We start from the raw sequence: 53786 nt of genomic DNA on the forward strand, positions 1-53786 counted from the left end.
ACCAATGACATCAAGAAGCGCATTGCCGCGCTCAATGCCGTATCCTATCTGCAGGCGGCTAAGCGCGACGTTCACTGGGTCTAGGCCCTTTTGCCCGCGCCTGCCGGATCGTCTCCATCCATTCCCTGACAAGCGCGCGGCTCAGGCCGTCTGCTTTCATGACCAGGTGAACCAGCGGATCGGTCAGAAGGTCATCGAGGGTCGGTTCGGTAAATGTGCGGGTCATGCTGACCTCCGTTTAAGGCTTGTTGCATACTCAACATAATGCTAATGAGAATTATTCGCAATATAATTCTTGAGTCGAGCCAGCCATGTCTGAAGCGGAAGCCCCATCGCCAGAAACCTTGCCAAACGATATTCGCAGCCTCAGCTATACCGGGCACTTCATCGTCTGGATAATGCGGACGGCGGTCGCCTGTGCGCCGGAATGCCGTATGATCCACAGGGAGTTTAGTCACGCTTTCGGACCGCATGTCGAGGCGGGGGCCAAGGCATTCGAGCGGGTCTTGCTGGCCCTGGCCAGAGGAACGCGGTCGATTAGCCTGGCGCGGCCGGGGCATGTCCATATGACGAACGACGAGTTGGGCCTGCTGGCGCTGTTCGCGGCGGGCCAGATCGGAGACGAGCCGCGCTGCCTGGCGCACGCGCGCTGGCTGATGGGCAAAAGCCGGCCTGAGCCCTTGTGCGAGGCGGTGGCGGAGCTGGGCACTCTGCTGGCGCGCAATGGCCGGATAGTGTGCCGGTCGCCCGATGCTGTGCCGCCGCAAGGCTGTGCAGGTAAGTTGGTCCATCTCCACACGGTAGTATAGCCTATACCCCTTTGTTTTGGATAGGCGCTGCCGGTTCATCCGTCTGATGCTGGCCAAGCCACATATCATGAAATACCGGGAATTGTTGGTTAGCTTGCCCTGATTGCTGTTTCGCGCCATACCTACCCTGAATTGTGAGGGTAGATATGACGGATCAAGCTAACTACTGGCCTGTAGCTGTATCGGGGATATCGGCTCTGATCGCATCGGGTGCACTTTGGGTGACCTTTAATAAGTATCGCATGGACATGTATGATCGGCGTTTTTCCATTTATACAGCCACACTTGATTTGTATTTTGCTATTACCTCAGATGCCAAAGCCGATTTGGGTGACAAGGCAAAGCCGTTCATTAAGGCTTGTCGGGAGTCTCAATATCTCTTTGACGATCGAAGTGGTATTTACGAAACTTTGGAGCAATTTCGCACTGAGTATAACAAGCTGAAGATTTCAAGAGACGAGGCGGCAAAACCCATAGGTCGGCGTAGCCCTCAGAAAGTGGATGCTGCTCTGGGTAGCCCTATAATTCTTGAAGATAAATTGAAGAAGCTGGAGGGGCTGATGATGCCCTACCTTACTTATCGCATGATCGATTGGCCGTCTTGCATTCGCTATTTTGGGAAGAAGCGAGCGAAGTTTGACCGCTAAGTGGGGCAAAGAATTGCACCTGCATTACGCCGAAAGGTTGGCTGGTACTTGCCTTTGCTGTGGGGCAGCGTAGTCGCCTGACATGCGGATCTGTCCTGCACCAGAGACCGAGGATGCAACCAGTCTCTTGAAACAACCCTACGCTACGTATCTTGTGGGGTGTTCGATGCCGTGCCGGTGGTTCGGTCCGTTTGCAGGCGCTGTGATCCAAGAGCAAAAAAGCAGCCCGAAGGCTGCTTCTTGATGCCAATCCGAAGAAGGATTGGAGCGGGCGAAGAGGATCGAACTCTCGACATCGACCTTGGCAAGGTCGCGCTCTACCGCTGAGCTACGCCCGCTTATCCGTTGGCAAGTCCGTGTCCGAAGACCGTGTCTCGCCGCGAGAGCGGCCTTATAGACGGAAGGCCGTTTTCATTGCAAGCGCCTTTTTTCGGAATCCTGTGAAAAACTTTCGCAAAGTTTACAGCGTCGCCGGCCAAACCTACAGCATGGCGGGAATGACGCGGTCGGGCGGGCGGTGGCCGTCCTGATGAGTCTTGATGTTGAGGATCACCCGGTCGCCCATGTCCTGACGCGCCTCGATGGTGGAAGACGCCATATGCGGCAGCAGGACCGCATTGGGCAGACCGATCAGTTCCGGATTGATCGCCGGTTCGCGTTCATAGACATCGAGCCCCACGCCGGCGATCAGCTTGGCGCGCAGCATGGCGGCCAGAGCCTGTTCATCGACAATCTGGCCGCGCGCCGTATTGACCAGGATAGCGTGCGGCTGGAGCTTCGCCAGACGTTCGGCGCTGAGCAGGTGCTTGGTGCCTTCGCCGCCGGGCGCATTGATGGAGATAACGTCCATGCGCGCCAGCATCTGGTCGAGATCGTCCCAGTAGGTGGCGCCCAGTTCATCAGAGATGCGCGTCGAGACCGGCTTGCGGTTATGATAATGCACGCTCATGCCGAAGGCGCGCGCGCGGCGAGCCAGGGCCTGGCCGATGCGGCCCATGCCGACAATGCCGAGGCGCTTGCCGAAGATGCGGCGGCCGAGCATGAAGGTGGGCGACCAGGCCGAGAACTCGCCCTTCTGCACCAGTTCGGCGCCTTCAACGAAGCGGCGCGACACGGCCATGATCAGGCCCATGGTCATTTCGGCCGTATCCTCGGTCAGCACGCCCGGCGTGTTGGTGACCATGATGCCGCGTTCGGTGGCGGCATGGATGTCGATATGTTCGTGGCCGACGCCGAAATTGGCGATCATCTTGAGGCGATCGCCGCAATGGGCGAAGAAGTCGGCATCGATCCGGTCATTGATTGAGGTGACCAGCACGTCGGTATCTTTGGCGGCCTCCAGAATCTGTTCCGGCGGCATGGGGGTCATGTGCAGCCACAATGTGGTATTGAACAGCTCGCGCATCCGCGTTTCGACCGCGTCAGGCAGCTTGATGGTAAGGACGACCTTGAGTTTTGCAGCGCTCATAAATGCCTTTATTCGTTTTAGGTTATCGTCGGCGCCGCAGAATTCTTTCCCGAAACCCTGAGCCGCCGCCGGGCTTGGATGCCCGCGTATGTTATGTGCCAGAGCGGGATCTGTTTTGATGGAATCAAAACTCCCGCGCTGGGTTTTTGCTTTGTCGCGCAATTTATCCGAAAAGTGGTTTCCACTTTATCGGATTGCGCTTACCCCGGCGAATTCATATTCGGTTAACCAAATCTGAACCCTTAGTGGCAATCATGCGGGTCTGATATCTCCGGCCAGGCCGTGGAACCATCCCATCCCCATAAACATCAGCCAGATATGCGTCCGACCGTGTTCACAGCTTTTCCCGACATAAACGTTTTCTCCCGGCCTTTTCAAGCGTTTTGGCGGCAGCGCGTGCTTATGTTGGCGACGCTCGCGGCTTTGGGCGCGGGCATGGTGAGCGGACCGGTTCATGCCGGGGATCAGGCTTTCGATACGCCCTCCGGCCTGCAGGTGCCGCGCTGGGCCATGCTGCGCCGTAACGAGGTCTATGCGCGCAATGGCCCCAGCAAGGATAATCGCGTCGTCTGGACCTATCGTCAGGCGCAATTGCCGGTGCAGATCATTTCCGAAACGCGCGACTGGCGCCTGGTTTGCGATCCGGATGGCGGCGTCGCCTGGGTCAGCCGCACCATGCTTCAGGCCCAGAAAACCGTGCTCAGCCCGGCCGGACAGAAGCTCCAGATGCGGCAAAGTCCTGACGAAAAAGGCCGACATCAAGGCTATATTGAAGCCGAGGGCGCTGGCCTCTCTCGACAAGTGCAAAAAAGGCTGGTGCCGCATTTCTGCCGCCGGCCAGACGGGCTGGGTGCCGGAGCAGTCCCTGTGGGGCACGCAGACCGCCGCTGTCTGCAAACGGCCGGATCCCTTTGCGGCACGCTAGATACCTGATTAAATTGCCCGGTAACCGTTCGTAATTCCCTCAAAAGGGTTGAGCCGGCGCGCCGCATCATGTAACGCATCATTTTTTAATGTTACACGCATTGGCGATGACGGATTGGTCAGGCCGATGCTGCGGAGCCCTTTAACTGATGACCGAACGCCCTTCCTCCTTTTCGTATGAAGACCTGCTGTCCTGCGGGCGCGGCGACATGTTCGGTCCGGGCAATGCCCAGCTTCCCGCCCCGCCGATGCTGATGTTCGACCGCATTGTCCAGATCAGCGAAACCGGCGGCGCTTTCGGCAAGGGCTATATCGAGGCCGAACTCGACATCAATCCGGACCTGTGGTTCTTCGCCTGCCACTTCATTGGTGATCCGGTCATGCCGGGTTGCCTGGGTCTGGACGCCATGTGGCAGCTCGTCGGCTTCTTCCTCGGCTGGAAGGGCAATCCCGGTCGCGGCCGCGCGCTTGGCGTCGGCGAAGTGAAGTTTACCGGCCAGGTGACCCCGGATGTAAAGAAAGTGACCTACAAGATCGATATGAAGCGCGTCATGTCGGGCAAACTGATCATGGGTATCGGCGACGGGGTTGTCGAAGCCGATGGCAAGCTTATTTATCAGGCATCGGGTCTGCGCGTTGGCCTGTTCGATGCCAAGGAACTGGGTTAAGCCTCGCGCAGAAGAGGCCGTACGTATTGCTGCAGGACTAACAGGTAGGATATTACATGCGTAGAGTCGTGATTACAGGGCTGGGGATTGTGTCTTCCATTGGCCTGGGCGCCGATGAGGTCACGCAGTCGCTGAAAGAGGCACGCTCCGGCATTGTTGCCGCTGAAGATTATGTGCGCCTGGGCTTCAAGTGCCAGGTTCATGCGCCGCCGAAGGTTGATGACTGGCAGGCCCTGATCGACCGCCGCGCCGCGCGCTTCCTGTCGCCTGGCCCGGCCTATGGCCATATCGCCATGGAGCAGGCGATTGCCTCGTCGGGCCTGGAAAAGAACGACATTTCCAACGAACGCACCGGCATCATTTTCGGTGCCGGTGGTCCCTCCACCAGCGCCATCGTGGCGGCGGCGGATGTAACGCGCGAAAAGACCTCGCCCAAGCGCATCGGGCCATTCGCCGTTCCCAAGGCCATGTCGTCCGGTCCGTCGGCCGTGCTGGCCACCTGGTTCGAGATTCGCGGCATCAACTATTCGATCTCCTCGGCCTGTGCCACCTCGGTCCACTGTATCGGGGCTGCGGCAGAGCAGATCATCATGGGCAAGCAGGACGTGATGTTCGCCGGCGGCACCGAGGAACTCGACTGGACGCTCAGCGACATGTTCGATGCCATGGGGGCCATGTCGTCCAACTTTAATGACCGCCCGGCCATCGCCTCGCGTGCCTATGACCGCGACCGCGACGGCTTTGTCATCGCCGGCGGCGCCGGCATGGTGGTTCTGGAAGAATATGAGCGCGCGAAAGCCCGTGGCGCCAATATCATCGCCGAAGTGGTCGGTTACGCCGCTAACTCGGATGGGTACGACATGGTCGCGCCGTCGGGCGAAGGTGCTGCCCGCTGCATGAAGATCGCGCTGGCCGAAGCGAAAGGCCGCAAGGTTGACTATCTCAATCCGCACGGCACCTCGACGCCGGTGGGCGATGAAAAGGAAATGGGCGCGGTGCGTGATGTCTTCGGTGCCAACAGCCCGATGATTTCCTCCACCAAGTCGCTGACCGGCCATAGCTTGGGCGCTGCCGGTGCGCAGGAAGCCATCTACTGCCTGCTGATGATGCAGAACGGTTTCGCCGCCGAGAGCGCACATATCGACAATCTCGATCCGGCCTTTGACGGCATGAACATCCTGCGCAAGCGCCATGACGGCCCGATCGGCACGATCATGTCGAACTCGTTCGGCTTTGGCGGCACCAACGGCTCCATCATCTTATCTCAAACTGATCTCTAAGGACGACCGCATGGCTGACGACTGGAACTTCCCCAAGGGCGAACTCATGAAGGGCAAGAAGGGCCTCGTCATGGGCGTGGCCAATGACAAGTCCATCGCCTGGGGCATCGCCTCGCAACTGGCCGCCCAGGGCGCTGAAATGGCCTTTTCCTATCTCGGTGAAAGTCTGCTGCGCCGCGTCGAACCGCTGGCGACCTCTATCGGCGTCAAGCACCTGATCGAATGCGACGTCACCTCGGACGACTCGATGGATGCCGCCTTTGCCAAACTGAAAGAAGTTTACGGCGAGATCGATTTCGTCATCCACTCGGTCGCCTTCGCCAACAAGAACGAACTGCAGGGCTCGTTCGTCGAGAACACCACGCGCGAAGGCTTCCTGCTGGCGCTGAACGTCTCGGCCTTCTCGTTCGTCGATGTGTCGCGCCGTGCCGCCGAACTTATGCCGAATGGCGGCTCACTAGTGACGCTCACCTATCTCGGCGCCGAGCGCGTCATTCCGAACTACAACACCATGGGCGTGGCCAAGGCGGCGCTGGAAGCCTCGACACGCTATATCGCCCGCGACCTGGGACCGAAGGGCATCCGTGTCAATGCCATCTCGGCCGGCGCCATGCGCACGCTTTCGCTGGCCGGCATCTCCGGTGGTCGCGGCCTACATGCCAAGTCGGGTCAGTTCTCGCTGATGAAGCAGGAAACCTCGATGGAAGGCGTGGCCGGCGCGGCCTTGTGGCTGGCCTCCGATCTCGGCTTCTCGACCACCGGCGAAGTGGTTCATGTCGATGCCGGCTTCCATGTGGTTGGTTTACCCGAAGACATCGAGGCATAAAATCGCGGTCTTTGGCCCATTGGTGCGTCGGCGTCGCTGGCCCGTATCAATATACGGGCGGCGCTAGCCTCCTGCCACTGGACTCAAATCTCACGATTTTGGGTATGGGGATTTAGTCTATGAGCCAGTTCAGTCTCGCGCCTTCACTTGACGATATCGAAACGATCGCCCGGGCAGCACTGAAACGGCTGCCCGAACCGTTTGCGGGCTATCTGAAAGGTGTGGTGCTGATCGTCGAGGACTTTCCGTCCGAGGACTTGCTCGATCAACTGCAAATCGAGAATGCCTACGAACTGACCGGGCTCTATACCGGTCGCCCGGCAGAACTTGAGGCCATGACCGGCGATCTGCCGCCGATGATCCACCTGTTCCGGCGGGCGATCATCGATGAATGGGCTGACGGTGGCGTCACACTGGAAGACCTTGTCAGCCATATTCTGATCCACGAGACCGGTCACCATTTTGGTCTGAGTGACGACGACATGGAATGGCTGGAAGGCGAACTGAAGACAGCCTAACGGCTGTGTGCCACTACCCAGTCGGTGATGATTTTCAAGGCCACGGGCGACACGGTTTCCTCGATATGCTCATATTCCGAAGGCGCCCCGGTTGTGGCGGTCTGGAGGATATGGTTGAGGCCGGGCAGTTCCGCGACGGTTGCGTCCGGATTGTTTTTTAAAGCTTCCCGGATCGCTGCCAGATCTTCCTTCGGTGACACACTGGGTGTCGAGCGCGCCATTGATTGCCAGTACCGGCACCTTGACCTTTTCGAGCATGGGCCGAGGATCAGAGCGGATGAATTCGTAAAACCAGGGTGTTGTGACCCCTGGCAAAGGCCGCATCGGCCTCGGCCTGCGTCATCTGCCCGGTGGCGACCAGATCGGTGGCCATGGTGGCGGCTTTTGCCTTCGCGTCATCGAGGCTTCCGGCCGATTTGATCATGTCAAACGCCGCCTTGTTGATCTTTTCTGCGGCGACGATGGTGGCTTCCGGCTGACCCGCCGCGCGGGCGATGGCGGCCTGCTGCAACAACAGGATCTGATCGCCGGGCAGGCCGGGGCCGGCCATCAGTACGATAAAGCTGACCGACGGATCGTTCACAGCCACGGCGGGCGCGATCAGTCCGCCTTCGGAATGGCCAATGAGGCCGACATGCGCTTTGTCGACTTCTGGGCGTGCCTTCAGCCAGTTCACGGCGGCGATGGCGTCGGTGGTGAAATCCGTCGTTGTCGCCGTTGCATAGTCGCCGGTGGATTGGCCAATGCCGCGCTTGTCATAGCGCAGCACGGCGATGCCGGCGCGATTGAGCGCATCGGCCAGCACCAGAAACACCTTGTGGCCGAAGACGTTTTCAACACGCGTCTGCGGCCCGGATCCGGCGATCAGTACGACGGCGGGGAAGGGGCCTTTGCCCTCAGGCACGCTGAATGTGCCGGCCAGTTTGACACCGGCTACGCTGTCAAAGGCGACTTCCGAAACCGTGTAGGGGCGCGGCCCGGCCGTGATGGCGTCTTCCTGCGGACGTTTCGGCGCATCGGTGACCACCTTGCCGTCGACCAGCCGCTTTAGCACCAGCGGCATGGCCTGGCCTTGAGTCCAGGTGCCGACCCAGGCCTGTTTCGTCTCGTCCCATTGGGCGTCATAGCTGCCGTTGATCCTGGTGATGGCGAAAGCGAGGTGATCCGGCGCAGCCGTTACCGTATCGGCCGGCAGAACGAACGTGCCCTGATCCGGACTCTCCAACGTGGCGCTGTACTGGCTCTGATCGTCCATTTTGATATGGACGATGATGTGCAACTGCCCCATCAGCAGCCCGCCCCAGTCGCCGGCAGGGTCTTCTGCGAACGCGGGCACGGCAACAACCAGGGCCAGACAGGCACTGAGCAGCGATGGTATCTTTTTCATGGTATTCCCCTCCCAATATATTTCGCTATATAGCGAATTAATCAAAGGTTGTCCATGGGGTCGGTGTCGCTATTCCCGGTCAGGACGTCCCTTGAGACCCTTGAGCGCCAGAACCAGGCTGAAGCGCGCCAGCCAGGCGTCGATCACCGCTATGGCAAACAGGACCGGATAGAGCCCGTTTCTCAGACGCTCGGAACCGGGCCAGAGATCGATCAGTTCCGGCCGGGCGAATTTGAGCAGCAGGCAGGCGATGGCGCCGATCGTGGTGGCGCCGAATACGAGGAAGGCAATCAGGCCCAGGGTAGCGATCAGGCTTTGCCCGGCCACGCCAAAAAGGGTTTTGGCCATTGTCAGGGCGCGGCGGCTGTCCAGCGCCTGGGTCAGGGCGTGATCGTCGAGAAAGGCGCGGGCATAGTGTTCGGCCTTGCCGAAGCCGGCCAGGGCCGAGGTGGCGCTGAGGCCCGCGGCCACACGTTCTTCCAGATGGGCGCGTGCCTCGAAAACGATGTCCTCGCGTTCTGATGCGGGCAGAGGGGCCAACACCTGTTCGAGATAGCCCAGCCAGGTATTGATGTCGGTTTCGTCCTGCGCACCCATTTCAGTTTCCCCTCTTCAGAAAGGCATTCAGGCGTTCGGTCATTTCCAGCCAGATGTCGCCCTGGGCCTTGAGTTCCGTCGCCCCAGCCGGCGTCAGGCCGTAATATTTGCGCGGATGGCTGGCGTCGGCCTCATGCCGCCATTCGGATTTGATCAGACCTGCCTTTTCCAGCCGGTGCAGCAGCGGGTAGAGCGTGCCTTCCGACAGGTCGAGTCCGGCTTCCTCATGCAGGCCGTCGAGGATTTTCAGGCCGTATTGCGTGCCATCCTGCAACAGACGCATCAGGGCCAGTTCCAGGACGCCCTTGTACATCTGGGTGCGGCGGCTTTCCGGTGTCTTGTCGGCGGCGGGCGGCACTTGAGTCTTTCATGACCAGTTGCTTTGTCATGCAAGGCATATGCCCGAATGGTGTTTCAGGCAAGTCATTTATGGCATTACTGGTTTTTATACAGTCGGCCTTTTTCTGCGGCGGCGATCAGGATAAAGGCCAGAACGCCGCAGATCAGGGCGGACAGAGGCAGCCAGTAGATATGTCCGGTCCAGCCGGCGCCGATGAAACCGGAGACGAAAGCCCCGCCCACCGTGGTGATCACGCCCTGCAGCGAGGCGGCGGTGCCCGCTACGTGCCCGACCTTTTCCATGGCTACGGCCGAGAAATTGGAGGTCGACAGCGACATCAGGCCCATGGTCAGGGCCTGCAACAGGGTGAAGCTGAGGATGGTTTCGCGGCCGCTCCATGCCCAGGCCATGTGAATGGCGGTGACCACCAGGTAACCGGTCAGGGCGGTATGCGAAATGCGTTTTGTGCCGAGCCGTTCCACCAGCGAGGCATTCAGTGCCGAGGCCGCGCCCATGGTGCCGGCGCAGGCGGCGAAAATGCCGGCCATCAGGTGCGGCTTGTGAAAAACCTCGGCGAAGATCTGGGGCATCAGAGAGACATAGGCCAAAAGCCCGCCGATCAGGCACATGATGGCGACCGAATAAAAAATTGAGCCGGGTTCGGTGATGACGAAAAAGCCGACCCGTTTCAGGTGCGCCAGATCGGGGCGATGGCGATTGTCCGGGTTCAGGGTTTCCGGCAGGCGTATCCACGCCCAGAGGGCGGTAGCGGCGCCCAGGCCGGCCATGATCAGGAAGATGGCGCGCCATGGCCAGACCAGCAGGACAAGCTGGCCCAGGCTCGGCGCCAGGATCGGCACCAGCAGGAAGACGACGAAACTGATCGACAGGACCTTGGCCATCTGCGGGCCGCTGTAAAGATCGCGGATGATCGAACGCGTCACCACGCCCGTGGTGGCGACGGCAAAGCCCTGGAAGAGTCGTAAAACCAGCAGGAAGGCGAAGTTCTGGCTGGTGGCGGCGATCAGGCCGAAGATGACATAGACTATCACCCCGGCGATCAGGACGCGTTTGCGGCCCAGCCAGTCGGAAAGAACCCCGAAGCACAGTTGACCCAGGCCCATGCCGAGGAAATAGATCGAGACGATCCATTGCAGATGGTTCTCGACGTGGACATGCAGGTCGGCGCCGATGACCGGCAGGGCGGGCAGCATGGAATCGATGCCGAGGGCGCCCAGCGCCATCAGCGAGGCGATCAGGGCGACAAATTCGGCGAAATGGGGTTTTCTGGTTTCGGCGGAAACGGGCATGGCGCTGCCTATAGGCGCTTTATATTGCGCTTGCGAGGGGAATTGACGCCGGAAACAACAAAACTCACTCAATCACCGGAAAGAGGCAGGGTCAGCACAGGTTTTGGTGGCAGCCATCGTCAAATCGAACAAGAACAGCGCCCGGTAATTACGCTCTTCGGCAGCTTAAAATGTACAATACATTTTGCAGGCTCTACCATCGGGGGCAGGCCGCGGTCAGTAACCAGCCATTAAGGTGAGCTTGAGATAACGGCAGTCTGTTTTAAAAACGGTCGAGTCGCATAAAAATGAGCCGGTTCCATGTTGAGGAAAATCACTCTGCCGGTGGATACGGTGCGCCGTTTGTTTACGGCCTCGTTTTGACCCTTGTCATCCTGGCCGCCTATTTCATGCCGCGCGCCGATTCCGATGTGGCTGTCCTTGTGTCGCCCTTCGCCGGTCGCTCGGCGGCAGGTAACGCTGTGGCGCGGGCTGACGGCCTGGTGGTCGATAGCGGTCGCTGGCCGTTCATTCTGCTGGCCCGTCCGGCGGCAACTCACGACGTCAATTTTTCCGCCCGGCTCTACAAGACCGGCGCGCTCATCGTCTTTAATCCGGGCGTCATGGCCGGTTGTTTCAAAAAGGGTTGAACATGCAGGGGCTGTATGATCTGCGCCGCCGTTTCGGAACGTTTCTGATCGGCTTTATCTGGTTCAATGTCGCACTCATTACGGCGGCGACCTTGGGCCTGCATCACGCCAACGGCATGGTCGCCACAGGCGGGGCGGTCATCCTGGCGGCCGGCGCGACCTTCTACTGGCTGCGTCATCGGGCCGGCGTCAATACGCGGGTCATCACCTCCATGGCGCTGGCCGGACTGATCTGCCTTCTGGTGTTCGCCTTCCAGGGGCATCCGTTCCAGATCGACATGCACATGTATTTCTTTGCCGCCCTGGCGCTGATTGCCGGCTGGTGCGAATGGCGGGCGCTGGTGGCTTTTGCCGGCGTAGTGGCGGTGCATCACCTGGCGCTGAATTTCATTCTTCCGGCGGCCGTTTTCCCCAGCGCCAGCAGCGAAATTTCACGAGTCTTGCTGCACGCCGTTGTGCTTGTCCTCCAGACCGGCGTGCTGATCTGGGTGGTGCGCAATCTCGAAATCCGTTTCCAGTCCACCGATGACGCCCTGGCCGCCGCCCAGGCCGCCGAGGAGGCTGCGCAAAATCTGACGCAACAACAGATTACCGCCCGCGAACAGGAAGCGCGGGAACACGCCCGCCAGAATACACTGTCGGAAGCGTTTATTGCCCGTATGCAGACACGCATCCAGGGCCTGCGCAGCGATTCCGAACATCTGGCGAATACGGCAGACATCCTGTCCCAAGCTGTCCACGATACCACGCATGTTGCGCAATCGGTAGTGGAAGAGGCCCGTGCCACCTCGCACAGCGTCGAGACGGTCGCCTCCGGTGCCGAGGAGCTGGCGGCTTCGGTGCGTGAAATTCAGTCCCAGGTCCATCATTCCGCCGAAGTGGCGCAGGTTGCGGCGCGCGAAGCGGTCAGCACCCAGCAGAATGTGGCGCAACTGTCCCCTGGCGGCGCAGAAGATCGGCGACGTCATCGAGCTGATCCGTGCCATCGCCAGCCAGACCAACCTGCTGGCGCTGAACGCCACGATTGAAGCTGCAAGGGCGGGCGAAGCGGGCAAGGGCTTTGCCGTTGTGGCCACCGAGGTCAAGACGCTGGCGGCACAGACAGCGAAAGCGACCGATGAGATTGAGGCATCCGTCAGCGATATCCGCCATTCCACCGAGGTGACCGTTGAATCGATCTCCGCCATTCTGGGGACGATCAACAGCATTTGCGATGCCACGGCATCTATCGCCAGTGCGGTGGAGCAGCAGGGCATGTCGACGCGCGATATCGCCGACAATACCCACCGGGCAGCCCGCGGCACCTCGCGTGTCACGGAAAGCATAGAGACCGTCCACGCCACGGCCGACAAATCGGAAGCGGTATCGGCACAGCTCAAGACCATGTCCGACACCTTGCTGGCCGCTTCAGCGGACATGCGCAGCGAAATCGAGACCTTTTTCTCGGACGTAAAGGCGGCTTGATCAGCCGTCCTGTCGGACGTTCCAATCAAGTTTTTTTGAAGAGATACGCCGCATAAGCGACGGCACGCGCTTGCGCTTGTCAAAATTCGAAACCGAATTTTGGAGGGTTATTTCGCGCGATAATCGGCGATCACCTCGCCCACCGCGGCGATTTCGGCCTCGTGCGGGGCGTCGCGTTCGGTTTCGGCTATGCCAGCCTCGTACCAGTCTTTCATGGCGGGATGTTGCAGCATGAAATCGACATACGCGCGCGCCTCCCTGCTGAGATCGAAGCCCACGCCATAGGTCTGGATACGGAAGACGACCGGCGCATAGAAGGCGTCCACCGCCGTAAAGGTGCTGCCGGCGATATACGGGCCGCCGAAATTCGTGAAGCCATAGCGCCAGATATCATCGATGCGCGCCAGGTCGCGGATCAGGGCTGGCGGTGTGTCGAACATCTTGACTCGGACGCCGACATTCATCGAGCACAGGCTGCGCAGGGCGCTGAAACCGGAATGCATTTCCGCGGCGGCGGAGCGGGCGAAGCTGCGCGCTTCTCGGCTGGCGGGCCAGACGCTGGGATGGTCTTCATAGACGTGTTCGGCAATCGCCAGGGAGTCCCAGATCGTCTGCTTGCCGTCGATCAGGGCCGGCACCAGGGCGGTGGGAGAGAATGACTTGAAGGCGCTGTTGTCGGGCGTGAAATAATGCTGGTGCTCGATGAAGGGAATATCCAGCGCCTTCAGCAGCACCCAGGGGCGCAGCGACCACGACGAATAGTTCTTGTTGCCGATATGCAGTTCATATTGGGGCATGGGTTGTTCTTTCCAAAAGCGCTAAACAATGCGCGGAAAGTGACGAAAGCGGCATAAATTTGCCAGAGGGTTTTCCTGCCAAATGACATCGATTTTTGGCCAAAAGTTTTTCGCTCAAAGGCCGCTAGGCTCGCCGCATCAGCGGCGGCGTGCAGTCGCACGCTTCCGGCTCTGGTGAGGCAGGCTCATCAGAGCCCGGTTATACAAAAGATTAACGGATGCAGGCGATGATGCCGGCATGGTCAGTTCCCTAGCCCGTGCCGATTCCCCTGCCGAAACCGATGATTTCGCGGCGGGCGAAGGCATTGAGGGGGCGCAAGCCTCCGAACTGGACCAGATTTTCGACGATATCATCGCCGAGGCGCCGCCGCCGAAAAACCAGGCACGGCATGTCCTCTTGAAGCGCCTGGCCGATGTCGTCTGCCTGCCCGAAAGCCGGATCAATGCCTTTGAACGCGCCGTCACCGCCGATCTGCTGGTCGAGATGCTGCGGGAATCGGCCCTGCATGATCGGATACGGGTCGCCAAACGCGTCAGCATATTGGGCGAAATCCCCAATTCGCTCACCCGGATGCTGATCACTGACGACGCCGAGGTGGCGCGCGCGCTGATCGAGGATTGCAGAATCCCTGAGTGACGCCGATCTGTACTACTGCGCCAAATTCGGAAATCACCATCATCATATGCTTCTGGCCACGCGCAAGGAACTGTCGAGTATCCTATGCGAATACCTGGTCGATACCGAAAACATGCCGGTGATCGAGACCCTGCTGAAAAACCAGCGGGCGCGTCTGTCGCAGCCGGCGCTGGAAGCGACGGTGGCCATGAGCCAGACCCATCCGCAGCTTATTCCGCTGATCATGAAGCGCAGCGAACTGCGGCCGTCATCGGCCTATGTGCTGTTCTGGTGGGCGGAGGCGGACTGCCGGCGTCTGATCCTGACCCGGTTCGGCGTCAACCGCGAAATCATGCAGGACATGGCCTCGGATGTCTTCGCCATGATGGCCGCCGAGAAATGGCAGGATCCGCTGGCGCGCAAGGCGCTGCAATTCATCGAGCGCCGCCAGCGTAACCGTGAGGCGCTGGAGAAAAGCCCGTACACCTCGCTGGAAGCCGCCATTGCCGAGGCCGCGCGCCAGGGCATGACGCGCCATATGGCCGAGGAAATCTCGTATATGTCGGGCATCAAGCCGGCCACTGGCGCCAAGCTGATGCGCGACCGCGGCGGAGAAGGGCTGGCCGTGCTGTGTAAGGCGACCGGCCTGTCGAAAAAGGCGCTCAAGGCCTTGTGGAAGGCGTTGCGCCGGCCCCTGCGCACGCCGGAGGGGCTTATGCACCCGCACCTGGCAGAGGTGCTGATCACTTATGATATCCTGGCGGTTGATCGCGCCCAGACCGTGCTGCGTTACTGGAACTGGTCTCTGTCCTCGGCCCTGACCCATGTCATGCTGCGGGCGATTTCCAACGGCGAGGATGTCGATCTTGACTCGCTGAGCGTGCCGCAACGCGCGGCTATGCTGGCCTTTGCCCAAGATTTAAAAAGCTAAGCGGCGGCGCATTCCGGATATAGACGCAGTCAGTGATTCGCCTAAACAGGTCTGAACTGTCTTTAATTGGCGTATATCAAGTAATTCATCACTCACATCTGTGGTCTGTGCGTTTTTTTTGACGATAAGGCTTGAATATTGCAGTGTGCTGTCATAGGTAAAGTCCACAAAGTGCAAAGGACAATATAATGGAAAGCAAGACGGACACCCTGGACATGACGGCGGATATCGTTTCTGCCTTTGTCGGTAATAATTCCGTGCCGGCCAGCGAACTGCCTTCGCTGATCCAAAGCGTTTATGCTGCGCTCAACTCAATTTCTTCCGGCGAAGAAACCAAGGTCGAAGCCCCCAAGGAGCCGGCTGTTTCGGTCAAGAAGTCAATTTCTTCCGATTTTATTGTCTGTCTCGAAGATGGCCGCAAGTTCAAGTCGCTGAAGCGCCACCTGCGTACCAAGTACGGTATGAGCCCGGAAGACTACCGCGCCAAGTGGAACCTGCCCAAGGATTATCCAATGGTCGCCCCGAACTATGCCAAGGCGCGTTCGGACCTGGCCAAGCAGATGGGCCTGGGCCAGGGTGGCCGCCAGGTCACCCGCAAGGGCCGCGCCAGCAAGGCATAGGCTTGCGCCTCACTCAGACTTCCAAAGGCCCCGGTTGCATAAGCCGGGGTCTTTTTTATTTCAGGATCACCATACGGATCGCATTTTTATACATAGTGGCGGGACTATATTCCTGTGGCCAATATGACTCAATTGGCCAGAGTTTGAAGCAGGGGCAGCCTCGCAAAAGGTACGTATGCCTTGGCTGAGGCATGTTAATCCCCATGAAACAGCGGATTAGCGCGTTCTGGATAAAGTCTGCGTTAACCCTTTTTTGCTTGCCAAGGATTCACCAGTTAAGAGAAGGTGAATTTGGGTGATTCGCGGGTATGGACTGTTCTATACAGACTTGATTCAAGTGTTCGCGTCTTGTTCCATTTTGTAGGTGTGTATGCGAAGACCTTATCCTTGGTTTTTCCAGTGGAACGGGGTTTAGCGAAGGGGCAGACAAACTTTTACTTATGGCTGGTTTAGCTTCGGATATGTTGGCGGCCCTGCGCTCGCACGAAGATGTCTTTCGTTACTGGAAGAGTCTGCGCCGGTGCGGCAGGCTGCCCTCGCGGCAAGACCTCGATCCGGTGGCGATCAAGCGCCGCCTGCCGACCATCAGCCTGATCGACGTGCTGTCCCCCAATCCTGAAAACAATCCCGAAGTCTTCCGCCAGCGCCTGGCCGGCACCGAGCTTTTTGCGGCCTATGGCGAGGAAATTACCGGCAAGCGGCTTGACAGCATCTATACCGAGCCGGAGGCGCAATACTGGGCCGAACACCTCACCTTCGTTGTCGAGACCGGCAAACCGAACGTCGGCCTCCATTCCATGGCCTGGCGCGGCGCCAAGGGCCTCAGCCTGTTCTGGTTGCGTCTGCCCCTGGCGTCCGATGGCGTCAATGTCGACATGATCCTGGGCCATGATGCCCTGATCGGCAAGGTCGATCTGGTGCAGTCGGGCATAAGGTCCGCTTCGTAAGCCTGCTCGGCGGGCACAGATCCTGCCGGAAACGGCCGACGGGCCGTGCTTCGTCCCTTTATTCCTGGACGTTTAAATCGTCTATGCCCGTTTTTGTGAAGATAGGTGGCGCATGCAACCTAAGATAATTTTAAATAAAAATAACTCGATTAACACGCATTAAAAAGGAAATTATACCTATTCACATTTTTGGATAGGAAAGTTATCCTCTCCCCTTGGGGCGCGCCTATGATTTTACCGTGGGTTACACACGGTACACAGGCGATGGGAGTTCAGATGATAAAGGCACAAAATACAGCAGATAATTTTATGCGCGACAGCCGGTCGCAGGGGCGCGGCGATGGCTTGCGGCGCGACGTGGCGCGCGCCCTGTTTGTCATGGATCTGGTGGCGCTGGCGACGGGCGTTCCCGCGGAGCAAATTCGCAGCGCGACCCGTGGCCAGGCCCGTGCGGCGCGGGCGCGGCAGGTGGCCATGTACCTCGCCTATGTCAGTTTTGAATGGCCGCTGGCGCGTATCGGCGCGGCTTTCGGCCGGGATCGCACCACGGCCGGTTATGCCTGCCGCCTGGTGGAGGATCTGCGTGACGACCGGGCTTTCGATATTCGGCTGGAGCATCTGGAAAAATGCCTGAAAAGCGCGCCGGACCCGTTCGATGTCAAGCTGCTCAGCACCAACCTGATGGAAATGGTGGCGTAAAGGAAAGGTGCCGAGAAAGGTTACGGCTCAGGCCGTCGCCCTTTTCAGGCGCTCGACCATCGACATCAGGCCGTTGGTGCGCTGGGAGGACAGCGCTTCGTTCAGGCCCAGTTTCGCCAGCGTATCGCGGATGGAGAAATCCTGGATTTCGCTGTAGGGCAGGCCGTCGAGCAGGCGGATCAGCACGGCGATCAGGCCCTTGACGATAAAAGCGTCGGACTCGCCGCGAAAGCGTAAAATACCTTCCGGGCCTTTATCCATCACCAGCCAGACCTGCGAGGCGCAGCCCAGCACCTTGGAGGCGTCGGTCTTTTCTTCCGGTTTCAGCGGCGCCAGGTCCTTGCCGAGATCGATGATGTAGCGGTAACGCTCCTCCCAGTCATCGAACAGCTCGAACTCGTCGAGCAGATCATTCAGGCGGGTTTGGAATTCGGACATAAGGGCGCTCTTGATGGACTTTCGTCTATATGTCGGTTTACAGCGCGGGGTTCAAGCGCGGATCACACGCGTTTATAGCGCAAGGCGGCAATAAGCACGGAAAGCGCCGGCGCTGTTTGCCGTCGGCTTGGGTAGTACAGGTGATATCCGGCAAAGGGCGCGCACCAGTCTTCCAGCACGCGGATCAGCCGGCCACCTTTTACATGAGAAAGTATCTGATCTTCAGGGACATAGGCCAGTCCCAGGCCATTGAGTGCGGAATTGATCCTGAGCGACAGATTATTATAAACGAGTTGGCCGTCGACGCGCACATTCAGTTCGCGCCCTTCCTTTTCGAATTCCCAGGAAAAGAGACCGCCATAGGTCGGAAAGCGCATATTGATGCAGTTATGCGTGGTCAGGTCGTGAGGGGTGACGGGTATCTGACGATCCGAGAAATAAGCCGGTGATCCGACCACGGCCATGCGCATGTCGGGGCCGATCCGCACCGCGATCATATCCTTGGCGACCTGTTCGCCCAGCCGGACACCGGCATCGAACCGGTCGGCCACGATATCGGTCAGGCCGTAGTCAACGATGATCTCGACATGAATATCCGGGTGCGATGGCAGAAAGCCTTTCAGCGCCGGTTCAAGAACGGATATGGCGGCGTGCTCACCGGCCGTTATGCGTATCGTGCCAGCGGGTTGCGCCCGCAAGGCCGTAAGCGCGGTCAGTTCGGTCTCGATTTCCTCGAAACGGGGCGCCAGGGTCCGCAGCAGGCGCTCACCGGTCTCGGTTGGTGATACGCTGCGCGTGGTCCGGGTGAGCAGCCTCAGGCCCAGCCGCTCCTCAAGGGCGCGGATAGTCTGACTCAAGGCGGATTGCGAAACGCCGAGTTTGGCGGCCGCGCGTGTAAAACTGCGCGCCTTCGCAACATGGGCGAATGCCGCCAGATCGTCAAAGCTGGGCGCAGAATTCATTAGCACACCTTATAACAGCATCCCGATTATAGCGGCTAATCGAACTGATCCCAAGGGTTTAAACTCCGTGCCGATGATATGCTTTGAGGCGCGGAAGGAACACAGACGTGCAAGATGTAACCCTGAACAATGGTCTCTCCATGCCGATCCTGGGCTTCGGCGTTTTTCAGATACCCAATCCAAAAGAGTGTGAGCGCTGTGTTATTGACGCCATTGAGACCGGTTATCGTCTGATCGATACGGCGGCCTCGTACCTCAATGAAGCTGCCGTTGGCCATGGCATCCGGAACAGCGGCATGGCGCGGGGTGACCTGTTTGTAACCAGCAAACTATGGGTTCAGGATACCGGCTTCGAGAAGACCAGGGCGGCGATCGACGGGTCGTTGCAGCGCCTGCAACTCGATTATCTGGACCTGTATCTGATCCATCAGCCATTTGGCGATGTGCATGGCTCGTGGCGCGCCATGGAAGAGGCGTACAAGGCGGGCAAGCTGCGCGCCATCGGCGTCAGCAATTTCCAGCCGGATCGTCTGATGGATATTAAAGCCTTCAATGAGATCGCGCCGGCCGTCAATCAGGTGGAGGTCAATCCCTTTCAGCAGCAGATCGAAAGCGCGGCCTTTATGAAATCGATCGGCGTGCAGGCCGAAGCCTGGGCGCCCTTTGCCGAGGGCCGGAATGGTCTGTTTGAGAATGAAATCCTTGTTGGCGTAGGCAGGAAACATGGGAAATCGGTCGGGCAGGTCGTCCTGCGCTGGCTCGTTCAGCGGGGCATCGTGGCCCTGGCGAAGTCCGTGCGTAAAGAACGCATGGCCGAAAACCTGGCCGTTTTCGATTTCGAGCTGGATGCCGCCGACATGGCGCAAATCGCTGCACTGGACACCCAAACGAGCAGCTTCTTTTCTCACCGCGATCCCGAAATCGTCAAATGGATGAGCGAGCGCAAGCTCGACATCTGAGCGCACAGCAATAAACGGAGGCTACGCATGACTGACTCAAATCTTGTTCACCGCCGCCATGTCCTCTTCGCGGGTGCCGCGACCGGTGCGCCCGCCTTACTGGCTTCGGGAAACGTGAGGGCCGCTTCTCAATCGCCCGCCCGGCCACAAGCCGCGGAAACCGGTCGTCGCAAACTGGGAACTCTGGATGTTTCGGCCATCGGCATCGGTGTTCAGAATATGAGCCGCACCTATCAGACGACGATCCCGAGCCGGCCGGAAATGATCAGCATCATTCGCGCGGCCTACGACAAGGGCGTGACCTTTTACGACGCCGCCGAAGCCTATGGGCCGCTCGAAGTGGAGCGCATTCTCGGCGAGGGCGTCGCGCCGTTTCGTGACAGCGTCCAGATAGCGACCAAGTTTGGCTGGAATATTGATCTGGAGACCGGACAACGCCTTCCGGGACTGAACAGCCGGCCGGAACATATCAAGGTGGCGGTTGACGCCATGCTGAAACGCCTGCGCACCGACCGCATCGATCTCCTCTATCAGCATCGCGTTGATCCGGCGGTGCCCATTGAGGACGTGGCCGGCGCCGTCAGTGACCTCAAGGCGCAGGGTAAGGTTCTGCACTGGGGGCTGTGCGAAATGGGTCTGAACACCCTCAGGCGCGCCCATGCCGAATTGCCGGTCACCGCTGTCGAAAACGAATATTCGATGTTATGGCGTGGCCCTGAAAAGGCGGTTATTCCGCTCTGCGAGGAACTGGGGATAGGGTTTGTTCCCTGGAGTCCGCTGGGCGTCGGCTTCCTGACCGGCGCGATCGACGCCAATACGCGTTTCGCGGATGGCGATATCCGGAAGGTCGAGGGGCGGTTCTCGCCGGAAAACCTGCCGAATAATCTGAAGCTGGTCAGCCTGCTGACAACCTGGGCCGAACGAAAGCAGGCGACACCGGCGCAGATATCCCTGGCCTGGCTGATGGCGCAAAAGCCGTGGATTGTACCCATTCCGGGCACAACACAGATGGCGCATATGCGGGAAAATACGGGCGCGGCATCCGTTCGCCTTACCCCGGCCGAACAGGCAGAATTGAATGCGGCGGTTGCCGCCATCGATATTCAGGGTACGCGGCTGCCAGACGCTGTACAGCGTTTCTCAGATGTCGAAGCGCCGCCCGTCACGCGTCCATAAAAACGGAGCAACGATATGACCCTGCTCAGAATAAGCCTCCTGGTCTGCGCCTTTTTGGTGGCGGCCCCTGCCAGCGCCAGCGCGCAAACGGTGACGCCCGGCCGGTATGGGCCGCCAATTCCCGTGAGCGAAGCGCAGGGGATTATCAATCGGGGCATGGCAGCCAGCGCCGCTAAAGGACTCACCATGGCGTTCGCCGTGGTCGAACCATCCGGCGAACTTGTCGCCTTCGCCCGCATGACAGATGCACCCTATGCGTCGACGCAACTCGCCCAGCAAAAGGCGCGAGCTTCCGCTCGGCTTCGGCTTCCGACCGCAGAACTCGAAACGCGGGTTCAGACGGGCCGCATGGTCCTTCTGTCGTCCGACGAGGTCCTCGCGGTTGGGGGCGGCGTGCCGATTGTTGTGGACGGCCGGGTGGTGGGCGCCTTGGGCGTATCGGGCGGGACCGCAGCTCAGGACGCTGAAATCGCCGTGGCCACCCTCTCCCCGCGATGAGGGGCCCTCGGGTTGCATAATGGTCTCATTGTTCTTTGCGAGACGGGCTTGCCAGGTGGCTAAACCGCCTTCAGCCGGACAATCGCTTTCAGTGCCTCGCCCTTGCGCGACACGACGCCGAAGGCGCCGCCCATGGCCTCGGCATTGAGCCGGACCACGGCCCAGCCCAGGCCCGCGCCCTCGTGGCGCCGGTTCTCGGCGTTCTCGCCCTGCTCGAAGGGCTTCATCAGCCGCTCGACCTCGCCCTGGTCGGGGGCATCGCCACGATTGAAGACGGTCAGGATGACATGGCCGTCCGCCTGCCGGGCATTGATTTCGACGATCTCACCGGCCGGGCTGAATTCGATGGCGTTGCGCAGAAGATGATCGAGGCAAGAGGCCAGCCCGCGCGGGTCCAGCCAGGCGTGCAGGTCCTCATCAACGATACGGTTGTAAAGCGTGACACTGCCCGCCGTGGCCTGAGAGCGAAGCTTGGCGATGGCTTCCTCGATGATCGGCAGAACCGGCTCGTTCATCGGCGCCAGTCCGCCGCCGCCTTCGAGGCGCACGATATCGAGCACATTATTGAACAGGTTCAGGAGTTTCTTGCCGCTGTCACGGATAATGCCGGCATATTCGACATATTGCGGCGAACCCAGGGGCCGTAGAGTTCCTGGTTCAGGATGTCGGAAAAGCCGATAATGCTGTTGAGCGGGGTGCGCAGTTCGTGGCTGACCATGCGCAGGAAGGCGCGCTTGCCAAAGTCCCGGCCAGATTCTTTCGCAGCGTCTTCCGCCGCCGCGTCGCGGGCGGCTTCCAGGGGCCAGTTTGGCGCTTCGGCCGGCTGCGGGACAGACATACAACACCCTGAAGGCGGCGCGGTGGTCAGGACGCGCGGCACAAAATCCCAATTTAGGCAGGGGGTATTAAACATCGGTTACCCCGGCCCGTGCCATAGTTAAAAAGACCCGGTTTTGTAATGTGAGACGCCTGGAATCTCCCGCTGTGAGGGATATCCGTGGGCAATGTCACATTTCTGGCTAAAATTCAGATGTTTATTATATAGGCCGGGATGTTTTTGTTCGTCTTTAGGGAAATACGCAGGCGTGTCGCTTAAAGCCTACTTTCAGGATGAGGCCCCGAATACTGCCGAGGGCGGGGCTGGCCTGCGTTCTTTTGGTCCGCGCCTGCCCGGCCTGCGCTTAAGCGTCGTGGTCTGGCATCTGTGCTGGGCGGGCTATACGCTCTTCGGGCTGATGGGCCTGCTGCTGCTGCCGGCCTCGCCACTCGTCATCGCGGCGCTGGTGGCGATCACCATACCCGGCGCGGCCTGTGTGATCCTGCTCAGCCGTGACAGCCAGTTCATGCGCCAGGCCCTGATGTGGGTATGGGCCGTGGGCGCCCTGCTGGCCGTGGCCTTCACCGGGGGCATATCCGGGCCGCTGGCCGTATGGTGCATCCTGCCTCTGCTGGCGGCGGTGGTGCTCAATCAGCGCACCCTGATCACGCTTGGCGCTTCCCTGGCCTTCGGCATCACCTTGTTCGGGATCATGATCAGCGTGTGGCACGGCATCATATTGCCCGACGAACAGGAAGGTTTCTGGCTGTCGGTTATCGCCAATGTGTCTATCGTGGCCGGATTGGGTCTGGCGGTTCTGCCCGCCCTGCGGATGCGCTCCGAACGCGCCAGCGAGGCCGAGGAGACCCGCGACCGCCTGCTGAAAATCCTGACCGAACAGCCCGGCCTGCTGATCTGCCTGGATGGCGATGGGCGGGTTGTCGCGGCCTATGGTGAGGCGCCGGCGGGGCTGGACCTCAAGGCGCTGCTGCAACTGGGGGTGCCGGCTTCGGCGCATGTGCCAGACCGCATGGCGGTCAAGGCCGCAATCGAAACCGCCGTCATGGAGGGGCGGGCCGATATCGGCTTTACGCCCCACGCTGCCATGGATCATTACGTGCTCCTGTCGCTGCGTCGCGGCGTTGATGGCCGCGTCTATGGCGTCATGCACGACGCCTCGCTGTCGCACGCCCACGAAGCCTCGCTGGAGGCGGCGCGCATCGAGGCCGAAAACCTGAACAAAGGCAAGACGCAGTTCCTCGCCAGCATGAGCCACGAACTGCGCACGCCGCTCAATGCGGTCATCGGTTTCTCGGATATCATGCGCCTGAAGATGTTCGGTGAACTGCCGCCGAAATATGCCGAATATGCGCAACTGATCTGGGAATCCGGCCAGCATGTGCTCGACATGATCAATGACGTGCTCGATATGTCGAAGATCGAAGCGCAGAAATACGAACTGGCTTTGGAAAGCTTCGATATACGTGAGCCCGTTTCGGCGGCACTGCGCCTGATCCGCGGTCAGGCGCATGAAAAGGCCATTGATATTATCAGCCAGATGCCGGAAATGCCGCTTCTGGTCAGCGCCGACAAGCGCGCCATCAAGCAGATCTGCCTGAACCTGCTGTCGAACGCGGTGAAATTCACGCCGCAGGGCGGCGATGTGCGACTCAGCCTCAGCCAGCGGGAAGACGTGGTCGATATCGTCATTACCGATACCGGCATAGGCATTTCGGCGGAAGACCTGAGCCGGATCGGCCAGCCCTACGAACAGTCCGGCCCGGCGGAACAGAGGGCGATGGGCACGGGGCTCGGCCTGTCGATCGTCAAGGCCATGGCGCATCTACTGGGGGGCAGCCTGACGCTTTCCAGCATCCTGGGCGAAGGGACGACCGTGACGGTGTCCTTGCCGGTGGTGCAGGCGGACGAACAGCCGGAACTGCCCATGCCCATGCCGGTCAACAACCGGCCGGTCCAGGCGGAACCGCAAGGCGTGGTGCAATCACTGGAAGCCTTTGCCGGGGCCGCCCAGCAGGCGATACATAATCCGCTGGAGGATATCAGCCATACGCCGGAGTCCTTAAGCCGGTTCAGCGATTTCGTGATCCGCCCGCCGAAGAGCTAGAGCGCCGCCACAACGGTTTCCAGCTTGCCGAGGAACCCCTGCCAGCCGTGCAGGGCGCCGCCGAAAGCCTGCTTCTGGTCCGGACGGAAGCCGGCCTGTTCCACGCGCAGATGCGTGCCGTTTTCGGTTGGCGTCAGGGTAAAGGTCACCACGCTGCGCAAATCATAGGCGGCGTTGTCATTGGCGAAGTCCCAGCGATAGGCAAGGGTCCTGCACGGTTCGAGCGTGAGTACCTCGCAATCCAGCACGCCGCCCCAGTCGCCGCGCAGGTTGAATTTATGGCCGACCGCCGGCTGGAAATCATTCTTCATCAGCCAGTCTTCCATAAGATGCGGCTGGGTCAGGGCGCGCCACAGCTTTTCCGGCGGATGCGGAAAGTCGCGCTCGACGACGACGGAACGGGTTTCGACAGCGGTCATCAGGCTTTGCCCTTCTTTGGCTGGCTGCTATTCAGGTCTACGGCGGCGCGAACCAGAGCCTTGAAGGCTGCCTCGTTGATGGCGTCGCCTTCGCGGAAATCGATGGCGCGGCGGGTGGCGCCTTCCAGGCTGGAATTGAACAGGCCGGCGGGATCGGCCAGCGATGCCCCCTTGGCGAAGGTCGTCTTGACGGCGGCCTTGTAGGTCTCCCCGGTGCAGATGATGCCGTCATGCGACCATACCGGAATATTCCATTTCCATTCCTCGACCACCTCCGGATCGGCCTCTTTTATCAGGCGGCGCAAGGTGGTCAGGGTGTCGCCGCGCCAGTCCGGATATTCGGCGATGTTTTCGTCGATCAGTTGCGTGGCGGGAATGCCGGCGGTGCTCTTCAGCGGTTTTTTCATGGGCGTTTCCTTATAGTTTCTGGCCGGGCAGATTACTGGCCTGCCTGATCCAGCCGGCCAGTTGCGCCTCATCCATGGCGTCGTTTTCGCGGATATCGAGGTAGCGTACGTCTTTCTGTTTTGAAGTGCCGGGCGGCAGCGGATCGAGATGCGCGCCATTGAAAAAGGCGATCTTGATATAGTTCGTGAAGCAGTGAAGGCTGAGAAACCAGCCCTTTTCCGACGTGCCGTAAAAGGGCGAATTCCATTTGACCGCCTTACGCACATCGGGGATCGTGCGCTCGATCAGGGCATCAAGCCGGGCTCCCACCGTGCTTTTCCAGCCGGGCATGGCGGCGATATAGGCTTGCACCGGCGTGTCGCCATAGCCCTTGGCGATCTGCGGATTACCGCCTGAAAGCAGGTGTGGCGCGTCTGACATGATCAGTTCCCCAAAGTTGCGCGTGGCCTGATATAAGGCAGGGCGAACATGTAAAGCCCGGTGAACAACAGATAAAAAAGCGGCGGCAGCGGCGCATAGGTCAGCCAGGTCATCGGATGCTTCAGGGCCATGGCGACGAAGTTGCCGGCAACCAGCAGGGCAAAAACGATCGATACCCAGCGGTGGCTCTGGCGTATCCAGTGGTTGAGGGTCATTGGTCCATCCTGTTCAGCAGGTTTTCAAGATCATCGAAGCGGCTTTCCCAGAAGCCGGCCATCTGGCTGGTCCATTCCATCAGCGGAGACAGCGCGCCGATTTGCGCACTGTAATGGGTCTGGCGGCCATCGACGCGGCCACGCACCAGTCCCGCCTCTTTCAGCAGGCTGAGGTGTTTGGAAACAACGGGCTGGGAAACGCCGGCCTGTTCGGTCAGACCGCCGACCGTTGTTTCGCCGTCGCGGCACAGGCGCTCGAAGATCGCGCGCCGCGTCGGGTCGGCCAGGGTGCGGAACAGGATGTCGGGCGAGGGTGTCAATTCATACCTCAATAGCTATGAATTGACGTATAGCTATTCAGCTATGGATGAGTCAAGCCCAAATCAGAGGCGCGTATTGACCTGATTATGCGTGTAGGGCGCCGGCAGAGCGACATAGCTCAGGCCGGTGATGAAATCGCCGACCTCGAAGCGGGCATAGAGCGGGCCTTTATCGGTCGAGAACTCGACCACAATATCCTCGCGCGGATCGAGCCTGGCGATCGCCAGCCAGGCACGGCTGGGGAAGTCGAAACGCTGGGCGGCTTCCGGTGCCTGCGTGCCGGCATAGGTGCCGGTCAGGGTGAAACCGGCGATATTGGTCCTCAGGGCAGGGCGCAGGTCTGTAGTGACCTCGCTGATGCCGCTGGCCATGAAGCTCAGTGAGCTGTAATCGGAAAAGCCGACGGGCAGGCTGTCGCTGAGGCCATAGGGGGCGCGGTTGATCATGCCTGAGGTCAGGATATCGGTATTGCGCACCAACAGGCGGGCGCTGTAAGGGCGCAGGCCATCCTTGAAATGCGCCATCAGGCTGAAACTGTTCTGATGCAGGCCGCCGTAAAGGCCGAAGGCCATGTTGGCCTGGTCGGTGTTTTGATATTGCACCAGCCGCCACACCTGATCATCGCCATAGGCGCGGTTGGCGCGCCATTCGGTGCGGCCGGAAGACAGTTCGAGATGCGGCACGGCCATGAAGCGGCGGAAGCCACCCTCGGCGGTATTGACCTCGGCCATCAGTGACGGCGCGGTGCAATCGGATTGGTCTGCTGCGGCCTTGGCCTTTTCCAGCCAGGGCGCCAGATAGGCCATGCTGAGGCCGGCGCGCAGCGCATCGTTACGGGCCTGCAGATATCCGGCCTTCAGCGCCTGGCTGGTCGGACCATCGAGCAGGTGGCAGCGCGCATCGGCCTGCACCATAAAGTATCGCTTGACCACCGGCAGGGTATAGTCATCCGCGGTCTGGGCCACCAGCGGCGCCGTTATGCACGTTGTCGCGACAGCGGCCGCAAGCACAAGCTTTTTGACATAAGGACGGAGGTTCATAAAACGGCTTTACAGGGACTGTCAGGAATGTCTTTTCATCCTTTATAGACCATCAGGCTTTAGACGGCGTTTCCAATCAGGGTTAGCCAAATGTTACTATCAAGCGACCTCTGGGTCAGCGCCCTGGTGCGCCGGGTCGAGCAGGCGGGCAGTTTCGCCTATATCGCGCGGCGAGGGGATAAGGCGTTCGGCGCCGTGCTGGTCAAGGTGCTGAACCTGAAGACGCGCGAGACCTATGTGCTGCGCGAGGCGCAGAAAGGCGAGGAAAGCGTGTGGATGCGACCGGTCGAGACGAAGGACGAGGCCGATCTCGACGCCTGGATCGCGCGGCAGGCCCGGTATGATCCGGACATATGGGTGGTTGAAATCGAGGATCCGGAGGGCCGCCATTTCCTGACCGAGAAGGTCGAGGATATGATGAATCGCTGATTTACCTTGTCTTTCAACGGAATAACAAAACCTCTGGGTTAGGGTGAGCATCGATCACAACCAAGTACAGGTAGCGTTTTGTATTTTCTGCTGAATGACCTCATCCTCGATATCGACGCTACGCGCATGATGCAGCCGCTGGACGCCGATCGCTTTTCCGCGCTCAGCGCCGATTACATCGCGCAACTGGGCAAGGAAATGTTCGCCGAGGATGTTCAGGCGCACCGCAATAATCCCGAACGTGCCCGCCGGCTGGCCTACCTGATCCACCTGAAGATGCCGCGCATCAATGCGGCCCAGTTTTTCGTCACCTCAACCGGCGGCGGACTGGAAAGCGTGGATGCCAGCTTCAAGTCGCTGAACGAGATGGCGATGGAACTGATGTTCGCACAACAGAAGATAGGCCAGCTCGACACCCGCAAGGTCGATAACGAGGTCTGGCACCGCATGGCCGCCTAAGCCCATTCTTGTACCTCCCCGCCTGTCGGGGAGGGGGACCGCGCTCGAAGAGCGGGGTGGTGGGGGCTCTTTCTGTCGTAATCCGTTATTGTTATCGCGCCAATGCCTCCGCCGCTAGTGCCTTGGTCAGGCTGGCCGCGTCTGTGGGTTTCGTCAGAGCCACAGATTGTCCGGCCCACAGATTGCTGAATTCCGCGGCGCCATTAAGCGTCGCGCTGGCTTTCAACGGCGCAAGTGCCCCGCCGGCCAGGGGAAAATCCGGCGCCAGGTCCGACAGTGGGCCCAGTTCCCGCATGGCGCGGTTGCTGATGCCGCGCGCCGGGCGGCCGGTGAAGATATTGGTGATCTGGGTGCCGTCGTCAGTCGCGCTCATAAGCGCCATCCGGTGCGCGTCGCTGATGGTCGCCTCTTTCGTCAGCAGATAGGCCGTGCCGACCTGGACCGCCGAAGCCCCCAGCAGCAGCGCGGCGGCCACGCCACGGCCATCGGATATGCCGCCGGCAGCGATGACCGGCACCGATACGGTATCCGCGATCTGCGGCACCAGGGCGAAGGTGCCGACCTGGCGCGACATGTCCATTTGCAGAAAAGAGGCGCGGTGGCCGCCGGCTTCCGCGCCCATGGCGATGACCGCGTCCACGCCCCGCGCCTCCAGCCAGCGCGCTTCGGCAACCGTCGTGGCCGAGGACAGGATTTTGGCGCCGCTGGCCTTTACGCGCGCCAGCAGGTCCGGCGTCGGCAGGCCGAAATGGAAGCTGACAATGGGTGGTCTGATCTCTTCGACCACGCGGCACCAGGCATCATCGAAGGGTGCGCGGGTCGACATTGGCACAGGTGTATCGGCGGGCAGGCCGGCCTCTTCATAATAGGTCGTCAGATGCCGCCGCCACGCCGCCAGTCGCGCTTTCACCGCCGGATCGTCCGGGCTCGGCGCGGCATGACAGAAGAAATTCAGATTGAAAGGCGCAGCGGTCTCCGCCCGGATTTGTCGCACGGCCTCACGCACTTGTTCAGGCGATAACTGTGCGCAGGGCAGGGCGCCGAGCCCGCCGGCCTGAGCCACGGCGACCACCATTTCGACGCCATTCGCGCCCGCCATCGGCGCCTGGAGAATTGGCAGGTCGATACCCAGCAGGTCCAGGATGCGGCGGTCTTTCCAGGCGGTCATGTCTACCTCTTGAAAAAGCCGAGCGGAATCGCCGCCGCCATGGCCGCCGCACCGGCATCATTGGGGTGCAGGTGGTCACCGACATCGTAATCGGCGCGCAGGTGGCCCGGTGCGGCGGGGTCTTCCACCGCCTTGTCGAAATCGATCACGCCATCGAAGACGGTCTGGTGCCTGATCCAGGTGTTGATCGTCTGGCGGCGGGCTTCCTTTTCGTCGGAATAATAGCCCTCGAAAACCGTGCCGATAAAGGGTGTCAGGGTGGCGGCATAGATTTTCAGGCCGCGTTCGTGGGCGCGCGCCGCCGTCTGGCTCAGGCCGTCGATCAGGTCTTCCGCCGAAACATAACCCTCCGAGCCTGGTCCCTGTGCGTGCCCCAGATCATTGATCCCGATGAGCACGATGACGGCAGCGGCATTCGGCTGGGCCAGCACATCGCGGTCGAAGCGCGCCAGTCCGCCCTCGCCGAAGCGTGCCCACTGGCCGTGATGCAGCAGGCGGTTGCCGCTCAAACCGGCATTGACGACGCTGAGCTTGATGCCTGCCTCATGCAGGCGACGGCTCAAAAGCTCAGGCCAGGTGCGGCCCTGGTCGGGGGTGATGCCGTAGCCATCGGTGATCGAGTCACCAAAGGTGATCAGCGCCGCTTTCGCCGGCGAGCCGGAAACCTCGACCTCGGCCAGCCAGGGGAAGGCGTTGCCGATACCGATATCGGATTTTGCTTCGGGCAATTCAGCGGCGCGGCTGACGCGGCCGTCGGCGACATAAAGCACGCCACGCTGGATATCGTGAACCGTCACCAGCGGGGTTTCTTCCGGTACATATAGACTAATCGCCAGGTCGCTGTCGGCGGCCACCGTCATCGGCAGGGGATCGCTAAGCACATAGGCGCCGGGCGCGATGGTGACAGTGGCGCGGCCATTGAAGGTGACGGCTGTATCCGCGGCCGGATCGATGCGGCTGCCCTTGAGGCGTTTCGCCACGCGGATATCCTCCAGTTTCAGCGGGGCGGTGCCATAGGCATTGGAGAGACGCAGCCGCACCGAGGTGCCGCCGGCGCTGATCCGCACAATCTGGCGCAGGGTCTTGTCACTGATTTTCGCCTCGACACCGGAGGGCTCTGGCGAAGCATACCAGGTGGGAACCCACTTTGCGGCCGTGTCCTTCGCCGTAGCCGGCAGGGCCGGCATGGCCGCCAGCAGAAGAAGGCTGAAAAGAGCGGCGCGGCGGGTGGTGTGAAGCATGGCGGTGTCCCTGTTGTATGATCGCAGCAATCGCACAGCCGGAATAGTCCGTCAAATGTGATGTTATAATGTTTTAACCTGTTGATTTGGATATTTATTTATGTGCGCCACTGGTCTTGGGCACGCAAGACTTCTAAGCTGGCGGCTTAGTTAAAGCCGAGACTTGCACATGGCCCACGATCATCACGACCATTCTCATGACCGCGGCCACGCGCATGGCGGGCACGGCCATTCCCATGCTTCCACGGATTTCGGCACACGTTTCCTGTGGGCAGCGGCGCTCAATGCCGCCTTTATTCTCGCCGAGATCATCTACGGCCTGAAGGCCAATTCGCTGGCCCTGCTGGCCGATGCCGGCCATAATTTCAGCGATGTGATTTCGCTGATCTTGTCATGGGCGGCATGGTGGCTGGCCAAGAAAAAGCCGGTGGCCGGATTCACCTATGGTTATCGCGGCGCCTCGATCATGGCGGCCCTCTTCAATGCCATCCTGCTGATGGTGGCAGTTGGCGGCATTGTGTGGGAAGCCGTGCAGCGCTTCTCGTCGCATGAAGCGGTGCAGGGTGATCTGGTGATGTGGGTGGCCGGCGCCGGTATTCTGGTCAATGGCTTTACCGCCTGGCTGTTTGCGCAAGGACAATCTGACCTCAATATCAAGGCCGCCTTCGCCCATTTGGCGGCCGATGCCGTGGTATCGGCGGGCGTGGTGATCGCCGGTCTCGTCCTGCTGCTGACCGGCTGGGCCTGGCTCGATCCGCTGCTCAGCATCGTGGTCTCGGCGGTGATCGTCTGGGGCACCTGGGGCCTGTTGCGCGATTCCGTGCGCCTCAGCTTGCAGGGCGTGCCGCCGCATATTGATTTTGCCAAGGTCAAGGCGTTCCTGGCCGGACAGCCGGGCGTGACCGATGTCCATGACCTGCATATCTGGGGGATGAGTACCACCGAGGTGGCGCTGACCGCCCATCTGATTATGCCGGGCGGCCATCCGGGCGATGCTTTCCTGCATGAACTGGCCGAGGAACTGGAACACCACCACGGTATTATCCACGCCACCATCCAGATCGAGATGAGCGATGGCGCGCATCCGTGTGCCCTGGCGTCTGACGAGGTGGTGTAACCATCTCCTCCCCATTTCTTAAATGGGGAGGTGGCGGGCTTGTCCCGCCGGAGGGCGCCCCTCCGTTATTTGCTACGCAAATGCCACCTCCCCATCGCAAGCGATAGGGAGGAGAAGCTTAAGCCCTCCGGTAATTCGCCACAAAAACGCCCAACGCCAGCAGCAGCGCCAGACCACCAGCCAGGGCCACATATTCCCAGCCGCCACTCTCATAAAGCGGGCTGGCCACGGCCGAACCGATCGCGCCACCGGTAAAAATGCCCGCCATATAGATGCCGTTGACGCGGCCCCGGCTCATAGGATCGAGCGCATAGATGGCGCGCTGGCCCTGCACCATGTTCATCTGGACGCAGAAATCGAGCACCACGCCCAACAGCGCCAGTACGATGACTCCGCGCATGGACGGCAGGAGCGTGACCAGCATGGCGGCCGCGCCCACCGCCAATGCGCCGAAGGTCGCCTTGACTGTATGCCCGGCGTCGGCCAGGCGACCGCTCAAAGGCGCGGCCAGGGCCCCGGTGGCGCCGACCAGCGCGAACAGGGCGATCCCGGTTTGTGTCAGATGGAAGCGACCGGCCAGTTCGAGCGGCGCCACGGTCCAGAACAGCGAAAAGGCGCAGAACATGCACGCCTGAAAAAAGGTGCGCAGGCGAAGCGTGGGATGCGCGCGCCACAGCACGGTCAGCGAATGGATCAGCCGCACATAGGTGACCTTGTGGTCCGGTTGGCGGCGCGGCAGGGTCAGGGCCAGAAGCCCGCCCATAAGCACCATGAAGCCGGCGGCGGTAAAATAGACGGCGCGCCAGCCGAAATGATCGGCGATCAGACCTCGACAGCGGCCGCGACAGCAGGATGCCGAGCACCAGCCCGCCCATGATATTGCCGACCACCCGGCCGCGGTTCTCATCGGAGGCCATGTGCGCCGCCAGCGGGATCAGCACCTGAACGGCCACGGTGGCCAGCCCAATCAGCAGCGAAACGATCAGAAACACGGTGCCATTGGTGGCGATGGCGGCCAGAAGCAGGCTTGCGAAAGCCGCCGCCAGCAGGATCAGGGTCAGGCGGCGATTTTCGGTGCGGTCGGCCAGCGGCACGATGAACAGTAGGCCCAGCCCATAGCCGATCTGGGTCAGGGAAACGATCAGCGAAGCCGTCTCCGGCGACAGCCCGACGTTCGGCGCGATCAGGGCGATGATCGGCTGGCCATAATAGAGATTGCCGACGACAACGCCGCAGGCGAGCGCGAACAGCCCGACAAAGGCGGGCGTCAGGGTGGTTTTGGCGGAGGTCATGCTTATATCTCTGGGGGCGGGGAGGCCCGGTTCCATATATAACCGTCAGGGTTACAGAGACAAGCCGGGCCGAAAGAACCGGTCACCTTTCTTGATGGCTGGTCGCCTTTACAGCGTCTCATTTTCCGCTTACGTCAACGTTAGATTTATAACTCTTTCGCTCTCGCAAAAATGATTGGGATAGCGACTGCCAAGATCGTAAAATGCCAACATGAATAAGCTTGTTCCTGAATTTCTTCAGCACTACCCCACGAAGTGGGCGCGCCATGCCGATCTGATCGTGCATATCGTGGCCCTGACCTTTGCCCTGTTTGGCGGCGGCGTGGCCCTGGGCCTGGCGGTCAGTCACGGCCTGCTCGGCAAGGTGGCGGCCATCACCATCTACGCGATCGGCATGATCGCTATGCTGGGTTTCTCAACGGCCTATAATTTCGCCGTTCCGCGCTGGCAGCCGTTTCTGCGTCGTCTCGACCATGCGGGTATTTTCCTGATGATCGCCGCCAGTTACACGCCTTTCACCACCCAGGCGCTGAAAGGCGGCTGGGCCTTGTGGATGAGCGTCGGCGTCTGGTCACTGGCGGTTCTGGGCATCCTGGCCAAGCTGCTTTTACCCGGATTGGGTAAGGGCTTCTGGATCGCGCTTTATTTGATCCTGGGCTGGCTGGTGGTCATCGCCATCAAGCCGATGGTGCGCGAAGTGCCTCTGCCGGCCATGATCCTGCTGGCGCTCGGCGGCGTGGCCTACAGCGTCGGCACCATCTTCTACGCCATGAAGAAGCTGAAGTTCCGCCGCGCCATCTGGCACGGCCATGTCTTGACCGGCGCCGTGCTGCACTATGTCGCCATACTGGTCGGCGTCGTGCTGGTGGGCTCGAATTAGACCGGCAGCTTGACCGTCAAAACCAGATGATCGGGATCGGCGGTGAAATCGAGCTTACCGCCGGCTTCATGCACGGTTGACCACAGCCAGTGCGGCTGAATCCACTGGCCATTGAGGCCGTCGCCCAGCGGCAGGCCCTTGAGACCTTCAATCGCTTCGGCCTTGAGGCGGGCGCGCGGACCGGCCGCATCGGCGGTCAGGGTCAGGCCGTCATCACCGGTTACGGTTGTCAGGGTCGCCTTGCCGCCGGTCGGCAGCGAATTGCCAGCGAGCAGGCCAAGATTGAGCAGGATACGGGCGGCGGACTTCTGGAAAACCGTGTCAGAGGGAATGGCGAAATCGAGTTCGGCGCGCATGGTCGAGAACATATCGCCCAGAATCTTCTCCAACTGACCGCCATTGAAAGCTTCCGAAGTGCTGGCGGCCCCGAAGGCTACACGGGCGAAATGGACCAGGGTCACCATCTTCTTGGCGGAGGCGGCGATCAGGTTGAGCGCCTCCTGCTTCATGTCCTGGGCGGACGGGTCTTCCAGCAGGTCCAGGCCCGACATGATGGCGCCGGCGGGCGAGATGAAATCGTGACACAGCTTGCCGACCAGTTGCGTGGCCAGGTCGTGCGGGCTCAGTTCGAAGCCTTCGCTGGCCGGTGCTTCGTCCACGGGCGCTTCGGCAACAGTCGGGGCGGTTTCCACATGCGCCGCCGGTTCGCTGCCGCTGCGGGTCAGGTTCGGTGTTGACAGATCATCCATGCTCATCTTGAAGTCCTGCTGGTCAGTTTAGGTTGGCTGATCCGAAGTGTGAGGTGATTTGCCTTAAACTTGAAGGCGGGAAGCGCTAAGATGTTTTCATAAAGTTTAACGACCGGTTTACAAAGCGCACGGGCGCCTGGGCCGCGGATCGCAAATCCCTTACAGTTCCCCGGATTTCACACACATCAACCTGCCACAAAGTCCACAACTGGAGACCCCACATGGCCGACGCACAATCCAAACTCGCCCGCAAGGGCCGCGGCAAGATATTTGATTCGATTCTCGACACTATGGGCGATACGCCGCTCGTCCGCCTGCCGCGCCTCTCGGAAGCCTATGGCGCCAAGGCCACGGTGCTGGCCAAGCTCGAATTCTTCAATCCGCTGGCCTCGGTCAAGGACCGTATCGGCATTTCGATGATCGCTGCGCTGGAAGAGGCCGGCAAGCTGAAGGCCGGCGGCACGATCATCGAAGCCACGTCCGGCAATACCGGCATTGCCCTGGCTTTTGTGGCCGCCGCCAAGGGCTACAAATGCATTCTGGTCATGCCGGAATCGATGTCGATCGAACGCCGCAAGATGCTGCTGATCCTGGGTGCCAAGCTTGAGCTTACACCCGCCGAAAAGGGGATGCGCGGCGCCATGGCCCGCGCGCAGGAACTGCTGGAAGAAACACCGGGCGCGGTCATTCCGCGTCAGTTCGAGAATGAAGCCAATACCTTCGTCCACCGTGTCTCGACGGCCGAAGAAATCTGGAACGACACCAATGGCGCCGTCGATGTGGTGGTTTCCGGTGTCGGCACCGGTGGTACGATCAGCGGTGTGGGGGAAGTGCTCAAGGCGAAGAAGCCGTCGGTGAAGATGGTGGCTATCGAACCCGAAGCCTCGCCGATCCTTTCGGGCGGTGAGCCCGGTCCGCACAAGATCCAGGGCCCGGGCGCCGGTTTCGTGCCGGCCATCCTCGACCGCAGCGTCATAGACAGCGTCGAGACGGTCAGCAATGATGCCGCCTTCGCCATGGCGCGCAAGTCGGCCCAGGTCGAGGGCCTGCCGGTCGGTATCTCGTCGGGCGCCGCGTTGGAAGTCGCCTTCCGCCTGGCGGCAAAGGACGAATATGCCGGCAAGACGATTGTGGCGATCATTCCGTCCTTTGCCGAGCGCTATCTCTCGACGGCATTGTTCGACGGGCTGTAGATAAAAAATCCTCCCCTCATGGAGGGGAGGGGGACCGCGAAGCGGTGGAGGGGTAGTAACCGACGTTTTTGTGCGTGGCTTTACCCCTCCGTCTCGACACGCCGCGACCTGCGGTCCGCGCGTTGCTCGACACCTCCCCTCCAAGAGGGGAGGATTATTTTCGATTTACCCGAATTGAAACGCGCTGATGGCGATGCCGGTATTGCCGAGACTGTCTTCGTGATAGGTCCGGCGGCCGGTATCGCCCTCCGCTGCTCCAGCCACAACCATAAGCGGGATCAGGTGTTCCTCTCGCGGATGGCACTCGTGGGCGCCAGGCGCGCTGGCCCAGTCATTCAGGTCATTGATATCGCCGGCCACTATTCGGGTCAGCCAGTCATCAAAAGCGTGTGAGGCCGGACCGCTGCCGGAACCGCGGCCCATCAGGCGCGGGATCGAATGGAAGCTCATCCCTGAACCGATGATCAGCACGCCTTCGTCACGCAAGGGGGCCAGGGCCTTGCCCAGCGCGATATGTTCGGCCGGGCTCAGGCCCTGTTTCAGCGACAGTTGCAGGGTCGGGATATCGGCGTCCGGCCAGGCCATCAGCATGGGGATGAAGACCCCATGGTCGAAATCGCGCTCGCTGTCGGCCACCACGGTGAGGCCGGCCCCGGCGGCCAGGGTCTGGACGCGCGCCGCCACCGCTTCGGAGCCGCGCGCCGGATAGTTCAGTTCATAGGTATGCGGCGGAAAGCCGTAATAGTCGAAAAACATGCCCGGCGCCGGCTTGGTCATGATGGTAAATTCCGGCGTTTCCCAGTGCGCCGATATGATCAGCAGGGCCTTGGGCTTTTCGCCGATATCGGTGGGCAGACGCTTGAGATAGGCGCCCATTTCGTCCCACATGCCGGCGGGGCTCCAGTCCATGAAAAAACACGGTCCGCCCCCGTGGGGGATATAGACGGTCGGGGTTCTGGTCATGGTCATATCTCTTAATACACTTCCGCATCGATAATCAGGTCGATATCGTCGCCGACGATCGGCTCCAGATTACCCAGTCCGAAGGCTTTGCGGCTCAGATGCGCGGTGGCGGAAAAGCCGTAACCGGTCTTGAACAGGGCCGGATTGAAGGCTTTTTTATTGAAGGTGACGGCCAGAACTATGCTTTGGGTGATGCCGTGAATGGTCAGGTCGCCGGTGACGTTCGCCGTGTTTTCGCCGGTCAGCTCCACCTGCGTGCTTTTGAAGGTGGCGGTCGGGTACTGCGTGATATCGAAGTACTTTTCGCCTTTGAGCAGGGCGTCGAAATCGGGAAGGGCGGTCGTCAGGGTCTTCATGTCGAACGTGATATCGACCGTGCTTTTCGTCGGGTCGTCCCGGTCGAATACCAGAGTGCCGGTAGCGCCCATGATCTTGCCGGACGGATGCGACATCCCAAAGTGAGGGTACTGAAAGATGACCGAGGTGTGGTCGGGTTCGAATGTCAGGGTTTCGGCAGCAAAAGCCGGCGCGGCCAGAAAGCCAAGCGCAGTGCAGATGGTGATAAACCTTAACATTCGAACCCCTTTTCCTTACTGGGCTATGGCTTCTGCTTCGATATAAAGGTCAACCTGATCGCTGACGGCCGGCACATAGTTGCCCATGCCGAAATCCGAGCGGTTGATGGTGCCCGTGGCGGTGAAGCCGGCATCGACCTTCTTCATCATCGGATGGACATCCTTCTTGTTGAGCGTCACCTTCAGGGTCACCGGCTTTGTGACGCCATGGATGGTCAGGTCGCCGGTCACGTCGGCCGTAGTGGCGCTGGTCTGGACAACCTTCGTGCTCTTGAAGGTGGCCGTCGGGAACTTGGCGGCGTCGAAGAAGTCGGCGCTTTTCAGGTGGGTGTCAAGCGCGGCCACGCCGGTATTGATGCCATTGATATCGAAGGAGACCTCGACCGAGCTGTTGGCGGGCGTCGCGTCATCGAGCGTGACGGTGCCCACGGCATTCATGAACTTGCCGGTCGGGTGCGAGAAGCCGAAATGGGTATACTGGAAGGTCACCGAGGTGTGGCCGGCGTCGAGCTTGTAGGTATCGGCGGCGAAAGCCGAAGTGGACGCCACCAGGGCGAAGACGGAGGCGGCGAACAGGGACTTGATAGCGAACTTGGTCATGGGAACTCTCTTACGGAGGAGAAACAAAATCAGAAACGTAACAATAGTGGTTACTGTTATGAATTTCAAGTGGCCGCCGTCACAATTCGAGCGAAATTCATCACCCGGTTATACGGCGTAATTACGGCACCGGATGACCGGAAACGGGAATTGCCTGGGGGCGGAAAGTGTGGTCTGCTCTCCGGCCAGAACTGGGGGAATATCCATGATTTCAAGATGTGTTCCGGGCCTTTTTGGCGATTGCCTTTTTCGTGGCGTCGCCGGCCTGGGCGGATGAGGCCGCGCCGCGCCTGCCCGATGTGCAGATCATCGAATGCCGCACACACGACGCCGCGCAGGAAAAGACCGACATGGCCCTGGCGATGTCGGCGCTCGATCTCATGCAGGCGCACGACATCGACAAGCTGAACGCCATGCTGCCCGATCTCAAAACGGCCCTTGGCCACGCCCCGGATGCGGTTTCCCACCCTGAGCATTGCGGCGATACGATCATTGTCTATTCGGATAAAATGAGTGACTTCCTCACAATTTCGGCCATGATCCAGGGGCATGAAAAAGAATTTGGCGCCACGAAGGTCGAACAACGCGAAGCCCTGCCATATCCGCTTCTGGGCTTTGTCGTTGGCTGGATCTATTTCGAGACCAAGGATTTTCAGTCGGCGCATGACGCCTATGCCAAGGGACTGAAGAACGACCCGGATTACCACTCCCTGATCATGGAAGATACCCTGACCCTGGCCGCGCTGCACCGCAGCCCGGAAGCGCTGGCCCAGCTTGACGCCTATCTGGCGCGCAACCCCGACCTGCCGGATGAAATGATGGCCAATGCCCTGCGCAAGCGCGGCTATGTGCTGGTCGAGCTAGAGCGCTGGGACGAGGCCGAGGCGGCTTACAAGGAGTCCCTCAAACTGGAACCGGATAATGAGACCGCCCAGGGCGAACTGGAATATATTGCGCAGACCAGACCTTCCAAGCCGGCCAACTGACCCTATATGCGGGGCTCCTGACTGACAAACTGAGAGGGTAATATGTCTGAGGCGGTTCAAATCGATATGTACAAGGCGTCCGTGCCGGTGGTGCTCAATGCGCTGACCAATCTGAAGGCCATTCTTGGCAAGGCCGAGGCCTGGGCGGCGGAAAAGAACATCAAGGATGCCACCGTGCTGAATGCGCGCCTGGCGCTCGACATGCTGCCCTTCTCGAAGCAGATCCAACTGGTGAGCGATACGGCCAAGGGCGTGGCGGCGCGTCTCGGTGGCGTTGAAAATCCGTCCTATGCCGATGATGAGGCGAGCTTCGCCGAACTGCACGAGCGTCTGCAGAAAACGATCGATTTCGTCAAGTCGGTCGATGCCAAGGGTTTTGCCGGTTCGGAGACGCGCGAAGTCGTGCTGAAGTTTCCGTCGCGCACGATCGAGTTCAAGGGGCTGGATTATCTGACTGGTTTCGCCATCCCCAACATGTTCTTCCATGTGACCACCGCCTACGCCATCCTGCGCCATTCCGGCGTGCCGCTCGGCAAAAGCGATTTCCTCGGTGGTTAAGCGTCATGCCAAAAAGTGGTTCCACTTTTTGGAAAAACATGATGCGTCTAGTAAGCCTCAAAGGTCTCGATATCGAAGCGCTGGAGTTCGCTCAGATAATCTTCGAGCGTGACCAGGCCGACACAAGGTAGGGCCCCATGCGCGAGCGTGGGGTCTTTTTCATATAGTCGCTTGGCCAGCAGCATGGCGGGTACACAAGGGATTTGCGGGCCGTCGCCCGATTTCGCCACGATAAACCATGAACGGGTAAGCGGCGCGCCGGTGTGATCGATGCCGCTGATCGTGACGTGCATCCCCCCGATATCGCTGCCCATAAAATTGAATGCGTCGCTGGCGGCCAGAAGGGGCTTGGCCATCGCCGGCAGTTTGAGGGGTAAGCCGGCGCGTACAAGCCATGACAAGCCCCAGAGGCCGAGATGAAGGACGTCCAGTTCAAGCCCGGCGCCAAAACGGATCGATTTGAAGCCATAGGCAGCCGGCAGCAGATCGAGATCGGGAATATCGCAATTAGCCAGCCAGCGCTTACCCATGACGGGATAATCCTGCCGGTGCGCATCCTGCCAGCCATAGGGCTTCGGGTGTCCGGCAAAAGGCCGCAGGGGCTTGCCGACATAGCTCAGTATGCCGCGCGTGGTCGCCAGGCCCCGCTCGGCTTTCTGGCCGGGCGAAATGCCGAAATCGAGCCTGTCCATGCGGGCGAAAGCGGGTTTCAGATGCTCGATCACCGCCGAAGACAGACCGGGCACCGTACTGGCGCCGCTGATCAGGGTGACGTCTGCCGCCTTCGCCTCGCGGTCGAGTTTGTTGAATCCAACGACAAAGTCGCGTCCATCGGCCAGATCGACATAATGGATGCCGGCGGCGATGCAGGCCCGCGCCACGGCATAGTCGCTGCCCTGGAACGGCCCGCTGGTATGGACGATGACCGACGGCTTTTCCGCCGCCAAAACCTCGGCCAGTCCCGCGTGAATATCCAGCCGCAGAGGCCGTGCGTTTGGCAATTCGTGGCACAGGTCTTCGGCTTTTGAGAGATCGCGCCCGGAAATGATCAGGGGCAGGCCGTGCCGGGAGAGAGCTCGGGCTATGCGCTTGCCGAAATTGCCATAACCGCCAAGGATCAGGATTTCATTCGGCATACTGAATATCCGTCACGGTAAACTCGCCTTCATAGCTGTATTCGGTCAGGCGGCCGAACAGCCCACCGGAAAGCGTCATTCGCATCCGAAAACGGTCATCGCCCGTAGCTTCTTCTAACGCATCGCCCCGACCGAGCAGGCATTCACCGAGCCATGACAGAGGCATATCGATGCCGAAAATCCGCCAGACATAGCCGCGATGCTGTAACAATACCCGTTCGTTTTCATACACATAGCCACAGCGCCAGCCCACGCCGCCAGCCATATATTCGATCACCTCATGCGGCCCCTGCGGGATCATCTTTGAGCGAAAAACGTAAGATGCGGGGCCAGGAAAATCGAACCGGCGCTCGAAGATAAAGGCACGGCTGTCCGGTTCGCTCAGGAAGGTAACCGTGCAGGGCACATCCGAACCGGGCCAGGGCGTCAACATGTTTAACGCTTTTAACAGCGGTGAAGCCAGCCGCAGCAAGGGCCCCATGCGAATGGTCAGTTGGCCGGACACGGTGACGCGATCATGTGAAAATGGCCGGTTGGCGTAATGGGCTTTCAGCGCCGGCGGCAATATGTCCCACTGTTCGGCGAAGATATCCTGGAAGATGGGCGTGGCGCCGGTTGTGGTCATGGTTTACCTTTCGTCCCACGCTAACACGAAGGCGCGCAACCCTCATGCTTTATCTCTGCGTCAAATGGCTGCATATCCTGTCCTCGACCGTGCTGTTCGGCACCGGGATCGGCACGGCCTTCTTCATGCTGATGGCCAATCTCTCAAAGGATGTCCGCGCCATCGCCTTCGCCACGCGCACCGTGGTCGTCGCCGACTGGTGCTTCACCACGCCGGCCGTCATTTTCCAGCCCCTGAGCGGCCTGATGCTGATGCACCTTACCGGCGCTACAATGGAAAGCAGTTGGCTGGCCACCGCCCTTGCGCTCTATGTCTTTGCCGGTGCCTGCTGGCTGCCGGTGGTGTGGATGCAGATTCGCATGAAGCGGCTGGCGGCCGAAGCGCTTCTCGGCGGGACCGACTTGCCGCCGGCCTACTGGCGGCTGAATACCTGGTGGATCGGGCTCGGATCACTGGCCTTTCCAGCGGTGGCGGCCATCTTCTGGCTGATGGTTTTTAAGCCCGGCTAGGCTTGCACGGGCCGGACCAGCGCCCATCTTGTACGGTAATATCGAAAGGAACGGACCATGATACATCTCTATGCCTGGGGCACGCCGAACGGCCGCAAGGCTACCATCATGCTGGAGGAACTGGGCGTTCCTTACGAAAGCCACCCGGTCAATATCGGCAAGGACGAGCAGTTCAAGCCGGAATTCCTCGCTATTTCACCCAATAACAAGATACCGGCCATTGTCGATGACGCGGCCGACGGCGGGCCATTGAGCCTGTTTGAATCGGGCGCCATCCTGATCTATCTGGCGGATAAGTATGGCCGCTTCCTGCCCACCCTGCCGCACGAGCGCTATACGGTGATCCAGTGGTTGATGTGGCAGATGGGCGGCCTGGGGCCGATGATGGGCCAGCTTGGCTGGTTCGTGGTTTCCGACAAGAGCCAGACACCCACCGGCGTCAATCGCTATGCCGCTGAGGTCGAGCGCCTGTTCAATGTGCTGGAAAAGCGTTTGAGCGAGTCACAGCACGTCGGCGGGGATGAATATTCGATTGCCGATATCGCCATCTATCCGTGGCTCCAGCAGTACCGCACCCGCGTGCCTGACCATGTCGAGCCGCTGATCCAAGCGCGGCCGTTTATCGCCAACTGGCTGGCCGAGGTCGGCCGCCGGCCGGCGGTGGAGCGCGGCATGAAGCTGCCCTAGACGCGGTGTACATTCGGGGGCGTAGCTGTCATAGCTTCCTTTTTGAAAGATATTCCTATGAATAAAGCCAAGCACCGCCTGCTCACCCCGAACGAACTGGCCGAGCAGCGCAAGGCGCAGAGCCAGGCGCAGACCGCTAAACTGATCGAAGCGCAGAAGAAAAAGGCCGAAGCCGCCAAGGGCTAAGCCGCCTTTTGGAAATCCTTGCGGCGCACATAGAGCGTCTTGTGAACCTTCGCCACAATCACGCCGTCCGTATCGACCACATCGACATCATATTCCGCATCCAGCTTGCCTTTGGTATCGGCTTCCAGCTTCACACGGGCTATTTCCTCCGGCGGGATATGGAAATGTGCCCGCACCGTTTTGCGGCCCGGCTTGAGGAAGCGGATCGAGGCGGCCTTGTCCCAGACGATGTAGTCTCGGCCGAGTTTGGTCATCAGTATGGCCATGAAGAACGGATCGCACATCATGTAGAGCGACCCGCCGAACTGGGTGCCGACGACATTGCGGTTCCACCAGCGCAGCTTCATCTCGACCGTGATGGCGGTGAAATCCGGCGCCGTTTCGATGACCCGGATGCCGGCGCCGATCAGCGGCGGATACCAGTTGATCTTCTTGAAGCGACGGATATCCGGGCCGGCCATGCGCAATCCTTTTGTTTCCGTTCACGTCAACATATGCACGCCGACGAGTCAATATTTCATCCTGCCCGTAACCTGTTTTGGCGTCGCGCCGTATACGTGTTAAGCTGAGGCAAGACAGGGAGGCACGCATGGATGACGACCGGACCAGTATCCATCCGTTGTGGCTGAGGATCATACATTGGGCCAATGCGGCCGCGGTGGTGATCCTGATCATGAGCGGCTGGCGCATCTATAACGCCACGCGATTCCTGCACCTCAATGTGCCCTTCAGCCATGAACGGCTGTTTCCGGCGAAATGGACGCTGGGCGGCTGGCTGGGCGGCGCTATACAGTGGCATTTCGCCGCTATCTGGGTGCTGTTCGCCAGTGCCATCCTGTATGCGCTCCTGTTTGCGGTTTCAAAGCGTGGCCGGCAATTTCTCCCACTTACGCCGCAGGGATTGTGGAGCGATATCAAGGCGTTCCTGAAAGGCCATCTCAGCCACGCCGATATCCGCCAGTACAATACCATTCAGAAACTGGCCTATCTGTTCGCCATGGCCGATCTGGTGGTGCTGATCGCCTCCGGACTGGTGCTGTGGAAGTCGGTGCAGTTCGGCTGGCTGCGCGTACTGCTCGGCGGCTACGAGGCGGCGCGCTATATCCATTTCTATGCCATGGCGGCCATCGTCGCCTTTATCGTCGTGCATGTGGTCATGGCCCTGCTGGTGCCGAAAACCATCAAAGCCATGTTGTGGGGGCGCTGATATGGACCCGGAAATCAAGAACGACGAAGACGCGATCCTGAAGGAGGCCAATGGCCTGTTGAAAGACCCCGCCAAACGCCGCCTGCTCGGCAATGTGCTGACGCTCGGCGGGTTGTCGCTCGCCACCGGTATTGCGCTCAATCACTATGGCTCGGTCAAAGAGATTTTAAAGGCGGTGTCGCGCTTCAATGACGGCGCGCAAGGCGTGATTTTCAATCCGCATAACCTGGCCCCGACCTATACCGAAGCAGACATAAAGCAGCCGTTTCCGTTCAATGCCTTCTACAGCGTCGACAAGGCGCCGGTGGTCGATCCCGGCAGCGTCCGGCTCCAGCTTTCCGGCAAGATCGCCGACCGCCGGCCGTGGGATTTGCCGCAGCTCTATGCCCTGCCGCATACCGAACAGATCACGCGCCATATCTGCGTTGAGGGCTGGAGCGCCATAGGCCGCTGGGGTGGGGTGGTATTTTCAGAATTTCTCAAGCGGGTAGGGGCCGATACAACGTGCAAATATGTCGGGTTCAAATGCGCCGATGGCTATTTCACCTCGATCGACATGCCGACCGCACTGCATAGCCAGACCCTGCTGGCCTTTACCTTTGACGGCCAATTGCTGCCGGCGAAATACGGTTTCCCGATGAAGCTGAGGATGCCGACAAAGCTGGGCTACAAAAACCCCAAGCATATCGTCGAGATATTCGTCACCAATGTCTATCCCGGAGGTTATTGGGAAGACCTGGGCTATAACTGGTTTGGGGGAGTTGAGTTATCTCCTCCCCATCCTGATGGGGAGCGGGGCCGCCCGTGCGGTGGCGGGCTTGTCCCGCCAGAGGCGGCGCTCCTCCGTCATTTCGCTTTGCTCAATGCCACCTCCCTATTTAGAAATGGGGAGGAGAGGGTCTTACGCCGTCAAATCGACAAATGGTGCATCCAGTGATCGCGCGGCATCGTCCGGCGATATGCTTAGCAACAGCCCGCGCTGGCCGGCATTGATATAGATCGTGTCATAAAGTTGCGCCGTCTCATCGATCACCGTCGGCGTCTTTTTGCGCTGACCGAAGGGTGAGATGCCGCCCACCTTGTAGCCGGTCAGGCGCTCGGCATCGGGCACCTTCATCATGTAGCCGGACTTGCCGTGAAATGCCGCGGCCATCTTCTTCATGCTGACCTCGCAATCAGACGGCACGACCACGCAGACCGGTTTGCCATCCACCTCGGCCATCAGGGTTTTGAAGGTCTGTGACGGATCGACGCCCAGAGCCTCCGCCGCTTGCAATCCGACGCGCGGCGCGTCCGGATCGTAGGCGTAGGGGTGCAGGTCGAAGGCGATGCCGAGTTTGCTGAGCATCAATGTGCCGGGAGTGGTCTTGGACATCAGCAGTCTTCCAGAAATGCCTTTACATCATCTTCGGTGGTGGCGAAGCTGGTGACCAGGCGATAGGCGTCCGGCCCTTCGTTCGGCCAGTTGTAGAAGCGATGTCCTTTGGCGAATAAACGGTCGGCGGTTGATTTCGGCAGGGTGACGAACAGTTCGTTGGCCTCGACCGGATGCAGCAGACCGACGCCCGCGCGATCGATCAGGCCGTCGCGTAAGGCTCGCGCCATCGCATTGGCATGACGGCCGAGATCAAGCCACAGATCGTTTTCCAGCAGAGCCTGCAATTGCGCCGAGACATAGCGCGCCTTGGAGGGCAATTGCCCGGCACGTTTGTGGATATAGGCAAAATCCTCGATCAGGGCCGGATTGAAGATGATGGCCGCCTCGGCCAGCATGGCGCCGTTTTTCGTACCGCCGAAGGACAGGATATCGACCCCGGCCACCACCTCCGCCGGTGTGCAGCCAAGCGAGGCCACGGCATTGGCCAGGCGGGCGCCATCCATATGGATATAAAGGCCATGCGCTTTTGCGAAATCAGACAGGGCTTTCAGTTCATCGAGCGAATAGACCGTGCCCAGTTCGGTGGATTGCGTCAGACTGATAACCTTTGGCCGTGAGGTATGGGGTGCGTGTTCAAGCGTGCGCTCGATCAGGTCGCCGATCGAGGCCACGGTCAATTTGGCATGATCGGTTTCTAAGTCTTCATTGGCAAGCCCGATGATCTTGCCGCCGGTGAAGAACTCCGGCAGGCCGCACTCGTCGTTATTGATGTGGCTCTGGCGGTGCGCCAGGATCGACTCATAGGGCCGAATCATCCGCGCCAGGGCCAGGCCGTTGCACGCCGAGCCGTTGAACACCGGGAACAGCCGGGCCTGAGGCGCGCCGAAGGTCATGCGGGCCGTTTTCTGCAATTTTTCGGTGACCGGATCATTGCCATAGGCCGGCATATTGCCGGTATTGGCGTCGATCAGGGCCTGCATCACTTTCGGATGGACAGGAGCGGTATTGTCGCTGGCGAAACTGGCCATGGGAGACTCTTCGATAGGTGATCGCTTCCTATAGAATCTGCACGAAGCCGGGGGAAGGGCTTAACTGTCGGTCGCCGTATAATACTGCCCCGAAGGTCGGTCGCTGAGCAGGTCCATGACCGCCTCGAACTGTTTTGGATCGATTGCCGAAACGGCGTTCTTGTGCGCTGCAATATTCTTCCAGACCTCCAGAACAATCAACTTATCGTCTTCGTTAATACCGTCCGCAACCTTCAGGTAAAGTTCACAGCGCTCATTGCCTTCTACTGTGCGAATCTGTGCCACTATCTTCTCGAACAGGCCGACCAGCGCTTCGAATTTTTCCGGCAAGGCTTTGAATTCATTCAATCTCATAATGCTCATATGCGCCCTCCTCTATTGAAAACCCTATACTTCGGCAGATGCTGCCACGGTACAGTTTACCGTCTCAAACTGGTTTTCATTACTTTTAATTTAAATACGCGCTTAACCGAGTTTTATAACTGTTGTGATAATCCGGGCGCATGAAATGTATTTTCCTTGCCCTGGGTATCCTGCTGTTTGCGCCTGGCGCCGCTGCCATGGCCGCCGACCTGACCGTTGCGGTCAACAACACGTCGGGCAGGCCGGTCGCCTTTGCCGTAGTGACCTGGACGCCGGCCGGTGGTGCGGTCATACCGGCCGCGGAAAAGGGCCGCGCCTTCGTCATGGCGCAGAAGAACGTCCAGTTCGCCCCCTATGTGCTGGCGGTGCCCGCCGGCGCCACGGTGGCCTTCCCCAATATGGACCGCGTCAATCACCACGTCTATTCGTTTTCACCCGCCCAGCCCTTCCAGTTTCCCCTCTATGGCAAGGGCAAGAGCCGCACGATGAAATTCGACCATCCGGGTTCGGTCGCGCTGGGCTGCAATATCCATGATTCGATGAGCGCCTATATCCGCGTGGTCGATACGCCCTATTATGCCACGACCGGCGCTGATGGCCGCGTCACCCTGAGCGTGCCGGAAGGCGCCGGCAGTCTGGCGGTCTGGCACCCGAATCAGGAGGCTCCGGAACGTCAAACGGCAAAAAACATGACAGTAGGTAAGGCGAACGCTGTCCAGACCTTCAGTATCAAGGTGCGCCAGGTCGCGCCGACGGCGGGCCAGTACTAGATTATGCTTATTTTCAAACGCCTCAGCACCCGGTTGGCCGTGATGTTCGGCGGGCTGTTCGCCCTGGCCCTGCTGCTGATCGCGCTGGCCAGCTACATGGCGGTGGTTTCCTACGCGCGGTCGTCAGTCCAGAAGGAATTGCAGGCATCGGCCAGTGTGTTCAAGCGTATCTGGACCCTGAAATCGGACGCCCTGCAAACCAATGCCGTCCTGCTGTCGCGCGATTTCGGCTTCAAGTCTGCCCTGGCGACGCACGATACCGCCACGGTCGAATCGGCCTTTGACAATCTCCAGGGGCGGCTGAATATCGAGACCGGCCTGATCATTGGCCGTGACGGTCAGCCGATGGCGGGCGAGCAGGGCTCCCTGGGCCAGACCCTGGCCGGCGCCCTGAGCCGCAAGGATGAGTTCGGCGCCGTCAACGGCATTATCGCCATAGATACGCACCCCTACCAGGCGGTGGCCGCGCCGGTCATGGCGCCGGACCGCCTCGGCTGGGTCGTTTTCGCCCAGCGGCTCGACGACAACGAAATGCAGAACCTGCAGGGACTGTCATCGATTCCCATCAAGGCCGGCATTCTGACCCAGACGCGCGGCGGCCTGTGGCTGGGCCCGCAGGAACAGACCCGTGACTACAAGCCGAGTTCACTCAGCTTCTTCATCGACAAGAGCCTGCAAACCAAAGCCGCCAGCATGGTGCATTCCAGCCGCGGCACCATGATCGCCGTCGCCACGCCTCTGCCGAATCTCGACAGCCAGCAGAAGAGCGTATTGCTGCTCAGCTACCCCTTGAGCGCGGCGCTGAAATCCTATCAGCCCCTGCTGACCGCGCTGCTGGGTATCGGCCTGTTCGGCCTGTGCATGGTGGTGGCCGCCAGTCTCTACCTGGCGCGCAACCTGACCCGCCCGATCCTGGCGCTGAAGGATGCAGCCTTCGCCCTGCGTGACGGCCGGCCCGGCCAGGTGCGGATTACGACCCAGGACGAAATGGCCGACCTGGCTTCGGCCTTTAACGATATGGCTGTTTCCATCGAAGACCGTGAGCGCGATATTACCCTTCTGGCCAAGAGCGACATGGCCACGGGCCTGCCGAACCGCTCGGCTTTCGAGGACTATATCGGGGGTTTGCGCGACAAGGGTATCGACAGCGGCGTGGTCGTCGTCTGTATCGGCATCGACCGCTACGCCCATATCCGCGCTGTCTGGGGTGTCTCCTACGCCCATACCCTGATCGCGCGTTTGCAGGACATTCTGGTCCGCATCTTCGCCAATGCCTATATCGCTCGCCTGTCGGCCGATACGCTCGGCCTGTGCCTCCACCCGTGCGAGGTCGACCAGGCCCTTCCTCTGGCCCGCGCCATCGCCGCCCGCCTCGACAAGCGCATCAAGGTCACCGAGGATCAGAGCCTCGACGTCATGGTCAGCCTGGGCGTCTACCATATGGCCAATGCCCGCCCGACGCCCGATGAAATGATAGAACGCGCCCTCATCGCGCTCGATCAGGCCCGCGCCGCCAAGACCCGGATCGCCCTGTTCGACCCGCGCATCTATTCCGAACTGGCCGATACCCTGCTGCTGACCGACCAGCTTTACGCCGCCCTGGCCAGCAAGGCCCTGCAGGTCTGGTATCAGCCCAAGTTCAGCTACCGGGAAAGCCGCATCATCTCGGTGGAGGCCCTGGTGCGCTGGAATCATGCCGAGCGGGGGTATGTCTCCCCGCAGCGCTTCGTGCAGATCGCCGAAGAAACCGGCGCCATCCGCGACCTGACCACCCAGGTTCTGCACACCTGCATCGCCGACCAGGGGCGCCTGAAATCGGCCGGTTTCGACCTCGATATCAGCATCAACTATTCCGGCCGCCTGCTCAGCGACGAAGCCTATAACGCCCATGCGCTCAACATATGTGACCAGGCGGTAGGCCAGATATGCCTCGAAATCACAGAGACGGCGGTCATCGAGGATCCGAAGATCGGCCTGGCGGCGATCAATACCTTTGTCGACCGCGGGCTGGAAATCTCGATCGATGATTTCGGCACAGGCCTGTCGTCCTTGGCCTATCTCAAGCAGATTCCGGCGCACGAGCTTAAGATCGACCGCTCCTTCATCATGGAGATCGAAAGCGGGCAACGCGACGCCCTGCTGGTACGCTCGGCGATCGATCTGGCCCATGGCCTCGGCATGAAGGTGACGGCCGAAGGCGTGGAGACGGCGGCGGCCTTTACCCTGCTGCAATCCATGGGCTGTGATATCGCCCAAGGCTACGGGATCGGCAAGCCCATGCCCTTCGGTGACCTGGTCCTCTTCCTGAACGATTTCAGCGGTATGTCGGAGACGAAGACGCAAATGCCGACCTATCGCAATCGAAAAGCGGTCTGATCGCATGGGGGCATTCCGGGGAAGAATGACGCCGGCCCTGGCCTCCCTGCTGCTGCTGGCGGGCATGGCGCACGTCACCACGGCCCATGCGGAAACCAGCCTCTTTGACCCTGCCAACTATACCGCCTGGATCGACCTGCGCCTCAGCCAGGCGAACGGTGAACGCGGCTGGCTTGACGGCGGCTTCGGCAAGCTCAGGCACGGTAACGAAACAGCGGCTGATATCGCCCAGGCGGCGGTGTTGTGGAAGCCGCAACTGACCGATACCTTTTCCGGCTATGTCCTGCTTCAGGGTGTCTCCGACGCCGAAGTGCCGGTCGGTGTCGAGGAAGCTTATCTGCAATGGAAGCCTGTGCCGAAATCCGGTTTTCGCTTTGGCCTGCGTCTTGGCCAGATGTTCCCGCCGGTCTCCATGGAGCACGACGGCACGGGCTGGACGACGCCGCGCAGCCTGACGCCTTCGGCCATCAATTCGTGGATCGGCGAGGAAGTGCTGGTGCGCGGGCTGGAGGTCAATACACAGCAAAGCTTTGCCGGTCACAGGCTGGGGCTGACCCTGGGCGGGTTCAGGCGGGATGATACGGCGGGCACGCTGCTGAGCTGGCGCGGCTGGGCGCTGCACGATATGTCTTCGGCCGAAAACACCCGGCTGAAACTGCCCGAGGGTGAAAACCAGGGCTGGTATCGGATATTCGATGACAACCAGGCGCCGCTCAGCAAGCCCATGGTCGAACTGGACGGACGGCTGGGCTATTATGCCCGGTTGGACTGGCGCCCGCCGGCGCCGCTGGCGGTCAATCTCGAAGTCTACGACAATCAGGGCGACCCGATGGCCCTGCGCAACGGCCAGTGGGGCTGGGCGACGCGCTTTTACAATCTCGGCCTGGCATACCGGCTGACGGCTAGGGATGAGCTGCTCAGCCAGTACATGACCGGACAGACCGCCACCGGCTGGCCGGTTGGGCAGGGGCATCGCGTCGTCGATACCGGCTTCGAGTCGGCTTACCTGCTGGTGTCGCACCGCTGCGAAGGAGGCGCGCGGCTGACGGGACGCATGGATTATTTCGCCGTCAAGGACTATTCGCGGCGGACCGTGGATGATAACGGCGAAACCGGTTACAGCGCCACCCTGGCCTGGATGAAACCAGTCAATGATTACCTGGATATGGGCATCGAGGCCCTGCATGTGATCAGTGACCGTCCGGCGCGGATAACCCAGGGACTTTCAGCACAGCAATCACAAACCCAACTTCAGGTCGCGCTAAAGTGGCATCTCTAGCCGGTTGCGGCCGCTCTTTTTGAACCTGTTGCCACTGCCATTGATTCGCAGGTGCGCATATTGCGGTGCGATAGATTTCTTAAAACAACTGACCTTGAGGTGTTGTGTGCCCACCTGCGCGCGGTAGCGGGTGGCGGCATATTGTCCTGAAAATTAAGGAGAAGCCGATACGAAAAAGGGGATCGGTTTGCGTTTTTTGTCCTGCAATTCGCACACAGCCGAGCGGCCGAAATGCCACAGCAAAACGGCTCCCCTGTGCCAGGGGGAGCCGTTTTGCTGTGGCATGGCGGAGAGGGTGGGATTCGAACCCACGGTAGGCTTGCACCTACGCCGCATTTCGAGTGCGGTACATTCGACCACTCTGCCACCTCTCCGTAAGGGGGAATTACGCAAAAAACCATTTTAAGACAAAGGGTTTCTTGCGCCTGATTCTGAGCTGCCTGAGCTGCCTGGGTCGATCAGAGGGCGTGTCTCTACTGAAAGCCCGTGCAAACCGCAAGCCCTTTTATATTCTTTATGATATTTTTATAATGCGTTTGTGGGGCGCTATAGCTTTTTAACGGTCAAGTTTGACCTATATGAGGCATTGTACGGCTTCACTCGGATAAGCGTGTCTTTCTGGTGTCAGTTATCGCCAAAGAGGCTAAAAAACAGCACGAATTTAACCAAAGTTGCATTTGGGTGCTATGCAAAACGGGCTGGTAAAGTTATGAAGCGTCGTACTAAGGTTTCAGTCGAGATGATCGGCTGTTCGTTGGATGGCCATGAGAGGGCAATAACATGAAACACATTCTGCTGGCGAGCGCTGCTCTCGCTGCGATGGCAGTAGCGGGTTCCGCTTCTGCTGAACAGGCTAACGGCTGGTATGCAGCCGCTGACCTGGGTTATAACTGGAAGTCGGACTACAAGGCACGTTCGCAAGGCGCCATGCCTGACGGTGGCGCCTATGTCTACGACGTGGCGACCGACGATGACTGGGCCGGCTTTGCCCGTCTCGGCTATCGCTACAGCCCCAACTGGCGCGTTGAATTCGAAGGCGGCTACCGCCCCGGCGATATCAGCTCGGCTGTCGGCTTCCCGCGCACCTATCCCGGTTCGGCCGCTCTGGTCGACACCGCGATCTGCACCACCGGCGTGATCCGCACCGCCGGCGATCCCTGCGGTTCGCCGAAGGGCTCGTTCGAGCAAACCACCGTCATGGTCAACCTGTACTATGACTTCCTGCCGGAATCGCAGTTCCATCCGTTCGTCGGCGCCGGTGTCGGTCTCGACAGCGTGAAGGCGAAGATGCTCGGTCAACTGTCCACCAGCCCGGCTGGTACGGTCTCCGACCTGAGCATGGTTGGCAAGGACACGGTTGGCGCTTACCAACTGCTGGCCGGTGTGGCCTGGGCGCTTTCGGATCGCCTGAGCCTCGACGTTACCTATCGTTATCTGGACGCCGGCAAGGCCAAGTTCAATGCCGGCATCGAGCCGAACGGTGGCTGGGAAGACCCGGAAACCTTCACCGGCAAGTTCAGCGACCAGACTCTGACGGTCGGTCTGCGCTGGGCGTTTGGCGTTACGCCGCCGCCTCCGCCCCCGCCGCCTCCGCCCCCGCCGCCGCCTCCCCCGGTTGAAGCGCCTCCGCCGCCTCCGCCGCCGCCGGTTGCCGCTCCTGTCTATGAAGCCCGCGAGTTCATCGTGTACTTCGAATTCGACAAGTCGGACCTGACCGCTGACGCGCAATCGGTTGTCTCGGCTGCCGCTGACTACGCCAAGGCCGGTAACGCCGCCCGCATCGTGGTTGTCGGTCACACGGATACTTCCGGTTCGGCCGCTTACAACATCAAGCTGTCGGAACGCCGCGCCAAGACCGTTGCTGATGCCCTCGCCGGCCTCGGCGTTGACGGCTCCAAGCTGGCTGTCGACTGGAAGGGTGAATCGGCCCCGGCTGTCGCCACCGGCGACGGCGTGAAGGAACCGCTGAACCGTCGTTCGACCATCGACATCACGTTCTAATTTCAGAACGCGACGTAAAGTCGAAAACAAGATGAAGCCCGGCCTGAGCAATCAGGCCGGGCTTTTTCTTTGTCTCCTCGCTTTGTCTCTTTCCAGAGCCTAACGTAAAGTAACCTGTGACCGTGAAACAACAATGGTTGCAACAGTGACGACTGTCACAAAAGGTTCGCGCGTCTTGTAAAAAAAGCGACATAGACGCCTCTAAAAGGACAGACAGCAAAAACGATCCGCAGAAGGCAGCAGCGTGCAGGACGGTGAAAACCGCCGCCTTGCGCGACGGGGAACTGCGCTCTCACGGGATCGGAATTGCTTTGTTCTTTAACCCGGAGAGGGGATACTCCCGATGAAATTCACCAAATCCATCATCCTGGCCGGCACGGCCCTGACGGGCCTGTTTGTGGCCTCTGCCGCCCTGGCGCAATCGACCGCCACCGAGGAAGTCGAAGTCGTCGTTGTTAAGGGCGCCAGAAAAGGTCTTGGCCCGATCAACAAGGAAACCGGCACCAAGACCAAGACCGCCATCGATCAGTCCTATATCGGTGCGCAATCCGCCGGCCAGACGATCGCCGAAACCCTCAACCTGGCGCCTGGCTATAACTTCACCAATAACGACCCCTACGGCTCATCCGGCGGCAATATCCGTCTGCGCGGCCTGGACGGTTCGCGCGTGTCTCTGACCATGGACGGCGTGCAACTCAACGATGCCGGCAACTACGCCATCTACACCAACCAGCAACTCGATCCGGAACTGATCCA

65 protein-coding genes, 2 tRNA genes and 4 pseudogenes (2 of these 71 only partly in view) are annotated in these 53786 nt (G+C 60.2%); 37 read left to right on the plus strand and 34 right to left on the minus strand.

From position 1 onward, the window contains the following. Positions 1-84, plus strand: partial view of a hypothetical protein gene (locus NVV72_09525; GenBank protein ID MCR6659563.1) — the 3' end only. 234 nt of this gene lie to the left of the window's left edge; 84 of the gene's 318 nt are visible here — the last part of the coding sequence; the start codon falls outside the window, past its left edge; its stop codon occupies positions 82-84. Here the strand turns inward: NVV72_09525 and NVV72_09530 are convergent. Continuing rightward, entirely contained in the window at positions 59-226 is a 168-nt protein-coding gene (locus tag NVV72_09530; GenBank protein MCR6659564.1) for a hypothetical protein, read from the minus strand. The genes NVV72_09525 and NVV72_09530 overlap by 26 nt on opposite strands. An 85-nt stretch (positions 227-311) precedes the next feature. Here NVV72_09530 and NVV72_09535 point away from each other — a divergent pair, with 85 nt between their 5' ends. Next, positions 312-809: a hypothetical protein gene (locus NVV72_09535; GenBank protein MCR6659565.1), complete on the plus strand. Its 498-nt coding sequence runs from the start codon at positions 312-314 to the stop codon at positions 807-809. A gap of 146 nt (positions 810-955) precedes the next feature. Continuing rightward, positions 956-1456, plus strand: coding sequence for a hypothetical protein (locus tag NVV72_09540; protein ID MCR6659566.1), 501 nt, complete (start codon positions 956-958; stop codon positions 1454-1456). A gap of 263 nt (positions 1457-1719) precedes the next feature. On the opposite strand, the gene NVV72_09545 is transcribed toward NVV72_09540, so the two are convergent. Both NVV72_09545 and NVV72_09550 read right to left on the minus strand, forming a co-directional pair. Next, positions 1720-1794: transfer RNA gene (locus NVV72_09545), tRNA-Gly, on the minus strand. 143 nt (positions 1795-1937) lie between these two features. After that, positions 1938-2924, minus strand: a complete 987-nt coding sequence (locus NVV72_09550; protein ID MCR6659567.1) for a D-glycerate dehydrogenase — start codon at positions 2922-2924, stop codon at positions 1938-1940. A gap of 510 nt (positions 2925-3434) precedes the next feature. Between NVV72_09550 and NVV72_09555 the strand changes: the two are divergent. From NVV72_09555 to NVV72_09580, 6 genes and pseudogenes are all read left to right on the plus strand, one after another. Next, positions 3435-3542 (plus strand): annotated as a pseudogene (locus tag NVV72_09555) (hypothetical protein). 28 nt (positions 3543-3570) lie between these two features. Next, positions 3571-3849 carry an SH3 domain-containing protein gene (locus NVV72_09560; protein ID MCR6659568.1) on the plus strand — a complete coding sequence of 93 codons (279 nt, stop codon included), beginning with the start codon at positions 3571-3573 and terminating at the stop codon, positions 3847-3849. Between the two features lie 148 nt (positions 3850-3997). Then, positions 3998-4516 carry a 3-hydroxyacyl-[acyl-carrier-protein] dehydratase FabA gene (gene fabA / locus NVV72_09565; protein MCR6659569.1) on the plus strand — a complete coding sequence of 173 codons (519 nt, stop codon included), beginning with the start codon at positions 3998-4000 and terminating at the stop codon, positions 4514-4516. Positions 4517-4572: 56 nt separating this feature from the next. Further along, positions 4573-5796, plus strand: a complete 1224-nt coding sequence (fabB, locus tag NVV72_09570) for a beta-ketoacyl-ACP synthase I (protein MCR6659570.1) — start codon at positions 4573-4575, stop codon at positions 5794-5796. 10 nt (positions 5797-5806) lie between these two features. Next, positions 5807-6622 carry an enoyl-ACP reductase gene (locus NVV72_09575; GenBank protein ID MCR6659571.1) on the plus strand — a complete coding sequence of 272 codons (816 nt, stop codon included), beginning with the start codon at positions 5807-5809 and terminating at the stop codon, positions 6620-6622. A 119-nt stretch (positions 6623-6741) separates the two neighbouring features. After that, complete coding sequence (locus NVV72_09580) at positions 6742-7140, plus strand: metallopeptidase family protein (GenBank protein MCR6659572.1); 399 nt, start codon at positions 6742-6744, stop codon at positions 7138-7140. Here the strand turns inward: NVV72_09580 and NVV72_09585 are convergent. From NVV72_09585 to NVV72_09605, 5 genes are all read right to left on the minus strand, one after another. After that, on the minus strand, positions 7137-7340 hold the full coding sequence (locus NVV72_09585) for a hypothetical protein (protein ID MCR6659573.1): 204 nt from the start codon (positions 7338-7340) through the stop codon (positions 7137-7139). The two genes, NVV72_09580 and NVV72_09585, sit on opposite strands and share 4 nt — an antisense overlap. A 68-nt stretch (positions 7341-7408) precedes the next feature. Beyond that, positions 7409-8527, minus strand: a complete 1119-nt coding sequence (locus NVV72_09590) for an alpha/beta fold hydrolase (protein ID MCR6659574.1) — start codon at positions 8525-8527, stop codon at positions 7409-7411. 69 nt (positions 8528-8596) lie between these two features. After that, on the minus strand, positions 8597-9124 hold the full coding sequence (locus tag NVV72_09595) for a DUF1700 domain-containing protein (GenBank protein ID MCR6659575.1): 528 nt from the start codon (positions 9122-9124) through the stop codon (positions 8597-8599). 1 nt (position 9125) lies between these two features. Further along, positions 9126-9482 carry a helix-turn-helix transcriptional regulator gene (locus tag NVV72_09600; protein MCR6659576.1) on the minus strand — a complete coding sequence of 119 codons (357 nt, stop codon included), beginning with the start codon at positions 9480-9482 and terminating at the stop codon, positions 9126-9128. 77 nt (positions 9483-9559) lie between these two features. Next, positions 9560-10774 carry a multidrug effflux MFS transporter gene (locus tag NVV72_09605; GenBank protein MCR6659577.1) on the minus strand — a complete coding sequence of 405 codons (1215 nt, stop codon included), beginning with the start codon at positions 10772-10774 and terminating at the stop codon, positions 9560-9562. Positions 10775-11061: 287 nt separating this feature from the next. Here NVV72_09605 and NVV72_09610 point away from each other — a divergent pair, with 287 nt between their 5' ends. From NVV72_09610 to NVV72_09620, 3 genes and pseudogenes are all read left to right on the plus strand, one after another. Then, positions 11062-11403 (plus strand): hypothetical protein, encoded by a 342-nt coding sequence (locus tag NVV72_09610; GenBank protein ID MCR6659578.1) that lies wholly within the window; start codon positions 11062-11064, stop codon positions 11401-11403. 2 nt (positions 11404-11405) lie between these two features. Beyond that, a complete protein-coding gene (locus tag NVV72_09615; GenBank protein ID MCR6659579.1) occupies positions 11406-12431 on the plus strand; it encodes a hypothetical protein in 1026 nt (341 codons plus the stop codon). Beyond that, a pseudogene (locus NVV72_09620) lies at positions 12349-12867 on the plus strand (methyl-accepting chemotaxis protein). The gene NVV72_09615 and the pseudogene NVV72_09620 overlap by 83 nt, the downstream one beginning before the upstream one ends. Positions 12868-12974: 107 nt before the next feature. Here NVV72_09620 and NVV72_09625 read toward each other — a convergent pair. Next, a complete protein-coding gene (locus tag NVV72_09625) occupies positions 12975-13664 on the minus strand; it encodes a glutathione S-transferase family protein (protein MCR6659580.1) in 690 nt (229 codons plus the stop codon). 238 nt (positions 13665-13902) lie between these two features. On the opposite strand from NVV72_09625, the pseudogene NVV72_09630 reads away from it, so the two are divergent. The 4 genes and pseudogenes from NVV72_09630 to NVV72_09645 all read left to right on the plus strand — a co-directional run bounded on the left by NVV72_09630 (position 13903) and on the right by NVV72_09645 (position 17477). Continuing rightward, a pseudogene (locus NVV72_09630) lies at positions 13903-15211 on the plus strand (DUF2336 domain-containing protein). A 188-nt stretch (positions 15212-15399) separates the two neighbouring features. Continuing rightward, positions 15400-15831: a MucR family transcriptional regulator gene (locus NVV72_09635; protein MCR6659581.1), complete on the plus strand. Its 432-nt coding sequence runs from the start codon at positions 15400-15402 to the stop codon at positions 15829-15831. A gap of 440 nt (positions 15832-16271) precedes the next feature. Beyond that, positions 16272-16778 (plus strand): PAS domain-containing protein, encoded by a 507-nt coding sequence (locus tag NVV72_09640; GenBank protein MCR6659582.1) that lies wholly within the window; start codon positions 16272-16274, stop codon positions 16776-16778. A gap of 309 nt (positions 16779-17087) precedes the next feature. Then, positions 17088-17477 (plus strand): chromosomal replication initiator DnaA, encoded by a 390-nt coding sequence (locus tag NVV72_09645; GenBank protein MCR6659583.1) that lies wholly within the window; start codon positions 17088-17090, stop codon positions 17475-17477. Positions 17478-17504: 27 nt separating this feature from the next. Here NVV72_09645 and NVV72_09650 read toward each other — a convergent pair whose 3' ends face one another. Together NVV72_09650 and NVV72_09655 are read right to left on the minus strand one after the other, a co-directional pair. Further along, positions 17505-17915 carry a SufE family protein gene (locus NVV72_09650; GenBank protein MCR6659584.1) on the minus strand — a complete coding sequence of 137 codons (411 nt, stop codon included), beginning with the start codon at positions 17913-17915 and terminating at the stop codon, positions 17505-17507. A gap of 62 nt (positions 17916-17977) precedes the next feature. Further along, positions 17978-18877 carry a LysR family transcriptional regulator gene (locus NVV72_09655; GenBank protein ID MCR6659585.1) on the minus strand — a complete coding sequence of 300 codons (900 nt, stop codon included), beginning with the start codon at positions 18875-18877 and terminating at the stop codon, positions 17978-17980. Positions 18878-18984: 107 nt separating this feature from the next. Here NVV72_09655 and NVV72_09660 point away from each other — a divergent pair, with 107 nt between their 5' ends. The 3 genes from NVV72_09660 to NVV72_09670 are packed head-to-tail and all read left to right on the plus strand — an operon-like array spanning position 18985 to position 21510. Next, the gene (locus NVV72_09660) at positions 18985-19836 is read left to right on the plus strand and encodes an aldo/keto reductase (protein ID MCR6659586.1); all 852 of its coding nucleotides are present in this window, start codon (positions 18985-18987) and stop codon (positions 19834-19836) included. Positions 19837-19863: 27 nt separating this feature from the next. After that, positions 19864-21012, plus strand: a complete 1149-nt coding sequence (locus tag NVV72_09665) for an aldo/keto reductase (protein ID MCR6659587.1) — start codon at positions 19864-19866, stop codon at positions 21010-21012. Between the two features lie 15 nt (positions 21013-21027). Then, positions 21028-21510 (plus strand): heme-binding protein, encoded by a 483-nt coding sequence (locus tag NVV72_09670; protein MCR6659588.1) that lies wholly within the window; start codon positions 21028-21030, stop codon positions 21508-21510. Positions 21511-21569: 59 nt separating this feature from the next. On the opposite strand, the gene NVV72_09675 is transcribed toward NVV72_09670, so the two are convergent. Further along, a complete protein-coding gene (locus tag NVV72_09675) occupies positions 21570-22070 on the minus strand; it encodes a HAMP domain-containing histidine kinase (GenBank protein MCR6659589.1) in 501 nt (166 codons plus the stop codon). A 14-nt stretch (positions 22071-22084) separates the two neighbouring features. Continuing rightward, the gene (locus NVV72_09680; protein MCR6659590.1) at positions 22085-22348 is read right to left on the minus strand and encodes a hypothetical protein; all 264 of its coding nucleotides are present in this window, start codon (positions 22346-22348) and stop codon (positions 22085-22087) included. Positions 22349-22595: 247 nt separating this feature from the next. On the opposite strand from NVV72_09680, the gene NVV72_09685 reads away from it, so the two are divergent. Beyond that, entirely contained in the window at positions 22596-24452 is a 1857-nt protein-coding gene (locus NVV72_09685) for an ATP-binding protein (GenBank protein MCR6659591.1), read from the plus strand. Here NVV72_09685 and NVV72_09690 read toward each other — a convergent pair. The 6 genes from NVV72_09690 to NVV72_09715 all read right to left on the minus strand — a co-directional run bounded on the left by NVV72_09690 (position 24449) and on the right by NVV72_09715 (position 27200). Then, entirely contained in the window at positions 24449-24871 is a 423-nt protein-coding gene (locus tag NVV72_09690; protein ID MCR6659592.1) for an SRPBCC domain-containing protein, read from the minus strand. The genes NVV72_09685 and NVV72_09690 overlap by 4 nt on opposite strands. After that, entirely contained in the window at positions 24871-25278 is a 408-nt protein-coding gene (locus NVV72_09695) for a DUF1801 domain-containing protein (GenBank protein ID MCR6659593.1), read from the minus strand. The genes NVV72_09690 and NVV72_09695 overlap by 1 nt, the downstream gene beginning before the upstream one ends. Before the next feature lie 10 nt (positions 25279-25288). Continuing rightward, entirely contained in the window at positions 25289-25699 is a 411-nt protein-coding gene (locus NVV72_09700) for a DUF1801 domain-containing protein (GenBank protein MCR6659594.1), read from the minus strand. Positions 25700-25701: 2 nt separating this feature from the next. After that, on the minus strand, positions 25702-25914 hold the full coding sequence (locus NVV72_09705; GenBank protein ID MCR6659595.1) for a hypothetical protein: 213 nt from the start codon (positions 25912-25914) through the stop codon (positions 25702-25704). Beyond that, on the minus strand, positions 25911-26234 hold the full coding sequence (locus tag NVV72_09710; protein MCR6659596.1) for a metalloregulator ArsR/SmtB family transcription factor: 324 nt from the start codon (positions 26232-26234) through the stop codon (positions 25911-25913). Before NVV72_09710 ends, NVV72_09705 begins: the two co-directional genes overlap by 4 nt. 63 nt (positions 26235-26297) lie before the next feature. After that, positions 26298-27200: a hypothetical protein gene (locus NVV72_09715; protein ID MCR6659597.1), complete on the minus strand. Its 903-nt coding sequence runs from the start codon at positions 27198-27200 to the stop codon at positions 26298-26300. 165 nt (positions 27201-27365) lie between these two features. Between NVV72_09715 and NVV72_09720 the strand changes: the two genes are divergently transcribed. Further along, on the plus strand, positions 27366-27704 hold the full coding sequence (locus NVV72_09720) for a DUF1491 family protein (GenBank protein ID MCR6659598.1): 339 nt from the start codon (positions 27366-27368) through the stop codon (positions 27702-27704). 78 nt (positions 27705-27782) lie between these two features. Continuing rightward, complete coding sequence (locus NVV72_09725) at positions 27783-28163, plus strand: hypothetical protein (protein MCR6659599.1); 381 nt, start codon at positions 27783-27785, stop codon at positions 28161-28163. A gap of 91 nt (positions 28164-28254) precedes the next feature. Here NVV72_09725 and NVV72_09730 read toward each other — a convergent pair whose 3' ends face one another. Further along, entirely contained in the window at positions 28255-29331 is a 1077-nt protein-coding gene (locus tag NVV72_09730) for a nitronate monooxygenase (protein ID MCR6659600.1), read from the minus strand. Between the two features lie 2 nt (positions 29332-29333). Beyond that, positions 29334-30572, minus strand: coding sequence for an SGNH/GDSL hydrolase family protein (locus NVV72_09735; GenBank protein MCR6659601.1), 1239 nt, complete (start codon positions 30570-30572; stop codon positions 29334-29336). A 169-nt stretch (positions 30573-30741) separates the two neighbouring features. On the opposite strand from NVV72_09735, the gene NVV72_09740 reads away from it, so the two are divergent. Further along, on the plus strand, positions 30742-31689 hold the full coding sequence (locus NVV72_09740) for a cation diffusion facilitator family transporter (protein ID MCR6659602.1): 948 nt from the start codon (positions 30742-30744) through the stop codon (positions 31687-31689). A 118-nt stretch (positions 31690-31807) separates the two neighbouring features. Here the strand turns inward: NVV72_09740 and NVV72_09745 are convergent, their stop codons facing one another. Together NVV72_09745 and NVV72_09750 are read right to left on the minus strand one after the other, a co-directional pair. Further along, positions 31808-32461: an MFS transporter gene (locus NVV72_09745; protein ID MCR6659603.1), complete on the minus strand. Its 654-nt coding sequence runs from the start codon at positions 32459-32461 to the stop codon at positions 31808-31810. 118 nt (positions 32462-32579) lie between these two features. Beyond that, positions 32580-32981 (minus strand): annotated as a pseudogene (locus tag NVV72_09750) (MFS transporter). A 211-nt stretch (positions 32982-33192) separates the two neighbouring features. Here NVV72_09750 and NVV72_09755 point away from each other — a divergent pair. After that, a complete protein-coding gene (locus NVV72_09755; protein MCR6659604.1) occupies positions 33193-33861 on the plus strand; it encodes a hemolysin III family protein in 669 nt (222 codons plus the stop codon). On the opposite strand, the gene NVV72_09760 is transcribed toward NVV72_09755, so the two are convergent. Continuing rightward, positions 33858-34616, minus strand: a complete 759-nt coding sequence (locus NVV72_09760; GenBank protein ID MCR6659605.1) for a histidine phosphotransferase family protein — start codon at positions 34614-34616, stop codon at positions 33858-33860. The two genes, NVV72_09755 and NVV72_09760, sit on opposite strands and share 4 nt — an antisense overlap. Before the next feature lie 215 nt (positions 34617-34831). Here NVV72_09760 and cysK point away from each other — a divergent pair, with 215 nt between their 5' ends. After that, complete coding sequence (cysK, locus tag NVV72_09765) at positions 34832-35803, plus strand: cysteine synthase A (GenBank protein MCR6659606.1); 972 nt, start codon at positions 34832-34834, stop codon at positions 35801-35803. A 165-nt stretch (positions 35804-35968) separates the two neighbouring features. Here the strand turns inward: cysK and NVV72_09770 are convergent, their stop codons facing one another. The 3 genes from NVV72_09770 to NVV72_09780 are packed head-to-tail and all read right to left on the minus strand — an operon-like array spanning position 35969 to position 37941. Further along, positions 35969-36766 carry a dioxygenase gene (locus NVV72_09770; GenBank protein ID MCR6659607.1) on the minus strand — a complete coding sequence of 266 codons (798 nt, stop codon included), beginning with the start codon at positions 36764-36766 and terminating at the stop codon, positions 35969-35971. A gap of 11 nt (positions 36767-36777) precedes the next feature. After that, a complete protein-coding gene (locus NVV72_09775; GenBank protein ID MCR6659608.1) occupies positions 36778-37341 on the minus strand; it encodes a YceI family protein in 564 nt (187 codons plus the stop codon). A gap of 15 nt (positions 37342-37356) precedes the next feature. Beyond that, complete coding sequence (locus tag NVV72_09780) at positions 37357-37941, minus strand: YceI family protein (protein ID MCR6659609.1); 585 nt, start codon at positions 37939-37941, stop codon at positions 37357-37359. A 218-nt stretch (positions 37942-38159) separates the two neighbouring features. On the opposite strand from NVV72_09780, the gene NVV72_09785 reads away from it, so the two are divergent. Both NVV72_09785 and NVV72_09790 read left to right on the plus strand, forming a co-directional pair. Further along, positions 38160-38927, plus strand: a complete 768-nt coding sequence (locus NVV72_09785) for a tetratricopeptide repeat protein (GenBank protein ID MCR6659610.1) — start codon at positions 38160-38162, stop codon at positions 38925-38927. A gap of 42 nt (positions 38928-38969) precedes the next feature. Then, a complete protein-coding gene (locus NVV72_09790; protein ID MCR6659611.1) occupies positions 38970-39485 on the plus strand; it encodes a DUF1993 domain-containing protein in 516 nt (171 codons plus the stop codon). Between the two features lie 47 nt (positions 39486-39532). On the opposite strand, the gene NVV72_09795 is transcribed toward NVV72_09790, so the two are convergent. Together NVV72_09795 and NVV72_09800 are read right to left on the minus strand one after the other, a co-directional pair. After that, a complete protein-coding gene (locus NVV72_09795; GenBank protein ID MCR6659612.1) occupies positions 39533-40621 on the minus strand; it encodes a saccharopine dehydrogenase NADP-binding domain-containing protein in 1089 nt (362 codons plus the stop codon). Continuing rightward, complete coding sequence (locus NVV72_09800) at positions 40611-41246, minus strand: DUF4166 domain-containing protein (protein MCR6659613.1); 636 nt, start codon at positions 41244-41246, stop codon at positions 40611-40613. The genes NVV72_09795 and NVV72_09800 overlap by 11 nt, the downstream gene beginning before the upstream one ends. 44 nt (positions 41247-41290) lie before the next feature. On the opposite strand from NVV72_09800, the gene NVV72_09805 reads away from it, so the two are divergent. From NVV72_09805 to NVV72_09815, 3 genes are read left to right on the plus strand one after another with little or no spacing between them, the layout of a single operon-like run. Next, positions 41291-41755, plus strand: coding sequence for a DUF2269 domain-containing protein (locus NVV72_09805; GenBank protein ID MCR6659614.1), 465 nt, complete (start codon positions 41291-41293; stop codon positions 41753-41755). A gap of 57 nt (positions 41756-41812) precedes the next feature. After that, positions 41813-42442 (plus strand): glutathione S-transferase N-terminal domain-containing protein, encoded by a 630-nt coding sequence (locus NVV72_09810; protein MCR6659615.1) that lies wholly within the window; start codon positions 41813-41815, stop codon positions 42440-42442. A gap of 57 nt (positions 42443-42499) precedes the next feature. Continuing rightward, complete coding sequence (locus tag NVV72_09815) at positions 42500-42628, plus strand: hypothetical protein (protein MCR6659616.1); 129 nt, start codon at positions 42500-42502, stop codon at positions 42626-42628. Here the strand turns inward: NVV72_09815 and NVV72_09820 are convergent. After that, complete coding sequence (locus tag NVV72_09820) at positions 42625-43089, minus strand: DUF4442 domain-containing protein (protein MCR6659617.1); 465 nt, start codon at positions 43087-43089, stop codon at positions 42625-42627. The genes NVV72_09815 and NVV72_09820 overlap by 4 nt on opposite strands. A gap of 128 nt (positions 43090-43217) precedes the next feature. Here NVV72_09820 and NVV72_09825 point away from each other — a divergent pair, with 128 nt between their 5' ends. Both NVV72_09825 and NVV72_09830 read left to right on the plus strand, forming a co-directional pair. Beyond that, a complete protein-coding gene (locus NVV72_09825; GenBank protein ID MCR6659618.1) occupies positions 43218-43835 on the plus strand; it encodes a cytochrome b/b6 domain-containing protein in 618 nt (205 codons plus the stop codon). Position 43836: 1 nt separating this feature from the next. Further along, a complete protein-coding gene (locus tag NVV72_09830) occupies positions 43837-44772 on the plus strand; it encodes a molybdopterin-dependent oxidoreductase (GenBank protein MCR6659619.1) in 936 nt (311 codons plus the stop codon). Here NVV72_09830 and ybaK read toward each other — a convergent pair. The 3 genes from ybaK to NVV72_09845 are packed head-to-tail and all read right to left on the minus strand — an operon-like array spanning position 44737 to position 46604. After that, positions 44737-45210, minus strand: coding sequence for a Cys-tRNA(Pro) deacylase (ybaK, locus tag NVV72_09835; protein ID MCR6659620.1), 474 nt, complete (start codon positions 45208-45210; stop codon positions 44737-44739). The two genes, NVV72_09830 and ybaK, sit on opposite strands and share 36 nt — an antisense overlap. Further along, a complete protein-coding gene (locus tag NVV72_09840; protein MCR6659621.1) occupies positions 45210-46241 on the minus strand; it encodes a low specificity L-threonine aldolase in 1032 nt (343 codons plus the stop codon). Before NVV72_09840 ends, ybaK begins: the two co-directional genes overlap by 1 nt. A 60-nt stretch (positions 46242-46301) precedes the next feature. Then, positions 46302-46604, minus strand: coding sequence for an antibiotic biosynthesis monooxygenase (locus tag NVV72_09845; protein MCR6659622.1), 303 nt, complete (start codon positions 46602-46604; stop codon positions 46302-46304). Positions 46605-46744: 140 nt separating this feature from the next. Between NVV72_09845 and NVV72_09850 the strand changes: the two genes are divergently transcribed. Genes NVV72_09850 through NVV72_09860 form a run of 3 tightly spaced genes read left to right on the plus strand, consistent with a single transcriptional unit; the run spans position 46745 to position 51029 of the window. Then, on the plus strand, positions 46745-47374 hold the full coding sequence (locus tag NVV72_09850) for a hypothetical protein (protein ID MCR6659623.1): 630 nt from the start codon (positions 46745-46747) through the stop codon (positions 47372-47374). Between the two features lie 3 nt (positions 47375-47377). Then, positions 47378-49750 carry an EAL domain-containing protein gene (locus NVV72_09855; GenBank protein ID MCR6659624.1) on the plus strand — a complete coding sequence of 791 codons (2373 nt, stop codon included), beginning with the start codon at positions 47378-47380 and terminating at the stop codon, positions 49748-49750. A 25-nt stretch (positions 49751-49775) separates the two neighbouring features. Continuing rightward, positions 49776-51029 carry a hypothetical protein gene (locus NVV72_09860; GenBank protein ID MCR6659625.1) on the plus strand — a complete coding sequence of 418 codons (1254 nt, stop codon included), beginning with the start codon at positions 49776-49778 and terminating at the stop codon, positions 51027-51029. 284 nt (positions 51030-51313) lie between these two features. Here the strand turns inward: NVV72_09860 and NVV72_09865 are convergent. After that, positions 51314-51403 (minus strand) — tRNA-Ser (locus NVV72_09865). A gap of 406 nt (positions 51404-51809) precedes the next feature. Here NVV72_09865 and NVV72_09870 point away from each other — a divergent pair. Continuing rightward, entirely contained in the window at positions 51810-53030 is a 1221-nt protein-coding gene (locus tag NVV72_09870; protein ID MCR6659626.1) for an OmpA family protein, read from the plus strand. 343 nt (positions 53031-53373) lie between these two features. Next, positions 53374-53786, plus strand: partial view of a TonB-dependent receptor gene (locus NVV72_09875; protein MCR6659627.1) — the 5' portion only. The gene runs 1957 nt beyond the window's last position; 413 of the gene's 2370 nt are visible here — the first part of the coding sequence; its start codon is at positions 53374-53376; its stop codon lies off the right edge, out of view.

The sequence above is a fragment of the Asticcacaulis sp. genome (assembly GCA_024707255.1).
In the GTDB taxonomy this organism is placed as follows: Bacteria; Pseudomonadota; Alphaproteobacteria; order Caulobacterales; family Caulobacteraceae; genus Asticcacaulis.

Excerpts from the sequence above, each read along its gene's own strand:
- NVV72_09815 (MCR6659616.1), top strand. The coding sequence starts at position 42,500 with ATGAATAAAGCCAAGCACCGCCTGCTCACCCCGAACGAACTGGCCGAG.
- NVV72_09530 (MCR6659564.1), bottom strand. The coding sequence starts at position 226 with ATGACCCGCACATTTACCGAACCGACCCTCGATGACCTTCTGACCGAT.
- NVV72_09550 (MCR6659567.1), bottom strand. The coding sequence starts at position 2,924 with ATGAGCGCTGCAAAACTCAAGGTCGTCCTTACCATCAAGCTGCCTGAC.
- fabA (MCR6659569.1), top strand. The coding sequence starts at position 3,998 with ATGACCGAACGCCCTTCCTCCTTTTCGTATGAAGACCTGCTGTCCTGC.
- NVV72_09670 (MCR6659588.1), top strand. The coding sequence starts at position 21,028 with ATGACCCTGCTCAGAATAAGCCTCCTGGTCTGCGCCTTTTTGGTGGCG.
- NVV72_09820 (MCR6659617.1), bottom strand. The coding sequence starts at position 43,089 with ATGGCCGGCCCGGATATCCGTCGCTTCAAGAAGATCAACTGGTATCCG.
- NVV72_09690 (MCR6659592.1), bottom strand. The coding sequence starts at position 24,871 with ATGACCGCTGTCGAAACCCGTTCCGTCGTCGTCGAGCGCGACTTTCCG.
- cysK (MCR6659606.1), top strand. The coding sequence starts at position 34,832 with ATGGCCGACGCACAATCCAAACTCGCCCGCAAGGGCCGCGGCAAGATA.
- NVV72_09790 (MCR6659611.1), top strand. The coding sequence starts at position 38,970 with ATGTCTGAGGCGGTTCAAATCGATATGTACAAGGCGTCCGTGCCGGTG.
- NVV72_09775 (MCR6659608.1), bottom strand. The coding sequence starts at position 37,341 with ATGTTAAGGTTTATCACCATCTGCACTGCGCTTGGCTTTCTGGCCGCG.
- NVV72_09560 (MCR6659568.1), top strand. The coding sequence starts at position 3,571 with ATGGCGGCGTCGCCTGGGTCAGCCGCACCATGCTTCAGGCCCAGAAAA.
- NVV72_09700 (MCR6659594.1), bottom strand. The coding sequence starts at position 25,699 with ATGTCAGACGCGCCACACCTGCTTTCAGGCGGTAATCCGCAGATCGCC.
- NVV72_09860 (MCR6659625.1), top strand. The coding sequence starts at position 49,776 with ATGACGCCGGCCCTGGCCTCCCTGCTGCTGCTGGCGGGCATGGCGCAC.
- NVV72_09625 (MCR6659580.1), bottom strand. The coding sequence starts at position 13,664 with ATGCCCCAATATGAACTGCATATCGGCAACAAGAACTATTCGTCGTGG.
- NVV72_09535 (MCR6659565.1), top strand. The coding sequence starts at position 312 with ATGTCTGAAGCGGAAGCCCCATCGCCAGAAACCTTGCCAAACGATATT.
- NVV72_09830 (MCR6659619.1), top strand. The coding sequence starts at position 43,837 with ATGGACCCGGAAATCAAGAACGACGAAGACGCGATCCTGAAGGAGGCC.
- NVV72_09780 (MCR6659609.1), bottom strand. The coding sequence starts at position 37,941 with ATGACCAAGTTCGCTATCAAGTCCCTGTTCGCCGCCTCCGTCTTCGCC.
- NVV72_09770 (MCR6659607.1), bottom strand. The coding sequence starts at position 36,766 with ATGACCAGAACCCCGACCGTCTATATCCCCCACGGGGGCGGACCGTGT.
- NVV72_09745 (MCR6659603.1), bottom strand. The coding sequence starts at position 32,461 with ATGGTGCTTATGGGCGGGCTTCTGGCCCTGACCCTGCCGCGCCGCCAA.
- NVV72_09610 (MCR6659578.1), top strand. The coding sequence starts at position 11,062 with ATGAGCCGGTTCCATGTTGAGGAAAATCACTCTGCCGGTGGATACGGT.
- NVV72_09850 (MCR6659623.1), top strand. The coding sequence starts at position 46,745 with ATGAAATGTATTTTCCTTGCCCTGGGTATCCTGCTGTTTGCGCCTGGC.
- NVV72_09760 (MCR6659605.1), bottom strand. The coding sequence starts at position 34,616 with ATGAGCATGGATGATCTGTCAACACCGAACCTGACCCGCAGCGGCAGC.
- NVV72_09540 (MCR6659566.1), top strand. The coding sequence starts at position 956 with ATGACGGATCAAGCTAACTACTGGCCTGTAGCTGTATCGGGGATATCG.
- NVV72_09615 (MCR6659579.1), top strand. The coding sequence starts at position 11,406 with ATGCAGGGGCTGTATGATCTGCGCCGCCGTTTCGGAACGTTTCTGATC.
- NVV72_09845 (MCR6659622.1), bottom strand. The coding sequence starts at position 46,604 with ATGAGCATTATGAGATTGAATGAATTCAAAGCCTTGCCGGAAAAATTC.
- NVV72_09580 (MCR6659572.1), top strand. The coding sequence starts at position 6,742 with ATGAGCCAGTTCAGTCTCGCGCCTTCACTTGACGATATCGAAACGATC.
- NVV72_09695 (MCR6659593.1), bottom strand. The coding sequence starts at position 25,278 with ATGAAAAAACCGCTGAAGAGCACCGCCGGCATTCCCGCCACGCAACTG.
- NVV72_09705 (MCR6659595.1), bottom strand. The coding sequence starts at position 25,914 with ATGACCCTCAACCACTGGATACGCCAGAGCCACCGCTGGGTATCGATC.
- NVV72_09650 (MCR6659584.1), bottom strand. The coding sequence starts at position 17,915 with ATGTCCGAATTCCAAACCCGCCTGAATGATCTGCTCGACGAGTTCGAG.
- NVV72_09795 (MCR6659612.1), bottom strand. The coding sequence starts at position 40,621 with ATGCCGAATGAAATCCTGATCCTTGGCGGTTATGGCAATTTCGGCAAG.
- NVV72_09680 (MCR6659590.1), bottom strand. The coding sequence starts at position 22,348 with ATGTCTGTCCCGCAGCCGGCCGAAGCGCCAAACTGGCCCCTGGAAGCC.
- NVV72_09810 (MCR6659615.1), top strand. The coding sequence starts at position 41,813 with ATGATACATCTCTATGCCTGGGGCACGCCGAACGGCCGCAAGGCTACC.
- NVV72_09590 (MCR6659574.1), bottom strand. The coding sequence starts at position 8,527 with ATGAAAAAGATACCATCGCTGCTCAGTGCCTGTCTGGCCCTGGTTGTT.
- fabB (MCR6659570.1), top strand. The coding sequence starts at position 4,573 with ATGCGTAGAGTCGTGATTACAGGGCTGGGGATTGTGTCTTCCATTGGC.
- ybaK (MCR6659620.1), bottom strand. The coding sequence starts at position 45,210 with ATGTCCAAGACCACTCCCGGCACATTGATGCTCAGCAAACTCGGCATC.
- NVV72_09655 (MCR6659585.1), bottom strand. The coding sequence starts at position 18,877 with ATGAATTCTGCGCCCAGCTTTGACGATCTGGCGGCATTCGCCCATGTT.
- NVV72_09730 (MCR6659600.1), bottom strand. The coding sequence starts at position 29,331 with ATGACCGCCTGGAAAGACCGCCGCATCCTGGACCTGCTGGGTATCGAC.
- NVV72_09575 (MCR6659571.1), top strand. The coding sequence starts at position 5,807 with ATGGCTGACGACTGGAACTTCCCCAAGGGCGAACTCATGAAGGGCAAG.
- NVV72_09805 (MCR6659614.1), top strand. The coding sequence starts at position 41,291 with ATGCTTTATCTCTGCGTCAAATGGCTGCATATCCTGTCCTCGACCGTG.
- NVV72_09755 (MCR6659604.1), top strand. The coding sequence starts at position 33,193 with ATGAATAAGCTTGTTCCTGAATTTCTTCAGCACTACCCCACGAAGTGG.
- NVV72_09605 (MCR6659577.1), bottom strand. The coding sequence starts at position 10,774 with ATGCCCGTTTCCGCCGAAACCAGAAAACCCCATTTCGCCGAATTTGTC.
- NVV72_09825 (MCR6659618.1), top strand. The coding sequence starts at position 43,218 with ATGGATGACGACCGGACCAGTATCCATCCGTTGTGGCTGAGGATCATA.
- NVV72_09595 (MCR6659575.1), bottom strand. The coding sequence starts at position 9,124 with ATGGGTGCGCAGGACGAAACCGACATCAATACCTGGCTGGGCTATCTC.
- NVV72_09645 (MCR6659583.1), top strand. The coding sequence starts at position 17,088 with ATGCGCGACAGCCGGTCGCAGGGGCGCGGCGATGGCTTGCGGCGCGAC.
- NVV72_09735 (MCR6659601.1), bottom strand. The coding sequence starts at position 30,572 with ATGCTTCACACCACCCGCCGCGCCGCTCTTTTCAGCCTTCTTCTGCTG.
- NVV72_09840 (MCR6659621.1), bottom strand. The coding sequence starts at position 46,241 with ATGGCCAGTTTCGCCAGCGACAATACCGCTCCTGTCCATCCGAAAGTG.
- NVV72_09800 (MCR6659613.1), bottom strand. The coding sequence starts at position 41,246 with ATGACCACAACCGGCGCCACGCCCATCTTCCAGGATATCTTCGCCGAA.
- NVV72_09740 (MCR6659602.1), top strand. The coding sequence starts at position 30,742 with ATGGCCCACGATCATCACGACCATTCTCATGACCGCGGCCACGCGCAT.
- NVV72_09720 (MCR6659598.1), top strand. The coding sequence starts at position 27,366 with ATGTTACTATCAAGCGACCTCTGGGTCAGCGCCCTGGTGCGCCGGGTC.
- NVV72_09665 (MCR6659587.1), top strand. The coding sequence starts at position 19,864 with ATGACTGACTCAAATCTTGTTCACCGCCGCCATGTCCTCTTCGCGGGT.
- NVV72_09635 (MCR6659581.1), top strand. The coding sequence starts at position 15,400 with ATGGAAAGCAAGACGGACACCCTGGACATGACGGCGGATATCGTTTCT.
- NVV72_09870 (MCR6659626.1), top strand. The coding sequence starts at position 51,810 with ATGAAACACATTCTGCTGGCGAGCGCTGCTCTCGCTGCGATGGCAGTA.
- NVV72_09855 (MCR6659624.1), top strand. The coding sequence starts at position 47,378 with ATGCTTATTTTCAAACGCCTCAGCACCCGGTTGGCCGTGATGTTCGGC.
- NVV72_09640 (MCR6659582.1), top strand. The coding sequence starts at position 16,272 with ATGGCTGGTTTAGCTTCGGATATGTTGGCGGCCCTGCGCTCGCACGAA.